Below are 57,671 nucleotides of genomic sequence, written 5' to 3'. Positions count from 1 at the left end.
TCTTCAATTCGCGCAATGTCTTTCAGATAAATCGGACGACCGTTTTCGGTGCCGATAATGATTTCGCCCACTTCTTCGGCATTGCCCAAAAAGCCGTTTACCCGAATAGGCTCTTGCTTATTGTTGCTGACCAACGCACCAACCGGCAAAGAGACGTTACTGCCTTTCAGCATGTCACTGATTTGCCCAAGCGACATCCCGGTCAAAGCGATTTTTTGCGCATCCAGCCACACATTAACGGCCCGGCGTTTTCCGCCCACCACGTCCGTAAAAGAAACACCGGGAATATTCCGCAAGTTTTCCACCAGCTTCAGGGAGACGTCACGCAAATCGTAACCGGACAACTCGTCCGAGGTCACCGCCAGGGTCATAATCGGCACATCATCCACATTAATCGGCTTGATGAGCGGCTGCTGCGTGTCCGGCGGCATCTTGTCCATATTTTGCATCAGCTGGTTATACAGCTTCACCAGACTGTCAACCTGGTTTTCCCCCACATCGAACTGCACCGTCACAATACCGAAATCATTAGAGGCATAACCAAACGTATGTTTCACGCCCGGCAAGGCGCCCATAATGGTTTCCAGCGGCTTCACCACCATGTTTTGCACTTCGCTCGGCGTCGCCCCGCCCTTCGGCACGATAATATCCGCCGCCGGCACAACGATTTGCGGGTTGTACTCACGCGGGGTCACCAAATAAGCCAAAACCCCTGCCAAAGTCACCGCAACCATAATCATCATGGTGATTTTGGAATGAATGAAAATTTTAGCGAGTTTCCCCGCGATGTTTAAATTCGTTGAGGAATCCGTGGATGATTTCTGTTCGGCCGTCGACATTATTCAGCCCCTTTCTTTTCCGCTGGTTCAACCGCTGTGTCCACATCGACCACCTCGATGTTATCCCCATTCAAAAGACTTTGATTATTGGCCACGACAATGGTGTCACCCAGATTCAAACCGGCCTTGATTTCGACTTTGTCGCCAATCTTTTCACCTAAACGTACCATATGAAAATTGGCCTTACCGTCTTCCAGAACAAATACCCCTTGGACGCCGGAACGATTTAATACCGCGGATTTCGGAACCATCATGGTTTGACGCTCACCGCGTTTAAACCCAACGCGAGCAAAGGTCCCACTGTTCACATTGACCAAAGAAGGTAAACTCAACTTAACAGTATGGGTACGGGTTTTCGGATCCGCTGCGCTCACCAATGTATAAATGGTGCCGGTTAATGCTTTAGGGTGACCATCAATCACCACTTCCGCCTCATCTCCCGGACGCAGTACAGCAAACAAATCTTCGGCCACCTGTGTCTTCACACTCAAAGACGTCAGGTTCTCCAATACCAGCACCGGGTTACCCGGAGCCGCCAGGTCGCCGGCCACAGCCATCTTGTCGACCACAACGCCATCAAATGGTGCTTTAACATTGGCGTAATTCAATTGAGATTTTGCTTGATTCAAAGCCGTTTTAGCGGAAACCAGATTTTCCTGAGCCACTTTATATTGCAGGCTAATCTTGTCAAACTGTTGTTTGGAAACCGAGTCTTGCTTATACAGTTTGGAAAAACGATCATAATCCAGCTTAGCATCTTTCAAAGCCGCACTGGCTTGTTGATAAGCCGACTTCGCCTGTAAGATCTGGCTGTTCACGTCGCTGGAATCAATGGAAAATAATAACTCGCCCTTTTTGACCTCTTGGCCCACTTTCACGTCGAGGTTCTTAATGTACCCCATTAAGCGCGACGCAATTTGCGCCTTCTGATCCGGTACCACAGCTCCCGGCACCACGGCTTTTAACGGAATGGTGCCCAGGCTGACGGTTTCCACCGGCGCTTGGATGGTTTGAACCGGTTTTTCGGTAGTATTGAGGTCATCCGACTCTTTCCCGCAACCGGAAAGCCCGATGACGGCGACCAGACTGCTTGACAGTATCAGTTTTGCAATGGTTTTCATTCGTTTACCCTTTAAAAAACTTTAAAATTTTGAAATTCGATTCATTCTGCTTTTTCGGCTTTGGATTAAAGCTGTTCGACACTCATCGTGCCGGTTTCAAGACGCAATTTCGCTTTTTGAATGTTTTTCTCAAAAACAGCATTGACCAAGTCGGCTCTCGCTTTATCCAACTGTGCCTGGTTTGACAACACTTCGGTCATGGTGGCAATACCACCTTTATAGCGTTTCATCACCAAGCGCTGCGCTTCTTCAGCCTGTTTAACCGCCAACTGGTTGGACTTAACCTGTTTTTCCGCCACCTGCAAAGTACGCCAGGCTTTCAACACGGCCAAGCGCGTTTGGTTTTCTTGTGAACGAAGCGCGGCTTGCTTTTCACTGGCTAACGCCCGCGCACGATCCACTTTGTTCGCCGTCACCCCAAAGTCGGTGATTTTCCAGGAAACCACACCCGCCACCGTATAAGACTGGCTATCGAACCCTAGATTTTCATCATTGGTATCGCCGCGAACCATGATATTGAAATTGGGATACTGGTCGGCTTTACTGGCATCAATCGCCGCTCGCTTCGACAAAGACTCTTCACGCGAAGCTTCCAGTTTCGGATTGGTGGTGGTCGCCATATTGGTTAATTCCGGCAGGGATTTTGACGGCAATGAAATGTCGATACGGGGCCCCACATCCAACGGTGCGTTTTGATCCAAAGCCATGAGGGTTCTTAGATTATCCAGTGCAATTTGCTCTTGCATTTTGGCTTGCTCCAAAGCGGTTTTGGCATCTGACAAATGCACATTGGCACTCAATAACTCCGAACGAACGACCACACCTTGGTCCACCATATTTTGCGTGGTTCGAACATAGGATTCCGACGCTTTAACGGCCTGTTCGGCCACGGAAACAAAAGCGCGCGCGGTGTGCACCCCTTCATAGGCTTGATAGACATTGTAGGTTAAGTACTGCTGCACCGCCTTATCACCGTGCTGCGCCGCTTTAATCATTGCTTTAGCTTGGTTTTGATAACTCGAGACCCGGCCGCCGTTCCAAACAGGAATCATCACTTCCAGACGGGTATTGAAATCCGTATAACTCCCCGGTTCATTCAAATCGCCAGGAACATAATCTACCCCTTTATTCATATCGGCAAAACCAAAGTCACGGAAACTCGCATCTCGCTGGTTTAATTTCATACCAAACACATTCAGGGCGTTATTCGAGTTGGTGCCCGTCATGGAAGCCGTGATTTGCGGCATGCGATTGGCATCGGCTTCCGCCAAGGCGTATTTGGCTTGTTGAAGACGATACTGGCTGACATCCATTTCCGGGTTTTGACCCAACGCCGTTTCCACACACGTTTTGAAATCCAGTTGCGCGGCATGAGCGGAAGTCGCCAGACCTGAAATCAAAATGGCGATCAAAGGCATGGATACGGGCTTGATGACCCTTAATACATTTGGCTTCATAAAATTAGTTCCTAACAGGCTTAAAACTCGGGCTTAAAATTCGGTCTTTATTACCGCTAATATTTCTAAGGATTAAGACATCAGAATCAAGCGTTCATCCCTTCAGAAGGCCGTTTTCATCTTTGAAAACAACATTACCGCCCCCAACGCTAGAACTCAAACGCATTAGAATATTAGTAATTACTTATATTAAAGTTTTTGAATTATATATAAGAATTTTCTTATATTCCAGTTTTGAGACAAAAAGAGTGCAACCCATTCTTTAGAATCTCACTAACGTCCACATTTATTAGCACATCACGTAAGTCGATTTGCACAAGGCTTCAATAAACCGCTGTGACAATATTTTTCAACCAAACCAGCTGACGGTGAAAGAAATGACTGGCCTGGGCCCGCCAAAAAATATCCGGAACCGAGTCGGCTTTAATCGCCCACTGCAAAACCTCTACACTGTCAATGACCTCATCCTGCCCGCCTTGAATCAGCACCCAAGGCATCGTCGGATACAAACCGGTAAAGTCGTACATAGACACCGGCGGTGCCACGGTACATAAAGCATCCGCCTTCAACGCTTCCGCTTGTTTCAAGACCACATAGCTGCCGAAGGAAAAACCGGCCAACACCAATTCATCCACCTCGGTTGTTTCACGCAACCAATGAACGGCGGCCGCCAAGTCCATTTGCTCACCTTCTCCGCCATCGTATTCGCCTTCAGACCCACCCACGCCACGAAAGTTATACGCCAAGGTGCCATATTCCAGGCTCTGAAACGCTTTCTCGAGTGTCGCCACCACTTTATTATTCATCGTTCCACCGAACTGTGGGTGGGGATGGCTCAATACCACCCAACGTTTTGGTTGGTCGCTGAAAGATGAGGAATCACCAGGCCTGGTCATTCTGACTTCAAGTTCACCCACTGCTCCTGGAATCCGGCGAGAGGATTTTGAGTGCATATTTTTCCTTCTATCATTATTTTAAAACAACTCTCTGTGGTCTTATGACCCCAGAATCTTGAACAGACGCATCACTCGGTATCTTGCTACAATATCAGCTTAAAGCCACAACATTATTCTTATGAATTTTCCACGGAAATACGTATGACCTCAAACAAAACCATTGTCATCGACGACGCCGTTCCCTATGCACACGAACTATTTTCACACCTCGGTCACGTCATCACCTTACCTGGCAAGGAGATTACTCGCGACAGTTTAAAAACGGCCGATGCCTTGATTGTTCGTTCGCGCACGCAAGTCAATCAAGCGTTACTGGAGAACACACCGGTCGAATTTGTCGGCAGCACCGTTGTCGGCTTGGATCATATCGATCAAGTTTACTTACAACAACAAAGTATTGAATTTTACTCGGCCCAAGGCTGTAATGCGAACTCCGTAGCCGAATACGTCATCACCAACATCGTCAACCTGGCCGTTTCAAAGGGCTTCGAATTGGCCGACACCCGGCTCGCCATTATTGGTGTCGGCCATGTTGGAAAACGCGTGGCCGACAAAGCGGCGGCCTTAGGCATGACGCTACTATTAAATGACCCGCCTCGGGTGGAACAAGAAAACCTGACCAGCTTTACCGATTTGGACACGGCCCTGTCAGCAGACATCATTACCGTGCATACCCCCCTGAATTATGACGGGCCACACCCAACCCATCATTTATTGTCAGCGGACAAACTGCGCCGAATCCAACCTCACCAAATCATCATCAATGCGGCCCGTGGCGGCATTATCGACGAGCAGGCCTGGTCAAAAACGCCTACCGCCGCCAATATCATCGACTGCTGGGAAAACGAGCCCAATATCGACGAAACGCTTTATCAAACCGCGCTGATTGCCACACCGCACATCGCAGGCCATGCGCTGGATGCCAAAATCGCCGGCAGCCAAATGGTGTTTTCCGCACTGTGCCAATACTGGCACACTGAACCGGTTATCGATTGGCCAAGCATTTTGCCAACGCCACCCGACCCCATTCAACCATCCTTTACAGGAAAACTGGAAACGGACTTAAAAGCTTTACTGGCGCAATGTTACCAGCCCGAAAAAGACGATTTGGCCATTAGAACAAATAATATGATAGAGACCCATAAAAAATATGAATATTATCGTCGACATTACCCTATCCATCGTGAATGGCACCAACATCGCGTGCAGAAAACCGGGCATAAAATATTTGATAACTGCCTGTATTCTCTAGGGTTTAAGCTTATCTGATTTTTACGTATTTCATCATTTAATAAAAAAATTATATTAGGAGTTGGTTATTTTCATAAAAGAAAATTATCTCTACACAAAAAAATTAATTTTTATTTTAAAAATAACAAGAGTAACCTTGGTTGCTGAAAATTGATTCAAATCAAGCAAATAAAAAATGCGTCAAATATGTAACGGCCTTAAACCAATTTAAGACCACTACACATTTGGCGACAATCAACCCCCTTGATTACAAAGCAACGGAGAAAGACTCAATGAGATTAGTAAACTTTTTTAAAGCCGCCTTTATCGCAGGTGCCATCGCAACACTAAGTGGCTGTGGTACAGTCAACGCCATCAACAACTTGAACGATGGTGCAGGCGAAACTTTCATGCAAATCTGGGATAAATGGGTTGCCGCCGATGGTGACATTGCCGATGCCACCATGTGGGAAGTCAAGGTGGAAGACGGCGTTGAATTGGAAGACGTCATCGACGCCATCAACAACGTCGGGATCAACCGCAATATCAAAAACGTAGGTGAATTACCGCTGTCCGAAGAGCTGAAAGCACGCGGCATCGACTCTAAAATCATTCATGTTATGTCTTTCTGTAACCCGGAAACGGCTCGCAAAATGGTTGACTTCTCACCAGCAATGGGTGGTTTCCTACCATGCCGTGTGAACATCATCGAAGAAGACGATGGCTTGCATATCTACACCATGAACATGGACATGGCCATTAAAATGGGTAAAAAAATGCCGCCGGAACTACAGGAAGCCACCATGCAAGTGCGTGACACCATGTGGGAAATGTTGCAAAAAGGTAAGTCTGGCGCTTTCTAAGCCGTTTCGCTTAGTTCGTTAGAAACAAAAAACCCGCTCCATGCGGGTTTTTTTATGCCTAATTGATTTTCACCCCTCCCCAACCACTGATTTTTAGGCACTCACTATTTAAACACCTCTAAACCCGCTTACGATAAATAAAAACGAATAACGGCCATCGTTAACTTGACACTCGGTTATACCCACTCGGCTCCAGACTCTCATCTAATGACATTAAACCGCCTGAAACAAAAACATTAAAAATCATTTTTTAATAATATTAGAAAGTCATAATAAAAAATTCATGCTCTCTCATAAAATTATTTTCATTTCAATACGTTAAGGCACAAACATAAGAAAATAATTATATTATTAAATACTTCTATTCTTTCATATCAACAACTTAGATTAAAAAAAAACTGAATCACGCCTCTAAAGACCAAAACCAAACTATACGAATTAATCCCACCTAATCACTGATAAGTTTTTTTGATTATTAAAAGACTTTTCTCTTCGGCATATTAGTCTCTGACCAAAAAACAGCGTGCCATTCCTCCTTATAGGTAAGCAACGAAACAACAGGAAGACACGCTCTCAAATTTATTGATAACGAAAAGAGAGAAACTCAATGAAAAAAACAAGACTCGCTTTAGCAATTGCAGCCACCGCAATGGCTTCAACTCCTGTTCTTGCAACCAACGGTGACAACCTAATCGGCCTAGGTGCTCAATCTCGCGCACTTGGTGGCACAGGTACCGCCGCTTTCTTCGGTTCTGAAAACGCTCTAACCAACCCAGCGTTGTTGGGTAAGTCTCAAGGGACTGAATTTGCCATTGGTGGTACTCTGTTCAAGCCTGACGTTAAAGCAACGTCAAACGTTGCCAACCCTGGCGTTGAAGCATCACAAACCAGTGACAATGACTCGAACATCATTCCTGAGGTTTCTCTATCGACTCGTATCAATAACAATTGGACATTCGGTTTAGGGATTTTCGGTTCCGCGGGCATGGGTGTCGACTATCGAGATACCGCCGGTCTGTTCAAAGGCTACAGTAACCTACAGTTAATGAAGTTTGCGCCAACACTTGCCTATAACACCAATCGCTTTGGTTTTGGCCTGGCGCCAGTCATCCAATACGGAGCATTAGACATCAACTATCAAGATGCCAGTGGCAACAATGTCGGTAACGGTATGTCAACAGATATTGGCTATGGTTATAACTTAGGCGGCTATTTTGACATCACGTCCGACTTCACTATTGGTTTAACTTATCAATCCGCTATTGACATGAAATATAAAGACCAAATCACGACTGCGGCAGACGGTTTTGCTATCGGGCCAAACAGCCCTATCGGCCAGAAGACCATCACATCAGATCACTTGGAGCAACCTGCCGAAATCAAAGTAGGTCTTGCTTATACGATGGGCAGTTTTATGCTGACAGCCGATGCCAAACAAATCCAATGGGGCCAAGCCAAAGGTTATAAGGACTTCAACTGGAAAGATCAAAACGTTTTCGGTGTTGGGGCTAAATACTCTGGCAACCGCTTCTGGGCAGGCATTGGCTACAACTACGGCGAAGACCCAATCGATAAGCTGGATGGTGATTCCACTGGCGCAACACTTCCTGCGGGTGGAACCGGATACTCCAACGAAGCTGTTAATCTGTTTAACAACCACTTCTTCCCAGGAATCGTTGAATCTCACTTTACATTCGGTGGCGGTTATCAGTTAACCAAAAACCTAGCACTGGATGGCGCAGTTGTGTATGCACCACAGGTTACCAAGACGGTTAAAACAGGCGTTATCTCTTCTGCACTGGGATCTAGTTTTGCCAGTACAGCGGATGCTGGAACCGAACACGAAGTCAAACACTCCCAAATCGGTTACACCTTGTCTCTTCGTATGAATTTCTAATTCTGCGTCGAAACAAGCCGCTTAAAAGCCGCTCCTTGAGCGGCTTTTTTTATGCCTGAAAACTTAATTTTCGATGTCATGGATTTGTTATATTCCCTTTTCGCTTTTTTGTGATACCATGCGACCAAAAGCGGTCAGAAAGGAAAGGTAACAACTATGGCGCGAGTTCTTATTGCGGGATGTGGTGATCTAGGGTGTCGCCTAGGTGTCAGCCTGTCGGAAAAAGGTCACGAAGTCTTCGGTATTCGACGCGATGCCTCACAGATTACACCGCCCATTCATCCAATTGAAGCCGACCTATTCAGCCAGTTGCCAGACCTGCCTGAAAACTTTGACTACATTTTTTACATCGTTTCGGCGCCCAGCTATAACGATGTGGCCTATTACAAGGCCTATGTCATGGGCTTAAAGCATTTAATCGATGCTTTAAAAGGCCAATCCCCCAAGCGCTTATTTTTTATTTCCAGCTCATCGGTTTTTACCCAGTCAGAAGGGGAAAAAGTCACGGAAGACAGTGCGGCGGAAGGCAAAAACTTTTCCAGCCGTCGCTTACTGGAAGGTGAAGAGCTGGCGTTAAATGCGCCCTTCCCCGGTACGGTTATCCGCTTCGGTGGCATTTACGGCCCGGGGCGCACTTATTTGATTGATATGGTATTGCAAGGCAAAGCCCATTGCATGGAAGACGTTTACAGCAACCGCATCCACTCGGAAGACTGTGTCGGTTTACTGGAGCATTTGATGGAGCAGCCGGACTTGGACACTTTATACATCGGGGTGGACGACGAACCGACGTTAACCTGTGAAGTCTATGAGTGGTTGGCAGAGCAACTGTCGGTTTCAAACATTGAACACCGTGAACCGACCGAAAACAGCCGCGCCATGCGAAGCAACAAGCGCCTTTCCAATGCAAAAATCAAAGCTACCGGCTATCAATTCAAATACCCAAGCTACCGTGAAGGCTATTCTGAATTATTGGAATCGCTTTAAACCGGATACCTCAAATACAAAAAACGCCCAGGCCTGGGCGTTTTTCTTTATCTAAACGGCAGCCAACCAAACGCTGAGTTATGGCTTTGACCCCGGTTTTTTATCCGAACCTGAGTCGTCATCCAACACTTCGCCCTCAATCACATCCGGCTCCGCTTTCGACGAGCCGGACTGAATCACGTGCACATGACGAATACCGTCTTCGGTCTGCTCGGTCCATTCCGTTTCATACACCTGACCTTTATAACGTGCGTATTCTGCTTGGCGTTGCGCGATAATTTTATTCGCCAAGGCATGACGAATCGGCGGGATCAACAGCAAAAAGCCTAGGGCATCGGTAATCAAACCGGGAATCAACAAAAACAGGCCACCGAGGAAAATCAACATGCCTTCCATCATCTCGGTCGCTGGCACCTGCCCCTGCGCCAGACTGGTCTGAGCCTTTTGCATGGTCGCCACGCCTTGGTGGCGCATTAGAGCCGCACCGACGATTGCCGTCAATATCGTCAACAAAATAGTCGGCAGCGCGCCGATTTCACTGCCCACTTCAATCAATACATACAACTCGATTAAGGGCACTAACAAAAACAACAGGAAGAAAACTTTAAACATACGGGTCTCTTTAGACGTGGTTAAAAACAGATTGTATAAAACTCGGGTTTTCCCCTATTTACACAAAGTTTGCACAACATACAATGATGATTCTACGTTAAAATCACAACTCACTTATTAACGTATACAGTATACATAAGTCTTTAAATCGTTTTTTCAAGGTGATCGTAAAATGAAAAAAACAGCGCTGTTGACAAATTTTCTGGCCCTATTCCTTTTTTTCTGGGCCCAACACACCTTGGCCTCCGACGAGCTACTCGACGTCGACCAAGCCTTTGCCCTGCAACCAGCCAAAGTGGAAAACGGCGACATCCTGCTCCAATGGAAAATCGCCGACGGCTATTATCTGTACCAAAAGCGCATTGCGGTTGAAGCCACGTCCAAAGACATCCAACTCGACCCATTGGTTTTCCCGACACCGATCACCAAAGACGACCCACTTTTCGGCAAAACCCAAGTCTTCAAGCATGACTTAACGGTTTCTCAGCCCTATACCGGCACCGCACAGCAAGCGACCTTGACCGTCAAATACCAAGGCTGCGCCGAAGAGATTGGCGTATGCTACCCACCGCAAAGCAAAACCGTGACGGTCAATTTACCCTCCGCGCAAACACAAACCTCTGAAAACGCCCTGAGCGCATTGAACGATTTAATTGTCGACAGCGCTGAAGTGGAACTACTGCCAGCAGACGAAGCTTTCCAATTCAGTGCCGAACCGGATGGAAAAGGCCACTTGGTATTGGACTTCAAAGTCGCGAAAGGCTATCACCTCTATAAAGACAAAATCAAAACCCAGTTGAAGCAAGGTCAAGCCGATTTAGGTGCGTTGCAATTACCGCAAGCCACACCGGCCAACGATCCGGTCTTCGGGGATGTGGAAGTCTATCATGGCAACTTCCAAGCCTTGCTGCCAGTGAACAATCTAACCGACACCGCCGAAGTGGAAATTTCTTACCAAGGCTGCTCCGCCGAGTCGGGCGTTTGTTACCCACCAGCTCATAAAACCGCTACCCTGAAAACGGCGGATTTCACGGTGGCACCTGCAACGTCAGATGCAACCTCCTCGGCAAACGGTCAGGAAGCCCTATCGGAAACCGACCAAATCACCAGTACACTGCAAAACAGCTCCGTCTGGATCGTCATTGGCACCTTTTTCCTGTTCGGTTTATTGCTGTCCCTGACGCCATGCGTTTTCCCGATGATTCCGATTCTGTCGAGCATCATCGTCGGCCAGGGCGATCAACTGACCACTCGAAAAGCCTTCACCATGTCGCTGGTGTATGTGCTAGCCATGTCCATCACCTACACCTTGGCCGGCGTCTTGGCCGGTTTGTTTGGCGAAAACTTGCAAGCCATGTTCCAAAACCCATGGATTATCGGAACCTTTGCGCTAATATTCATCGCCCTGGCTTTCTCCATGTTCGGCTTCTATGAGCTGCAATTGCCAAGTGGGTTGCAATCCAAAATCACCAACCTGTCCAACAAACAGGAAGGCGGCACCTTAACGGGCGTCGCCGTCATGGGCTTCTTGTCCGCGCTGATTGTCGGGCCTTGTGTCGCCCCGCCGCTGGCCGGAGCCTTAATTTACATCGGCCAAACCGGTGATGCGTTACTGGGCGGTACCGCACTCTTTGCAATGAGTCTCGGCATGGGCGTTCCGTTGTTATTACTGGGCACCTCGGCCGGCAAGCTGCTACCAAGAGCCGGCGCTTGGATGGATAATGTTAAAGCCATCTTCGGTGTACTGATGCTAGGGGTCGCCATCTGGATGGCCGAACGCATTCTCCCTGGCTGGATGATTCTGTTCGCTTGGGCGGCACTGCTGATTGGCTCCGGCATCTACCTGGGTGCCCTGGAAGCCATTGGTGACAAATCCGGCTGGTATAAGCTGGCCAAAACCATTGGTGTGATTTTCCTAGTATATGGCGTCATTATGCTGATAGGACTGGCCAGCGGCAGCCAAAACGTCATTCAACCCTTAAAAGGATTACAAGGCGCGAGTGGTTCGGCATCTCAAACCCAAGCACATTTGAATTTCAAAAAAATCAGCACGCTGGATGAATTGAATACCGAAATTGCCAAAGGCCAGCCCATCATGCTCGACTTTTACGCCGACTGGTGTGTCAGCTGCAAAGAAATGGAGGCCTACACCTTTTCCGACCCGGCCGTTCAAAAAGCGTTATCGAACGTAACCTTGCTGAAAGCCGACGTCACCGCCAACAATGCCAATGACAAAGAACTGATGAAAGCGTTCGGCATCATTGGCCCACCGGCGATTCTGTTCTTCGACAAAGGCCAGGAGCAGAAAGCCCAACGTGTTGTTGGCTTTAAAAAGCCGGATGCCTTTATGCAACACATCCACAATTCATTCCAATAACGCGACTAAGAGTACTGGTTTCGACACCACATCCCTCAAAACCGGCCACACCCTAAAGGGTATAAAGACCTGGCCGGTTTCAACACTAAGTACCATCCAGTAATACTCTACAAAAACCGTCACCGTCCCCTCAAAAAGTGACAAAACATTATCATTTTTAAACTTCACCTGTATTTCACAGCATTTCGCGAACTTTCACGTCTTTTTTTGCGCTTTTGTATATCGCAAAATCGAACTTTCAGGTATAATTTTCAACAATTTAATCTTCAACCCCTTTGAGACGGCTCAAACAGCTTTAGGAAGACTTATGGCGAACATACTGGTAATCAACGGTCCGAATCTCAACATGCTTGGCAGACGCGAACCGGAGCATTATGGCCGCCAAACACTCGGGGGCATTATTGAAGAACTCGAAACCCTGGCGGACGACTACGAAGTTCGGCTTTACAACTTTCAAAGTAATGCGGAACACGAAATTGTGGAACGCATTCACACCGCTTTAGACGATATTGACTTCATTATCATCAACCCCGCCGCGTTCACGCATACCAGCGTAGCCATTCGGGATGCGCTCGCTACGGTTAAAATCCCGTTCATCGAAGTGCATTTATCCAATATCCACAAGCGTGAAGCTTTTCGAACCCATTCATATTTTTCCGACATCGCCGAAGGCGTCATTGCCGGGCTGGGTCCGATAGGCTACCAGCTGGCCCTGGCCGCTGCGGTTGAAAATTTGAAATAACCAAACACCAAAGACTATCTTTAAGAGGAATAAAGAACATGGATATTCGTTCAATTCGCAAACTAATTGAAATTGTTGAACAATCTGACGTCGCTGAGATTGAAATTAAGGAAGGCGAGCACAACATCCGCATTACCCGTAGCAAAGAACCGGTCATGATGTCGGCTCCGGCCACCGCCACCTACCAAGCCGCGCCAATGGCCTCGGCACCTGCGGCTTCAGAAGCACCGGCAGAAGCGCCTGCGGCACCAGAAGTCAGTGGTCACAATGTCACTTCGCCAATGGTCGGTACTTTCTATTCTTCACCATCCCCGGATGCCGATGCCTTTGTCAGCGTCGGCGATCAAGTTTCGGCCGGCGACACCCTATGCATCATTGAAGCCATGAAAATCATGAACCCGATTGAAGCCGACGTTTCCGGAACCGTGAAAAAGATTTTGGTCCAAAACGCCGAGCCGGTTGAATTCGGTCAATCTTTGTTCATCATCGAATAATAGGGAAGTTGCATGATTGAAAAAATCCTGATTGCCAACCGAGGCGAAATTGCCCTACGGGTGCTGAGAGCCTGTAAAGAAATGGGCATCAAAACGGTTGCGGTTCATTCCTCTGCGGATGCCAATCTCAAGCACGTTTTGCTGGCCGACGAGTCCGTTTGCATCGGCCCGGCTCCGTCCTCCGACAGTTACTTGAACATTCCGGCCATTATCGCCGCAGCGGAAATTACCGATGCCGAAGCCATCCACCCAGGCTACGGGTTCTTATCCGAAAACGCCGACTTTGCCGAACGTGTTGAAGAAAGCGGTTTCGCTTTTATCGGTCCAAAAGCGGAAACCATTCGCATCATGGGCGATAAAGTCTCTGCCATCCGAGCCATGAAAGCCGCCGGTGTTCCGACGGTTCCGGGCTCCGGCGGCCCCCTGGGCGATGATGATGAGGAAAATCGACGTCTCGCGAAGGAAATCGGCTACCCGATTATCATCAAAGCCTCCGGCGGCGGCGGCGGACGAGGGATGCGCGTGGTGCACACCGAATCCAACCTGGCTAAATCCATTCAGTTGACCAAATCCGAAGCCGGTAGCTTTTTTGGTAACCCGGAAGTCTATATGGAAAAATTCTTGGAAACGCCACGCCATATCGAAATCCAGGTATTAGCCGACGGCCAAGGCAATGCCATTCACCTGGGCGAACGTGACTGTTCCATGCAACGCCGCCACCAAAAAGTGGTCGAAGAAGCCCCCGCGCCCGGCATCACTGAAGAGCAACGTAACCGAATCGGCCAGGCCTGCGTGAATGCCTGTATCGAAATTGGCTATCGCGGTGCCGGCACCTTTGAATTCCTGTATGAAAAAGGCGAATTCTATTTCATTGAAATGAATACTCGTCTGCAGGTGGAACACCCGGTCACCGAACAGGTCACCGGCATCGATTTGGTGAAAGCGCAAATCGAAATCGCCATGGGAATTCCGTTAACCATCAAACAGGAAGACGTGGTACTGACCGGTCACGCCATTGAATGTCGTATCAATGCCGAAAACCCATCGAAAAATTTCATTCCGTCACCCGGCCGAATCGATCGCTTACACTTGGCGGGCGGCATTGGCGTTCGTTGGGACTCGCACATTTACACCGGCTACCCGGTACCGCCGCATTACGACTCCATGATCGGCAAACTGATTTGCTACGGTCCGAATCGTGAGTCGGCCATTGCACGCATGGATACGGCGCTCGATGAATTGATCATTCAAGGCATCGATACCAACATTCGCATGCAACGCGAGATCATGAACGATCTGGGCTTCTGCGAAGGCGAGCAAAACATCCACTATTTGGAACATCGTTTGGAACATTTGGTTTAATAAGGTTCCAACACTCACTCGTCAATGATCAAACCACGAAAGTGCCGCTTTCGTGGTTTTTTGTTTCATAGCTCACTTAAAACCGTTGCTTATACGGCCCAAGAGGAAACCCAACATGGCCTGGATTCAAATCAATGCCACCGTCGAAGAAGCCCTTGCGGAACCGCTTTCCGATGCCTTTATGGAAAGCGGCGCCTGTTCCGTCACCTTTGAAGACGCCAAAGACCAACCCATTTTTGAACCGGAACTCGGCACCACGCCGATTTGGCACCACACCCGTGTGGTGGGCTTATTCGATGCAGAAACCGACACTCAAAGCGTGATCGCCAATTTGGAAAACTTCCTACCCGCCGTCACAGCCACACAATACAAAGTCGAAGCCTTAGAAGACAAAGATTGGGTACGCGCCTGGATGGACCAATTCGAACCGATGCGTTTCGGCCAGCGATTATGGATTGTGCCCAGCTGGCACACTCCGCCCGAAGCGGATGCCGTCAACCTCATGCTGGATCCAGGCATGGCCTTCGGCACCGGCACACACCCGACGACTTCGCTATGCCTAACATGGCTGGACCAACACGCGCCGGTCGGTCTGAACGTCATCGACTACGGTTGCGGTTCCGGCGTGCTGGCCTTGGCGGCACAAAAACTGGGCGCGAACAAGGTACGCGGCACCGACATCGACCCGCAGGCCATCACGGCCAGCGAACAGAATGCCGAACGCAACCAGGCCGACATCGATTTCAAACTAGTCAAGAATTTCCAGGCCGACCCGGCGGATTTACTGGTGGCCAATATCTTGGCCGGCCCACTCAAAGAACTGGCGCCCGAATTCATCCGTTTACTGAAACCCGGCGGCACTCTGGTGCTTTCAGGTCTTTTGACCAATCAAGCGGCGGAACTCATCTCCTTCTATCACCAGCAAGGTTTTGCACTATTGGAACAGCAAGACCTGGACGACTGGTCCCTGCTGTGTTTCCAAAAGAACACTTAAACCCAAACTGCCTGACCCGATGACACTAGCCTATGACGCTCCCCTTTGACCACCCAACCCTTCCCAGCCTGGCTCTGGCGCCCATGGCGGGCGTCACCGACCGGGTATTTCGGGATATTTGCCGTGAAAACGACGCCGACTACGCGGTGTCGGAAATGGTCGCCTCCAAAAAACAGCTGTGGCAGTCCGCCAAGTCATCCACTCGCCATGCCGACCAAACAGAACAAACGCCACGCATCGTGCAATTGCTCGGCACCGAGCCGGACGAACTGGTGGAAGCCGCCTTATGGCAGCAATCCCAGGGGGCCGATGTCATCGATTTGAATATGGGCTGCCCAGCCAAAAAAGTCTGCGATGTGGCTGCCGGTTCCGCCCTGCTCGGCCAACCGGATCGGGTTGAAACCATTTTTCAAGCCATGACAGCGGCACTCGACATTCCCGTCACGGTCAAAATTCGAACCGGCGTCAACGCCGACAGCATCAACGCGGTCGACATCGCACAGATGGCCGAATACTACGGATTGAAAGCCGTCACCATCCATGGACGGACCCGGGCGGACAAGTTTCAAGGTCAAGCGGAGTACGACACCATTAAAGCCGTCAAACAGCACGTCTCCATCCCCGTGATTGCCAACGGCGATATTTGTCACCCAAAAGACGCGCAATTTGTATTAAAATACACAGGCTCAAATGGCCTCATGGTTGGCCGAGGTGCGCAAGGTTATCCTTGGATTTTCAGAGAGATACGTCATTTTCTCACCCACGGTACCTTGCTGGCACCGCCCACCATGAGCGAATACCATGAGGTGATGACTCGACACATTTCCGAATTGGAAACCTTGTACGGAACCGCGCTGGGTTACAAGATTGCCCGCAAACATTTGGGCTGGTACAGCCAGACCCTACCGAAGGGAACCGAGCTGCGAAAAGAATTTAACCGGCTTGAAAACACCCAAGCGCAACTCGACTTAATCAATCGTTATTTTGATACTCTATGACCTAAGCTGACACAAGCACATGACATCAAAAAAAGTACATACAACGGACCACGCGCTTTGCACCCACGTTACCAAAACGTTGACGCACTATTTCGACACCCTAGAAGAGGAAGTGCCCAGTGACGTCTACCAAATGGTCATCAGCCAGGTCGAGCGCCCGATGATTGAGTTTGTTTTACGTAAGACCGAATTCAACCAAACCCGCTCGGCGGAAATTTTGGGCATCAACCGAAACACCCTGAGAAAAAAGATACAACAGTACAAAATTACCCAGGCCTGACTTAAGGTAAAAACCACCAGGCCTGGTCAAAACAGCCATTAACAAATAAAGATATTCAAAACTAACTTTCTGGAGATTTCCATTTTATGAAACCTGTTCGTCGCGCCCTGATTAGCGTTTCCGACAAGAACGGCATCCTCGAGTTTGCCAAAGCCCTCAGCGACATGAACGTCGCCATTCTGTCCACCGGTGGCACCTATAAAGTCCTGTCCGAAGCCGGTTTACCGGTCACCGAAGTCTCCGAATACACCGGTTTCCCGGAGATGATGGACGGCCGCGTCAAAACCCTGCACCCGAAAATTCACGGCGGCCTGCTGGGGCGTCGCGGCACCGACGATGCGGTCATGGCCGAACACGGTATCGACCCGATCGATATGGTAGTGGTGAATCTCTATCCGTTTGAAGCCACCGTGGCCAAGCCGGATTGCCGCCTGGAAGACGCGATTGAAAACATCGACATCGGCGGCCCGACCATGTTGCGCTCTGCTGCGAAAAACCATAAAGACGTCGCCGTCGTCACCGACCCGGCCGACTACGACCGCATCTTGTCGGAAATGCAAGCCAACAACGGTCAGCTAGCGCACGCCACCCGTTTCGATTTGGCCATCAAAACCTTCGAACAAACCGCGCGTTACGACGGCGCCATTTCAAATTACTTCGGCAAGCTGTTCAGTGAAGACGAAGCCGATACCTTCCCTCGCACTTACAACACCCAGTATGTGAAAAAACAATCCATGCGCTACGGCGAAAATCCGCACCAATCGGCGGCGTTCTACACAGAGCGCAACGCCAGCGAAGCATCGGTTTCCACCGCCGAACAGCTGCAAGGTAAGGCGTTGTCTTTCAATAACATTGCCGATACCGACGCGGCACTGGAATTGGTCAAAACCTTCGACGACATCGCTTGCGTCATCGTGAAACACGCCAACCCATGTGGCGTTTCCATTGGTAACAGCGTGTTCGAAGCCTATGACCGCGCTTACAAAACCGACCCGACGTCCGCTTTCGGCGGCATCATTGCCTTTAACCACGAGTTGGACGCCGAGACGGCTCAAGCAATTGTCGACCGTCAATTCGTGGAAGTCATTATCGCGCCAAGCGTGTCCGACGACGCCAAGCAAGCAGTTTCCAGCAAACAAAACGTTCGCCTGCTGGTGTGTGGTGAATTGGGCGAACAACAACCGGCCTACGACTACAAACGCGTCACCGGCGGCTTGCTGGTACAAGACCGCGATTTGGGCACGGTCGCCGAAAGCGATTTGAAAGTCGTCACCCAACGCGCACCGACTGAAAAAGAAATGGCCGATTTGCAGTTCGCCTGGAAAGTCGCGAAATACGTTAAATCCAATGCCATTGTCTATGTCAAAGACGGCATGACCATTGGGGTGGGTGCGGGCCAAATGAGCCGTGTTTACTCCGCTAAAATCGCCGGCATCAAAGCCGCCGACGAAGGGCTGGAAGTCCCGGGCTCCGTCATGGCTTCCGATGCGTTCTTCCCGTTCCGCGACGGCATCGACGCCGCCGCCGAAGCGGGCATCACCGCGGTGATTCATCCGGGCGGTTCCATGCGCGATCAGGAAGTCATCGACGCCGCCAACGAACATGGTATTGCGATGGTGTTCACCGGTATGCGCCACTTTAAACATTAATCCTGTTCGGAAGGGCTTATTTACTTGGTCTCTGCGTTGGGCTTGAACTTCCGGTGCTCACGTACTTTTTGTACGCTGCGCTCCGGCTTTCACCCCCGCCTTGACCCCAACCAAAGCGCTCCTTCCTCTTGAATTTGGAATAAACGAGAGAAAATTTAAATGAATGTATTAGTGATTGGAAGCGGTGGTCGTGAACATGCCTTGGCATGGAAAACGGCGCAGTCCGAAAACGTCGAGACCGTCTTCGTCGCGCCGGGCAATGCCGGAACCGCTTTGGAACCGAAACTGAAAAACGTGGCGATTGCCGTGGAAGATTTGCCAGGCCTGGTCGATTTTGCCCAAAACAACCAAGTGGAACTGACCATCGTCGGCCCGGAAGTGCCGCTGGTGCTTGGCGTAGTCGATGCCTTTGAATCCGCCGGATTAAAATGCTTCGGCCCATCCAAAGGCGCGGCACAGCTAGAAGGTTCCAAAGCCTTCTCCAAAGATTTTCTGGCCAAACATCAAATTCCGACCGCGGCTTATGAAGTCTTTACCGAAATTCCGCCCGCCGTCGCCTACATTGAAAAAATGGGCGCGCCGATTGTGGTGAAAGCCGACGGTTTGGCCGCTGGTAAAGGCGTGATTCTGGCCGACACCGAAGCCGAAGCGATTGCCGCCGTGGAAGACATGCTGGCGGGCAACAAATTCGGCGATGCTGGAGCTCGCGTGGTCATCGAAGAATTCCTGGAAGGCGAAGAAGCCAGCTTCATCGTTATGGCGGACGGCGAACACATCCTGCCGATGGCGACCTCTCAAGACCATAAGGCGCGCGACAATGGCGATACAGGTCCGAACACCGGCGGCATGGGCGCGTATACCCCAGCACCGGTCGTAACCCGTAAAATCCATGACCGTATCATGGACGAAGTCATCCGCCCCACCATCGAAGGTATGGCGAAAGACGGCTTGCCTTACACTGGCTTCCTGTATGCCGGTGTGATGGTCACTGCCGACGGCACCCCAAAAGTGCTGGAATTCAACTGCCGTTTTGGTGACCCGGAAACGCAACCGATCATGATGCGCTTGCAATCGAACCTGGAAGAGTTGTGCCTGGCGGCCTTGGATAAAAAGCTCGATAGCATTTCCGCTAAATGGGACTCACGCGCAGCATTAGGCGTGGTACTTGCCGCAGGCGGTTACCCGGACAGCTACCGTAAAGGCGACGTCATCAAAGGCATCGACGAGGCCAACGGCGTTGATACCAAGGTCTTCCATGCCGGCACCGCCACCAACGACCAAGGCGAAGTGATCACCTCTGGCGGCCGCGTACTTTGCGTCACCGCATTGGGTGAAAACGTCACCGACGCTCAGAAAAAAGCCTACGAAGCCGTGGCGAAAATTCAATGGCAGGATGAGTTTCACCGTACCGACATTGGTCACCGTGCCATCAAACGGGAAGCCATCAGCTAAGACAGGGGATAATACATCCGGTAACGCGTAAAGGCGTCGGTCGCAAAGCCGGTGTAAAAGCACTCCAAGGAGTGCTTTTTTTATGCCTGAAATTTCGGTATAGTTAAAACGTTAAAGCCTAGCTCGATTCGGCTATTTTAAGATTCGCTCATCAAGGAGAGTGACGATGTCTGCATTAGAAACCGTTCATAACTACTACGAAAGACCGGTATTCAACTACATTCACGAAAACTATTTGGATTCCGGTTTGACGGATAATCAACTTGCGGATATGGCCTGCATTGCGTTAAACCGTATTGCTCCCCGTTACATTCGTCATGACATTGATATGTCGTTTTATATGTCCGGCGAAGAGCATCTTGAGATCCAGGCCCGCATCGAAAAAGCGGTCAAGAAAGCTTTTAAAAAGGTCAGAAAGCTGGACGGCATCGAAGATGACGCCGACCAGGATGTGGATTAACGAAACTTAAAAGGCACTGAAACGACACACATTGACACTGATGTAGTCGCCGTAAGCGGAGCCGGATTGCAACCAGTTTTTAACTTTGTTGCTCACGGCCATCGCCGGCATGGCTTCATCCAATCGTAAATACAAACCGTATTTGAAGCGTGGACTTTCCTGCCCTTCACACACCAGCTCACCCTGTTCGACAAACACGGCCTTTTCCGGCAAGTTATTCGGCTGTGCCGCGAATGCCGCTTCGCCATACTCAAGCATCAACTCGCGCAAGCGTGCCTGAAAGAACTCTTTGCTAATCGGGTTGAACTGATAATAATCCCGCAACAAATCTTCGACGTTATCGGTCAGGTATTGTTTCAGCGACGCTACCGTATCGAACGGATCTTCACCCAATTCATAAATCACGAAGGCATCGTCGGTTTTACCAAGACGCAACTCCCGGTCCTGAACGACGACTAAAGTCGAGCCATTAAGAACTTTCTGAAAATCGTCATCCGACAATGCCGACACGGCGGTTAAAAATTGTTGAGCGTCCATGACAGCCCCTTTTCTTTTATTATGTGGTTAGGTTGGCGAACAGTGTCGGCAATTTTTCCGGCAAACGCAAGACGTTATCGACAATCGCATAGCGGTTTTGGCCGAATATCTGCTGCACATACTTATCGGCAAACTGGTCAATCGTCAGGCAGTACGAATAAACGCCATTGGTTTGCAGTTCTTCCACCGCTTTTTTCGCGTCCTGCTTCAAATATTGACTGTCTTTTTCGTCAATATCTGACGGTTCACCATCGGTAATCACCAGCAACAATTTTTGTTTGCTGGACTGTCTTTCCAGATAAGCTCCGGCATGACGCATCGCCGCCCCCATACGCGTGGACAAGCCACCTTGCATACCGGCCAGTTTGGCGTGAACATCCGCATCAAACGGTTCTTCGAACTGTTTAAAACGCGTGTACTGAACATCGTGTCGTCCATCCGACGAGAAGCCGTGTACCGCAAACTGGTCACCAATACCATTAATGGCGTGAGACACCAAAATGGCCGCTTCCTGCGTCACTTCCAGCACGGTTTTGTCTTCACCAGTGACGTACTCATTCGTAGATTCGGATAAGTCCAGCAAAATCACCACCGAGACCTCTCGGCTGCGAACCACGTTTTTCATGGTAATGCGCGGATCCGGTTCCTGCCCCATACGCAATGCGGTAATGGCTTCCACACAGGCATTCAAATCGAGCTCATCCCCGTCTTCGATACGGCGGATACGCTGCAAGCCCACCGCCTGAAGTTTATCGACGATTTGCTTGATGCGGTGCGCAATGCCTTTGTTCTGTTCCAGAATTCGGTCGTACAATTCCGGATCGCCTTTCTTGGCACGGTGCTCGTATAACGTCACCCAATTCGGGCGGTTCAGCTGAACGCGATAATCCCATTCGTGGTAATGAACCGGATCGGAAATCGGCTCAACGCCTTCCATCTCATTGTAGGACACACCATTATCTTCATACGGGAAAAATTCGGAATTCAGCACCCAGACTTCATCATGGTCAACGTCTTCCAGTTCGGAGTCAATTTCATTGACCATTTCCATAACCGACACATGCTTGCGCACGGTCTCCTGGTGCCCGGCACCGGTGCCTTCCATTTCGTCCCATTCTTCGGATGCCCAGATCAAACGATTGTCATCACGATACGGGAAGCGCATCCGGCTGATGTCGGTCAAAGACTCCCATTTGCTCACGGATTGGTTGAGGACGTTATACAAAGTCATCCCCAAATCCCAAGACCACTTTTCGTTTTCCAAGTTGTCTTCGACCTGATCGTGGAACTGATCCACCACTAGGGTCAAAGGCTCATCGTCAAATGGGTATTCTTTATCCATCAACGCCAAGGCCAACTGTTCCAGACGATACGCCGTGGTGTTTTCCGGCAGTTCCGACGCTTCCATGCCGGCTTTGGCCACTTTCATCCACAGCTTTTTCAAGCCCGGGAACTGTTTGATGGCATTGTATTCGACGCGCGCGTCCTCAATCAGCTCGATAAAGAACATCTGTTGCGGGTTCAACTGCTCCATCGAAATCGCGGCTGACGTATACATCAAGTGCGAAGCCATGTGCGCCGCCATGGCACGGTAGAGTTCCGCCCCTTTAATGTCACCCAAATCATTCAAAGCGTCCGGCAAATGCATCGCCATGTTTTCATAGAAGGGTTTGAAGTCATCGAAATCCGACGCCGCCGGGCGAATGAAGAAATCGCGCGCCCAAAAAGCGCGTAAATAGAAGTTGATCGGGCGATGAAAATCGATGAACAGCGAGCCTTTACGCTGCTGCTGAAACACCGCCTTGGAATCTTCCGATTGCAAACCGAAATAATCCATCTGCGCCTGGAAATTACGGGCGTGTGCTTGCGCTCCCCATTGCGCCCAGCGGCGCAAGCCGGACACGGTCAACTTCGACATCAAATCATCGATAATGCCCAGCATAGGTCTCAGGCCACGCGGGGTTTTGGAGCCCAATTGATAAATCAGCGCCAGATATTGTCTCAACAGGTCGATATCGCCGGTTCTTTCCGCGACCAACGGCAACGAATCCAACGTCAAAGCCACCACTTCACCGGAGGTGACCGACGACAATTTCATCACCGTTTCCAGAACGTCATCCAAAATTTCGTCTTCGACTTGCGACACGACTTGCGGCACGGCTTCCAGATAACTGATGACAATCTGTTGCCCCTTACCGAGGTACGCTATCCCCTGGGCATTTTGCAACCAGGTCTGACGCGACGCCTCCGACATGTGGTGTGAAGCCTCTTGAATCAATGAATCCAGCATTTCCTCTAATTGAGGAACGCTTTCAATCAAGGATTCCTTGACTTCCTGCAGTTCAAAACTCATATCGATTCTCTCTTGTTATTCCGTCGTTTAGACCTTTCTCCCAGGCCTGGTCAAAACACCCAGGCCTGGCCACTTTTGGTTTATTCAAAGGGTTTATTCAAAGAAAGTATCGACCGTGGTCAAGAGGGTATCCAAAATGTCATCGTCGTCTGTCAATGGCGTAATCAAGGCCATCGTACAAGCTTTTTTCGGGTCAACACCCTTGTTGATCAACTGTGCCGCGTACACCAATAGACGTGTGGAAATCCCTTCGTCCAGACCGTGCCCTTTCAGGTTACGGGAACGTTGCGCGATTTGAACCAATTTCTCGGCCGTGGCTTGATCGATGCCCGCTTCTTTGGCGACGATATCGGCTTCCACCGCCTCTTCCGGATAGTCGAACTTGAAGCCGCCGAAACGCTGTTTGGTGGATTGTTTCAAGTCTTTCATCATGGACTGATAACCCGGGTTATAGGAAATCACCAATTGAAAATCCGGGTGGGCTTCAACCAGTTCACCTTTTTTATCCAGCGGCAACACACGACGGTGATCCGTCAAGGGGTGAATCACAACCGTGGTGTCCTGACGGGCTTCAACCACCTCATCCAGATAACAAATGGCGCCGATACGCGCGGCGACGGTCAAAGGGCCGTCCTGCCATTTGGTACCGTTGATGTCGATTAGGTAACGGCCGACCAAATCGGAGGCGGTCATATCTTCGTTACACGCCACCGTGATCAACGGCTTACCGAGCTTGTGCGCCATGTATTCCACAAAACGCGACTTACCGCACCCCGTCGGGCCTTTCAACATAATCGGCATTCGGGAAGCATATCCGGACTCGAACAATTCGATTTCATCCGATACCGGACGGTAAAACGGTTCGTCTTTAATCATGTATTGGCTTGGATCTAAGGCATTAATTTCCGACATGTTATTTCTCCGTTGGCAAGTCATCATTCAAAACGTTCAAAATATTTAGGTGTGGTCACTTGTTGAAATGAGCACAACTAAATAAATTGAAAACCAGCTAGTTTCGGGGCTAGCTGGCCGTTACCCGAACAGTGAGGTATGAGACTGCCCGGGTAAACAAGGTTGGCGGCTGCAAAACGAAGCTTGCAACCACCGGAATTCGATAGCCGCCTCCCGTCGCTTTTGGCTAAGGGAAACGGACGCGATTCAAACAAACATCTAAACCGCGATTTTATAGCAGTAAATTTACCGCTGACTGAAACGAACAGCCAGCAAACAAATGGAATTAAAACGTTCGCCAGTGATTCAAGGGCTAGGCGGACGCAGCGCAGAAACCGGAGTGTGCCATGAGCACATGAGGATTTCTCGCCTTACCCCTTCGGGCGGCGAGTTCTACGTTTCGAGCCGCGCCCAACAACGCACTTGGGTTGCTGGCGGGCGTTTTAAACCATTTTACATGTCACCACGCTTAACTAGCATGTTGGCACCTTGAGACTGCGCATAGTTGTCATAACCAATCAAACGAACGTGGTTGTTTGGGTTGGCTTTGATGCACGCGTTAACTTCATCCAGAACGGCGTCTGCAGACGTTTCACCGAACATTGGAAGCTTCCACATATACCAGAAGTAAGAGAAAGCGTTCTCTGGCTCAGTGTGCTCAACAGCCGGGTTCCAACCCTTGCTGATGATGTACTCTACTTGCGCTCTGATTTGCTCATCAGACATCTTCGGCAGGTATGAAAAAGTTTCTGCCTTACGCGATGCTGGATCAGAAAGACGTGAAGGATAATCTTGTACTGTACTCATGTTTTTTCTCCTGAATTTAACAATCGATTACTTGTGAGAAACGTCTAGTTTGTCAACAGTATCGAATTCGAACTTAATTTCTTTCCATGTTTCCATCGCGATTTTAAGTTCTGGGCTGTGTTTAGCCGCTTCAGTAAGGATTTCCTTACCGACTTTCTCGACTTCCTTACCTTCGTTACGTGCTTGAACACACGCTTCAAGAGCCACACGGTTTGCGGCCGCACCGGCTGCGTTACCCCATGGGTGACCCAAAGTACCACCACCGAACTGAAGAACGGAGTCATCACCGAAGATGGAAACCAAGGCCGGCATGTGCCATACGTGGATACCACCGGAAGCAACCGGAAGCACACCAGGCATTGCACCGAAGTCCTGGTCGAACATGATGCCGCGTGAGCGATCTTCTTCAATGTAGCTGTCACGCATAAGATCGATCCAACCAAGTGTCGCTTCACGGTCACCTTCCAATTTACCAACAACGGTACCGGAGTGAAGGTGGTCACCACCGGATAGACGAAGTGCTTTCGCCAAGACACGGAAGTGGATACCGTGGTGTGGGTTACGGTCGATTACACCGTGCATTGCGCGGTGAATGTGAAGCAGAACGCCGTTATCACGACACCAGTTCGCCAAACCTGTGTTTGCTGTGAAACCACCGGTTAGGTAATCGTGCATGATGATCGGAGAACCGATTTCTTTTGCGAATTCAGCACGCTTGTACATTTCTTCAGGTGTTGGAGCGGTAACGTTCAGGTAGTGACCTTTACGCTCACCGGTTTCCGCTTCTGACTTTTCAATCGCTTCTTGACAGAACAAGAAACGGTCACGCCAGCGCATGAACGGTTGAGAGTTGATGTTCTCGTCATCTTTCGTGAAGTCAAGACCACCACGCAAACATTCATATACGGCACGGCCATAGTTTTTCGCAGACAAACCAAGCTTAGGCTTGATGGTACAACCCAACATCGGACGACCATATTTATCCATTTTGTCACGCTCAACTTGGATACCGTGTGGTGGTCCACCACACGTCATGACGTATGCAAGCGGAACACGAACGTCTTCCAAGCGCAAAGCACGCAGTGCTTTAAAGCCGAATACGTTACCAACCAAAGATGTGAATACGTTTACAACAGACCCTTCTTCGAACAAGTCGATTGGGTAAGCGATGAACGCGTAGAAAGCCGAATCATCACCAGGAACGTCTTCGATTCTGTAAGCACGACCTTTGTAGTGATCCAAATCGGTCAACAAGTCAGTCCATACAGTGGTCCAAGTCCCTGTTGAAGATTCCGCAGCTACCGCAGCGGCCACTTCTTCACGTGGTACACCATCTTGTGGGACTACTTTAAAACATGCTAGAAAATCTGAGTCTTTCGGCTCATAATCAGGCATCCAATACGTTTCGCGGTATTCTTTTACACCGGCGTTATAAGTCTTAGCCATCTTTTACCTCTTTGTTATAAAAGTTAGTTGTGAAAAGAGTCTGAAAAAACGTTTCTTTCGCTGCGTGGTTAGACGCTTACGTTTCCAGTGGTTCGTATCTTAGCCAAATTACCCTGGCCTAAAGCTCAGTCTTTGTTATACAATTCATAAACAAAGGGTTATGTTCAAATAAAATTGTTTTTATTTTCAACACCTTAACTTTTCACCATTCGAGAAATAAAATGCATAATCTCCATATCACCGCTCAACAAATTCGAATTTTCGAGGCGGTTTCCCGGCATTTAAGCTATACCAAAGCGGCTGAAGAATTGAACCTGTCACAGCCGGCCGTTTCGGTACAGGTTAAACGCTTGGAAGAAAACAACGACGTCAAGCTCATCGAAGTCATCGGCAAAAAACTTTACCTGACATCGGCCGGTGAACACATGTTCAAAACCTGCACCAACATCCTGGAAGAGCTCAAAGACCTCACCGCCTACATTCGTAACGAACAAGACAGTGTGGAAGGTGAACTGAAGCTGGCCGTGGTCACCCCCGCCAAATATTTCATCCCGTATGTATTGAAAGCCTTCTTAAATAAATACCCGGATGTCATTCCCTCCATCACCGTGGTCAACCGACGCCGGATTCTCGACGAACTGAAGCGCAACCAATATCATTTGACGGTGATGGGACGCGTCCCGCCAGAACTGAAAATGGAAGCCTTTCCGTTCTTCAAAAACGAACTGGTGATGATTGCGCCGCCCAACCATCCATTGGCGAAAAACAAACAAATTCCATTAAGCGATATTGTTAACGAAAAGTTTCTGATGCGCGAAAGCGGGTCGGGCATTCGTATTGCACTGGAAGAACGCTTGGCACAGGAAAACTATGTGATCCAACCTTATATGGAGCTGGGCAGTACCGAGTCGATCAAGCAAGGAGTGATGGCAGGCCTGGGCATTTCCGTGATTCCCCGCCATGCGGTTCGTATTGAAGCCAAATACGGCCATTTAACCGTTCTGGACGTGCAAGGCTTCCCGCTGAGCCGCGATTGGTACATTGCTAAAATGCAAGACAAGGTCCTGATGCCGCCTGCCGTCGCGTTTTTGGACTTTTTGAAATCGGTGGATATCAATAAACTGTTGGTCATGTCGGACACCCGTTAAAGCAAATCATAACGAATTGTATATAACGGTTCCGATTGGAAATAACGAGACCTTTGCACAAGATGGAAACACGCTTAAAGGTCTCATAAAAGGAGTGTCATGCCTGAAAAAATTTCGCTGCTGGCTCGTAACGCCACCCTCCGCCAATTGCAGGTATTTGAAAGCATTGCCCGGCACAACAGTTTTTCCAAAGCGGCGGAAGAGCTTCATTTAACCCAGCCGACGGTTTCCATGCAGGTCAAAAAACTCACTGACATTTTGGAAGCCCCGTTATTTGAACAAATCGGGCGCAAGGTTCACCTAACCGAAGCCGGCCAGGCGCTGTACGAAGCGGCCAATAATATTTTGCAGCAGCTTTCCATCGCCGAACAGAAAATCAACCACCTCAAAGGTTTTTCGGGCGGCAGCGTTAAACTGACAGTCATCTCCACCGCCCAGTATTTTGTGCCGAAAGTCATTCACGAGTTCACCCAAGCTTATCCGGACGTCACCGTCATCATGCGTGTGGGTAACAAAGAGAGTTTGCTGGAACGCATTAACCAAAACAAGGATGATTTCTATCTACTCGGCCAGCCGCCGGAAGACCTCAATGTGGAATCCTCACAGCTTTCCGTCAACCCTTTGGCTTTCGTCGCAAACAGCCATCATCCACTGGTCGGTAAACAGCTTTCCATTGAAGACTTGGTGGACGAACCGTTTCTGATGCGAGAGACCGGTTCCGGCATCCGGGCGCAGATTGAAAAAGTCTTCGAAGAATTTGAATTTCGACCGAATATCAAAATGGTACTGGGTGGCATCGAACCGATTCGCCTGGGGTTACTGCAGAATCTCGGTATCACGGTGGCTTCCGTTCCCACCCTAATGGAAGAGATCAATCAAGGTAAAATCGCCATTCTGAATGTCAAAGGATTCCCCATTAACCGTCATTGGTACCTGGCTTACCCAAAAGGCAAGGTGCTGTCCATTGCCGCCGAGAAGCTGATTGAACTGCTGAAAAAAGAAGGCGAAAAACTCAGTGAACTGGCCTTTAATAAATTTCGCTAACCATCCGCTCGACTCAAACCCATTGATTATAAGCCCGTTAAACAGCCCAGCTATTGCTTAGCGTCTTAGTAAAACAGTATTTTGTATAGTCTTTTATCTATGCTTTTAATCAAAATTATTGATTTGAAGTTATCCGACCATTCCCTATAATAACCATTCAAAGTTTCGGGGTTGAGTCGTTTTTAACGAAATGATTCAACAAAAATAAAGGGTGTGCCGTCTCCGGAATTCACCCCCAAAAAGAGGTATGAAAAATGGATCAGTCGAATCGTTACGCTGACTTAACTCTATCAGAAGAAAAATTGGTTGCTGATGGTAATCACCTTCTTGTTGCCTACCGTCTAAAACCTGCTGCGGGTTACGGTTTCCTAGAAGTAGCTGCTCACGTTGCTGCTGAGTCTTCAACGGGTACGAACGTTGAAGTATCAACTACTGACGACTTCACGCGTGGTGTGGATGCTTTAGTATATGAAATTGACGAAGCGGCCTTCGGTGACAAAGGTGGTCTGATGAAGATCGCTTACCCAGTCGACCTATTCGATCCAAACCTAATCGATGGTCACTACAACGTATCTCACATGTGGTCTTTGATCCTAGGGAACAACCAAGGTATGGGTGACCACGAAGGTCTTCGTATGTTGGACTTCTTGGTGCCAGAGCAAATGGTTAAGAAATTCGACGGCCCAGCCACTGACATTTCCGACCTATGGAAAGTACTCGGTCGCCCAGAAGTCGACGGTGGTTACATCGCAGGTACTATCATCAAGCCTAAACTAGGCCTACGTCCAGAGCCATTCGCGAAAGCATGTTATGACTTCTGGTTGGGTGGTGACTTCATCAAAAACGATGAGCCACAAGCTAACCAACCTTTCTGCCCAATGGAAACGGTTATTCCGATGGTTGCAGAAACAATGGATCGTGCACAGCAAGAAACAGGTGAAGCGAAGCTTTTCTCTGCTAACGTAACGGCTGACTTCCACGAAGAAATGATCAAACGTGGTGAGTACATCCTAGGTGAATTCGCTAAGTACGGTAACGAAAAACACGTTGCTTTCTTGGTTGACGGTTTCGTAACCGGTCCAGCAGGTGTTACCACGGCACGTCGTAACTTCCCAGATACTTACCTACACTTCCACCGTGCAGGTCACGGTGCCTTGACTTCTTATAAGTCACCTATGGGTATGGACCCTCTGTGCTACATGAAGCTTGCTCGCCTAATGGGCGCTTCTGGTATCCACACGGGTACGATGGGTTACGGTAAAATGGAAGGTCACGGTGATGAGCGCGTACTGGCTTACATGCTTGAGCGTGACGAGTGTCAAGGTCACTACTTCTATCAGAAGTGGTACGGCATGAAGCCGACTACGCCAATCATCTCTGGTGGTATGAACGCGCTACGTCTACCTGGTTTCTTCGAAAACCTAGGGCACGGTAACGTCATCAACACTTGTGGTGGTGGTGCATTCGGTCACATCGACAGCCCAGCTGCTGGTGGTACGTCTCTGGGTCAAGCCTACGAGTGCTGGAAAACGGGTGCAGACCCAATCGAATACGCTAAAGAGCATCCAGAATTTGCTCGTGCATTCGAATCTTTCCCAAGCGATGCAGACAAAATCTTCCCAGGCTGGAGAGAAAAATTGGGTGTCCACAAGTAATTGATATTAAAGCCGCTTGAGGCACTGTGTGTGCTTCAAGCAACTTTACCCATCAATTTGAATGGATACTTAAAACCTCAGCGTTATGCTGAGGTTTTCTTACCCTACCGCTCAAATTCAAATCCTTTTCGTTTAGCGTTTTGCGTTCACAGACATTAAACGAAAATGATTTTACCAACATGTAAATTCGCTTAAAAACCACCAGGTCTGGTGGTTTATCAAGCTCAAAGAACTTCTTTTTTATTGAGAGTTTTGCACGAGTGGGGCGCGAGGAAAAAATGAGATAAAATTTTTCTGAATTAGGCGGAAAACGAAGTTAATAGCTGGCTATTAACGAGTTTTTCAACGACATTCAGGAAGATTTTAGCCATTTTTAGCCGTGTATCCATCTCGTGTTTATGCCCTTTGGGTGCAAAGCTCTCTTATTATCAATCAAAGTTTCGGGGAACTCAGATGGATATTTCACAGTACAAAATCGACAATGAACCTTTTTACGATGCACAATCGAATGAGATTGAACTTTACGAAGCCGCTTATGCCGCACGCTTGCCAGTCATGGTCAAAGGCCCAACAGGCTGCGGTAAATCTCGTTTTGTCGAGCACATGGCCTGGAAACTGGGGAAACCCATCATTACCGTTTCCTGTAACGAAGACATTACCGCAGCCGACTTGGTCGGGCGCTATCTATTAGACGCAGAAGGCACTCGCTGGGTTGATGGCCCACTCACCATGGCCGCACGCTACGGTGCCATCTGCTATCTGGATGAAATTGTCGAAGCCCGTCAAGATACCATGGTTGTCATCCATGCCTTGACCGACCACCGTCGTGAATTATCTTTGGATAAAAAAGGCGAGCTGATTAAAGCGCATCCGGATTTCCAATTGGTCATTTCCTACAATCCGGGTTATCAATCCTTGATGAAAGACCTGAAGCAATCCACCAAACAACGTTTCTGTGCCATGGACTTTGATTATGCTGCGCCAGACGTCGAAGCACATATTCTGCAAAAGGAAGGTGGCGTTGACGAGGCCACCGCGAAGAAGCTAGTTCAAATCGGCGAAACGGCACGTAACCTCAAAGGTCATGGTCTGGACGAAGGGATTTCTACCCGTTTGATGGTCTATGCCGCTACCCTGATCAACCAAGGCATTACCCCTGTCGAAGCTTGTAAAATGGCTTTGGTACGTCCGATTACCGATGATGCAGACATCCGCCAAACATTAGACAACGCCATCGAAATGATTTTCGGCTAATCATAAATTGTTTCATCCGACTTTTCGCGCTGCGCTTCGTTAGAAACGGTCGTGTATAACTTATACACTCCCTTATTCTCGCCTTGCTCAGCGCGAAAATTCGGCGAACCAAACTTATGATGTCTCTTTTTAGAAGAGATACTTTCAACTGAACGAGATGTTTAAGTATGAATGAAGAATTATTTGCTGAATATCAGGAAAAATTTACCTGTAAATTTCCGAAAGCGGTCGAGCTGTTCCCCGATTTACTAAATGATGCCGTGTCGAAATTATCGCCACAAGGGGTCGAGTCCTATTTAGAAGGCGCGAACTTCCTCTGTAAAATCGGCCAAGGCGTTGAACCTGTATTGGTGTTTATGGAAGTAATGCCGGACATCGCCTCCCACTTTGGTCAAGGCACCAATAAAATGGTGGCCGATTACAGCTACCTGCTGGCGCGAAGCCCCAATAAAAAAGCCTTGATTCCGTTTTTATCAACGCTTGGGCATGTTTGCCGGCGCATCGACCGTATTGAAGACTTAGAGCTGTATCTACAAATCATTGACGAGTATGTCGAAAAAACTCAGACCGTGATTCATGGGCACCATTCGCTTTATGAAAGCCCCGGAATGGTTCCGCTCTTAGAGTCCATGCCACAACTGATTTCCAAACTTTGCCTCAACGGTATCCGTAACTTTATCGATTACGGTGCGCGCAACTACCTGAATGCACCGGAAGAACAGATTGCCTACTTTAAGCTGGAATCGCATGACGCCAAAAGCATTATCACCCGCGAGCGCAAAGGCACCACTTTCAAAGACGTTGAACGTCATATGGACATGTTGAAAGAATGCATGTGGGACTGCGATTTGCCTTTCCAAACCTTTGCGACGGCTTTTGACCAGTTGCGCAAGCCGGTGCCTTACCTGGATGATGACATCATTGCGGTACCGGATGTTTATGACGCCGAAAATGGCGTGTCGGGTACCGACCGCTATCGTGCGACAGTGGCACACATGATGGCGCATAAAAAATGGTCCGGACAACTGATGGCGGATAACTATGCCCCCCATATGCAATTGTTTATCTCGGTGTTTGAAGACTGCCGTGTCGAACATTTGGCGATTCAACGTTATCCAGGTCTGAAAAAATTGTTTTTATCCTTGCACCCTTACCCTGAAAAAGGTGCCTGTGACGATCAGAAAATGTCGTGTCTGCGCTATCGTGCAACGCGTATGTCTCGCGCCCTGTTGGACGAGAACTTTGACCCTCAGAATGAATTGCTGGAAAGCTTCCGTGAGCGTTTCCATACAATCATGGCTGAGAAAGGTGAAGAATCGACCACCGCGGATATGGCCGATTTGGGTATTGATTTCTATGTCAAGACACGTAAGCAGTCTTCAGACAGCCAACCAACGGTATTCTTTGACGATACCGAGGTGTCTTACCGTGACGACAACCGTTATATCTGGTTCTATTACGAAGAATATGACGAAGCAGACGAAATCATGCCGAACGAGTATGAGAACGAAGAACCGAAAATCGACAATGAAGGTGGGTTGCCGCCACGTCATTACGATGAATGGGACTATATCTCTGAAGGCTACCGGCCAGATTGGACCACCGTTTACGAGCGTCTGCACCCATCCGGAGAAGCCAGTAAAATCGATCGCTTAATGGACAAACACAGCGACCTGGCCAATCGCCTGAAAAAAATGATTGAAATGCTTAAGCCGCAGAACAAAAAGCGTATTCGCTTCCAAGAAGAAGGCGAAGAGTTGGATCTGGACGTGGCGATTCGTTCAATCATCGATTTCAAAAGCGGTTCCGCTCCCGATCCGCGCATCAACTACAGTCACACCACCGACAGTCGCAACATTGCGGTCATGCTTTTGGTGGATACCTCCCAATCGTTGAATGAACGTAATCCGGAAACGGGTCAAACGTTGTTGGAACTTTCCGAGGAAGCTTTGGCGATTACCGCCTGGACCGTCGAGCAGTTAGGCGATAAATTTGCGATTGCCGGTTTCTGTTCCGACACACGCCATGAAGTGCGCTATCAGCATATTAAAGGCTATTCGGAAAGTTATAACGATGACGTGAAAGCACGGATTGCCGGATTGGAGGCGTCTTTTTCAACCCGAATGGGCGCGGCCATGCGTCATGCCGCACATTATCTTGAAGCACAGCAAGCTGAGAAAAAGTTAATGCTGGTGTTAACCGATGGCGAACCGGCGGACATTGATTCAAAAGACCCACAAACATTGATTCAGGACACCCATAAGGCGGTCGAAGAATTGCAGGGGCAAGGCATTTATTCCTACTGCATCACACTTGACCCTAAGGCAGATGAATATGTCTCGGATATCTTCGGCAATCAATATACGGTGATAGACCATGTGGATAAATTGCCGGAGCAATTGCCGCAAGTCTTTATGAAGCTGACAAACTAAAGGCTCTAGGAAATTTCTATGAAGTCAACCATGAGAGTGCGTTCGACATTTGATTTTCGGGGCGAAACCTTTTGCTATGAGCTAGGTGTCGACTTACCCCCTTATATTGACGATATCGACCTGTTTTTACAGCAGCTCCCCAGTCGAATCGCCCAACAGAATCAACTGGACGTCATCTCTTATAAATTTGAGATGCTGGAATCGAGTGAAATCGAAGTTATTCATTTCGACTCTCCTATTGATGCCTCTGAAGTAGTATTACCCATGCCGGTTGAAGCGTTTCTTGAACGCTATCAACAAATTGGATCGGATGCGTATTTACAGGACATCGCCCAAAAGCATCAGCTTAACTGGAATGATAAAACAGCTAAAGCATTGAAAGCCGCTTATCGATTAGGAAAATCACAACAACCGAAAGCCACCCCGCCAAGTAACCATCCTTGGTTTTGACTTTCCCGCGATAAATTCAGATCAGTTTTTATCCGTTACTGGATATTATCGGTATAATTCCATCTTTTGAAGAAGCTTGTATTGTCTTAACCACGACCAAAACTTCTCCAAAAGGATAATTATGTGCGACAAATGCGACTGTAACAGCCCGATTGAACAACTGTTACAAAACAACGTAGAATGGGTGGACGAAGTGAATGCCGAGCGCCCCCACTTCTTCGAAACCCTCTCCCACCAACAAAAACCCGAATATTTGTGGATTGGCTGCTCCGATAGCCGCGTGCCCGCCAACCAACTGGTCAAAATGGACCCAGGCACGATTTTCGTACACCGCAACATCGCCAATCTGGTGAACTCCAGCGACATGAATGTGCTGTCGGTCATCCAATACGCCGTCGAAATCCTGAAGGTCAAACACATTATCGTCAATGGCCATTACGGCTGTGGCGGAGTGATCGCCTCAATGGAAGAAGGCAACCCCAGCTTGATTGACCATTGGGTACGTCCGATTCGAAAATACTACCAACGCAAGCAAACCGAGCTGGATGCATTGCCTTATGAAGAACGCGTCAATCGTTTGTGTGAGATCAATGTCGCGGAGCAGGTGCGTAATATCTGCCATGTTCCGGCGGTACGGAAAGCCTGGAAAAAAGGCCAATCGCTCGCGGTGCACGGTTTTATCTACAACATCAAAGACGGGCGCCTGAAGAACCTGGACATCAGCGTCGACAACCTGGACGCAGCCGAGCAAGCCGTTGTCCGCGCAACGGCCGGTTAAAACTTAAACACCAGCTCTTCTTTGCCGACAAGGAAGCTCCGCATCAACCCTTGAGCAGTTTCAACTCCATTCAATCAATGTACCGAACGTTGCTTAAGCAATTTGGGCTATTTGATCGAGTCGCGCAAAGGACTGTGCGGCCAGTCCCCATCGGATATTAGCACATCAACATATTAGCAATATTTTTCATAACCAAACGCAATGCCAACATATAAAAGAATGATTTTTTTACCACCTCTCCCACCTCTATAATGCCTTCTCAAATCACGATTTAGAAGACAAACGCATGCTACGCACACTTGCCCTAACACCATTACCGAAAGCCGCCGTTTGGTGGCTGTTACTGCCGCTACTGGCTGTCAGCCTGTGGTTATCGGAAAACCACTTGTCTTTATTCCTGGTCGGCGCCCTGTTGGGTGCCAGTCTGAACTATTTTCAATTCGGTTTCCGTACCTGCTCCCACCAACTGCTGACACAAGGGCGAACACTGGGCGTGCGCGCTGTGTTATGGATGCTGGCGTTCACCAGTGTGCTATTTTTCTTGCTCTTGAGCTTGGGGGAATTCAACGGGCTGGCGTTACAAGGGTTCGTACAGCCATTAAGCCTATCCGTCATCGCCGGTGCATTTATGTTCGGGGTGGGGATGCAGCTGGCCAACGGCTGTACCTCCGGCACCTTCAATAAAATGGGCCAATTACAGCCGTTATCCTTAACCAGTTTTTTCTTTCTATTGGTTGGCGGCACCTTGGCCGCTTACCATAATGAATTCTGGCGGGCGGTACCCGCACTGCAACCCGTTTCGGTGCTACAGTCCTTCGGTTTAATACAAGGCTTGGTATTGCAACTGGGCTTTATTGGTGTGCTGTATTGGCTGGCCATCTTAAAGGAAAAGAATCATTTTGATGAACTGTCACGCCTTAACACTTCGGCCTTTTGGAAAATCGCCGACTGGCACCCTTGGTTGAAAGCCGGTTTGGTGCTGGCGCTGCTCAATGCCTTTCTGTTGTTGCTCAGCGGCCAACCTTGGTCAATTGCCAATGTTTTTCCCTATTGGGGTTTGAAAATCAGCGATGCCTTGCATCTGCCACTGGACTGGTCGTTTTGGCCCTATGGCATCACCCATTTCAGCCGACAAGAATCACCTTTACTGGAAAACGCTGTTAGCTTGACGACACTGGGGTTGATTAGCGGCGCACTGTTAGTCACACTACTGGCACGTTCGGCCCGCCAAGAAGCGACGCAGTTCACGCTCAAACCTCACCTGATGGCGATTCTAGGCGGCTTTATTATGGGATACGGGTCCGTTATCGCGTTCGGTTGCAATATCGGTGCTTTTTTCAGCGGCATCGGCTCCGGCAGTTTACACGGCTGGCTCTGGGCGCTGGCGGCGTTGGCCGGCAACAGCGCAGGCATTTACCTTAAACCGAGATTGTTTAAAGATTAAAAGGGTGCGTGGTCACGACCTGTTCAGAAACAGAATGACCTGAAGGACAGGCCCCCACGCCACACAGGTCACTCATGTCGCACCCGGCACAGACTTTCTGCGCACAACTTTTCAAACAAGCTTGCTGAATCAATGCCTTGGACTCCGGGTCGGACACATGAATGTCCGCACCACACAAGGCACCACTTTGCATTAACTCCAATAACTTATCCCAATCCAAATCAATCGTGACACGCGCTTGGCTTTCCATCGCTCGACTCATTACTCGCCCCCCAAAGAACACTAATGATAACAATTATCATTTTACTTATCATAACTTAAAAGTCAATCGAATCCATCCATCCCGATTAAACCGCTATTCGGCCAGACCTGGCATACCCTTTAGAGAGTGGTCATAACGTTTTTGAGACATAAAAAAACCCGCTCGGCAAAGCCTAAGCGGGTGATTGTAGTGATTGAGTAGTAAGTTAAACTTATTGGACAAACTTTCCCTGAGTCACCTCAGTGAAAATCGATTTCGCCGTCCGTCAAACCGACATGAACCGTATCACCAGCAACAAACTCCCCTTTCAACAAACGTTGCGCCAACGGATTTTCCACCAATTGTTGCACCGCACGCTTCAAAGGTCGTGCGCCATAGACCGGATCGAAGCCGGCTTCGCCGATTTTGTCCAGAACGTTTTCAGCGATTTCCAATTGCAAATCGTTGTCCGCCAGTCGCGCACGTAGTTGGTTCAACTGAATATCGGCAATCGCACGAATTTGCGCCTGGTCCAATGGATGGAACACGACGATGTCATCAATCCGGTTAATGAATTCCGGGCGGAAATGACTACCGACCACTTCCATGACGTCCTGTTTCATTTCATCATAGGTCGCAGTAGCGGCTTTTTCCTGAATAATGTGCGACCCCAGGTTGGACGTCATCACTATCACCGTATTTTTAAAGTCCACCGTGCGCCCTTGACCATCGGTCAAACGGCCGTCATCCAACACTTGCAACAGGATGTTGAACACATCCGGATGCGCTTTTTCCACCTCATCCAGCAAAATCACCGAATAGGGTTTACGGCGCACCGCTTCCGTTAAATAACCGCCCTGTTCATAACCGACATAGCCCGGAGGCGCACCGATCAAACGCGCCACGGAATGTTTTTCCATAAACTCCGACATATCCAAACGCACAATGGCATCCTGAGTATCGAACAGAAAATCGGCCAAGGCTTTGGTCAACTCGGTTTTCCCGACCCCGGTCGGCCCCAGGAACAGGAAAGAACCGTTCGGACGGTTCGGGTCCGACAAACCGGCACGGGAACGGCGAATCGCATCCGACACCGCCGACACCGCTTCCTGCTGGCCAATGACCTTCGCGCCCAACGCTTCTTCCATGCGCAACAATTTATCGCGCTCACCTTCCAACATTCTGGAAATCGGAATCCCGGTCCAACGCGCCACCACTTCGGCAATTTCCTCTTCCGTGACCTTATTGCGCAATAAATGCACCTGGCCTTCGGCTTCATTTTCCGCTTCTTCCGCCGCTTTGATTTTGGCTTCCAAATCCGGAATCACGCCGTATTGCAGTTCAGACATTTTGCCCAAATTGCCTTCACGGTGCGCCGCGTCCATTTCAATCCGCGCTTTATCGAGCTCTTCTTTATACTGTTTCGCACCTTGCAGTGCGGCCTTGTCTTTTTTCCAAATTTCTTCCAGGTCAGCGTATTCTTTTTCCATCTCGTCGATGGATTCCTGCAAGACATTCAAGCGTTTTTTAGACGCTTCGTCCTTTTCTTTTTTCAAGGCTTCCCGTTCGATTTTCAATTGAATCAAACGACGGTCGAGCTTATCCATCTCTTCCGGTTTGGAGTCAATTTCCATACGGATACGCGAGGCCGCTTCATCAATCAAGTCGATGGCTTTATCCGGCAATTGTCGATCGGCAATGTAACGCTGCGACAGATGCGCCGCCGCAATAATCGCCGGGTCGGTAATCGCCACACCGTGATGCACTTCGTAACGCTCTTTCAAACCGCGCAAAATAGCAATGGTGTCTTCTTCGCTCGGTTCGTCCACAATCACTTTCTGGAAACGGCGTTCCAGCGCGGCGTCTTTTTCAATGTTTTCACGGTATTCGTCCAGGGTGGTGGCGCCGATACAGTGTAATTCACCACGGGCCAAAGCCGGTTTCAACATGTTTCCGGCGTCCATAGAGCCTTCGGTTTTACCGGCGCCGACCATGGTATGGATTTCGTCGATAAACAGAATGACCGAGCCTTCCTGTTTTTCCAAATCCTTCAACAACGCTTTTAAGCGCTCTTCGAATTCACCGCGATATTTGGCGCCCGCCAGCAACCCGGCCAGGTCCAGCGACAATAGCTTTTTGTTTTTCAGGCCTTCCGGCACTTCGCCATTCACAATGCGTTGTGCCAAACCTTCCACAATCGCGGTTTTACCCACACCTGGCTCCCCGATCAGCACCGGGTTATTTTTTGTACGGCGCTGCAACACCTGAACGGCACGGCGAATCTCGTCATCCCGCCCAATCACCGGGTCCAGCTTACCGCTGCGCGCCCGTTCGGTTAAATCCAGCGTGTATTTATCCAACGCCTGTCTGTTTTCTTCCGCATTTGGGTCTTGCACGGTTTCGCCTCCTCTCACCTGGTCAATGGCCGCTTCGATACTCTGTTCCGTCGCGCCGGCCTGCTTCAACAAATCCTTGATCGAATCGTTGGACTGCAAAGCGGCTAAATAAAATAATTCACTGGCAATGTAAGCGTCGCCACGTTTCTGCGCCAACTGATCCATCAAATTCAGTACGCGCCCGCTGTTTTGCGACAATTGCACATCCCCGCCATGCCCGGATACTTTTGGCAGGCCTGGCAGTTTTTCATCTACGGACGTTTTAAGCTTCGTCACATCCACACCGGCCAGCTGCAACAAAGACGTCTGCTCAGCCAGCAGTGCCGATAGAATATGTAGCGGTTCAATAAACTGATTCCCCAGACCGAGCGCCATGGATTGCGCCTGCCCCAGAATGGACTGAAACTGAGATGTAAACTTATCCATCATTCTTAAGATTCTCCTTAAACTAACCTTGTCTAAGCCGTTAACCTGCAAGGATTATTGATCTAAAATAAAGATATGGACAAAAAAAACATTTTCAAGTGAAAAAGGGAAATATTAAGGTTAAAGTTGAGTTCATATCGTATATCATATTGATATATCAAAAAATAAATAATACTAAATAAAATTACGCAACCCTGACACTAAGGCACTTCTGGCGTTTACCCCTGCTGATGCATGCAAACGCAAAAGGAGTGGAGATTTACAAGGCCCCATAAATGGCAACCCAAAAGACCGAATACCCGGATTTTGAAACGCTTTTCGACAATTTGGCCGACGGCGTTTATCTGCTGGAACCGAAAACATCCAATATCCTCTGGTGCAATCGCGCCGCTTATGAAGACCTCGGCTTTGAAAAACATGAAGTCCTGAATCATTCCGTACTTTCCTTGCAAAAAGATGTTGTCGGTCAGCCACAATGGGATGAAATTGCCCAAGTTATCCAAGCCCACAAAACCTATACTTTCGTTGGCCGTCATCTCCATAAAAACGGCGGCGAAATTGCGGTTGAAATCAACACTACTCACTTTAAACACCAAGGCCAAACCTATTTTCTATCCATCGCCCGCAACGTTAACAAACGCCTGGCGCTGGAAAAAGACCTGCAAACCAAAGAGAACAGTATCTGGTTTGCTCTGAATGAAGCCTCGGACGGTCTTTGGGAGTGGGAAGTGGACACCGGTTATGTGTTCTTCAGTCCGCAGCTGAAAAAAATGCTCGGTTACGGCCCGAACGAAATGGAGCCCGTCATTGAAACCTGGACACGCAATGTCCACCCGGACGACCTGCAAATGGTCATGCAGGTCATGCAAGATTACCACCAAGGCCTACGCGGCGCCTACGAAGTGGAATACCGCCTCCGCAACCGAAACGGCCATTATCTGTGGGTACATGACCGGGGCAAAGTCTGCCAACGCGGTGATGACGGCAAACCGCTCCACATGGTGGGCATGGTGCAGAACATCACCGAACGCAAACAACTGCAATTCCAACTGGAAGCCTTGGCGGCCAATGACTTTCTCACCCAGTTGCCGAACCGACGGGAAGGCGAAAATCAGACACAGCGCCACTTGGCTCTGGCCAAACGCAATAAGATGCCGCTGAGTCTCGCCGTCGTAGATTTCGACGACTTCAAAAACATCAATGATATGCACGGCCACCAAAAGGGCGACGAAGCCATTGTCTTCGGAAGCCAGCTTCTTCAGCAAGCTATTCGCAGCTCCGATTATATTTATCGCTGGGGAGGAGAAGAATTCGTCATTATCTTCCCCAACACCGAATTGGAAGACACCGAAGTCATTGCCGAGAAACTACGCCAGGCATTTGAAACCGCGGATTGGCCCAGCATCGGCATTCTACCGTTCACCTTGAGTATCGGCCTGGCCGGTTATCCGGGCAACGGTGACACTTTCGAAGACATCATCGCCCAAGCCGACAAAGCGGTTTATGCCGCCAAGGAAAACGGGCGCAATCAAATCATTTTAGCCAACGAACTGTCTCAAGCTTAAACTATGGATCACGTTTTTTTCGTTCTCTCAAAAGTCGCCTGGGCGCTGCTTAGCCCAAGCAACCTGATTATCATATTAATGATTATCGGAATCCTTTTCCTGCTGTTCAACCAAATCCGAACCGCCAAAAAAATCTTGCTACCCACCGGCTTGATTGCGTTGATTATTTTAGCCTTCCCAGTCGGCGACCTCTTAATCCAGCCACTGGAAAAACGCTTCGCCACGCCCAACCCCATGCCAGCCAAAATCGACGGCATTCTGGTCCTGGGCGGCGGCGAAGACTTAAAACGCAGCTTAAGCTGGCAAACCCCGGAACTCGGTTTGGGCGGCGACCGCTACATCGCTGCCAAACAGATGGCCACCCGTTACCCGGAGGCTCCCGTCATCTTCACCGGCGGCAGTGGCTCGCTCCAATTGCAAAACCAATCCGAAAAAGAAAGCGGCCTGGCCCGACAATTACTCACGGCGCTGGATATTGCACCGAATCCCATTATTATCGAATCCGACTCGCGCAACACCTATGAGAACTTCCGAAACGTTCACCCTTTACTGCCCAACCCGGACGGACACTACTTATTGATTACCTCCGCATTTCACATGCCTCGCGCCGTCGGCATTGCCAACAAACAGGGCATCAACGTCATCGCTTATCCAGTCGATTTCCGCTCCAACAGCGACGAATACCGAAAAATCGACTTAGACTTTTTCGACCACTTAAAAGCATTGGAACCCGCATGGAAAGAATGGATTGGCCTAACGGCCTACTACTGGACAGGGAAAAGTTCGGACTGGTTCCCCAAACCCAAAGCGCCCGAATCCAACGCATCCGAATAAGGAACACACATGCACCACGACATCGCCCAACTGGAACCACTGCAAACCTATAAAATGCTGGTCGGCGGCATCATTCCCCGCCCCATCGCTTGGGTCAGCACCCTCAGCGCACAAGGCACAAATAACATCGCCCCCTATTCGTTTTTCAGCGTTGCCAGCGTCACCCCGCCGGTGCTCACCATTACCCACGTGATGCCGCAAACCCAACAGGAAAAAGACACCTTACGAAACCTGAAAGAAACCGGTGACGCCGTGGTCAATATCGTCAGCGCCGAGATGGCCGACAAAATGAACGCCTCCGCCGCCGTTCAACCCAACAACGTTAGCGAATTCACCACCGCCGACATCCCCGCTTGCAACAGCGAAAACGTCCGTGCCAAAAGCGTCGCCACCGCACCGGTGCGCTACGAATGCAAACTGCGCGAACTCCTGCCGATTTCCGACAAACCCACCGGCGGCACCCTGATTCTGCTCGACGTGGTCAACATTTTCATCGACGACGCCATTGTTCAAGACGGCATGATACAAGCCGACCAGCTCGACGCCATCGGCAAACTCGGCGGCGACCTCTATTCCACTACACGAGATCGGTTTGCCCTTCAACGCCCTTAAAGAAACCATTTAAGCAATCCAAACATCAATATGAATACGCCCAGGCCTGGGCATTTTCCATGCATTAAAATGATCTTTAATTTGATATTGAATGCCATGAAAATTTATCATGGTATTTGGTAAATGGTGGAGTGGTTCGCAATAAGCGTGTTCTAATCTAAATTAGTTCTTATCCGGTTCGATTCCGGCGCCATTTACCACCTCTTCAACAGTCTAGCTTAAAAACGAAATAGAGCTGTCTTGTAATAAGCTTATGGTGACTTACCGAATTTCAAGACTTTTCCTTTTGCAGCCAGCACATCAGACTCTAGTATTCGCCTTTAATTTTTCCAGCTAAAAACATAATTGCAAAAACACCCCCCAGCCAGACTAAAAATGGAATGTCATAAATCCAGTCAAACATCATTACTTTCCTTTAAAATCAATGCCATTAACAGTATACCTTCATCAAATTAAATTTAACGCATTTTCCTGTTCAGGTATTTTAAAACGCACCGATGTAAACCCGCCCCAGAGGCATATTCATGTCCGGTCGGAATGGCTATGTTTCAATCCACGCTCCCGCGTGGGGAGCGACTTTAACGACAACAGGACTTGCGGCGCAATTCTTGGTTTCAATCCACGCTCCCGCGTGGGGAGCGACAATAATGGTTATATACTGACCACATGGTTAATAAGTTTCAATCCACGCTCCCGCGTGGGGAGCGACTGACTACCGGAAGCCAATGTCACACTTTGACCGGTTTCAATCCACGCTCCCGCGTGGGGAGCGACGCGTATCAATCGGGCATTCAATTCCTGGCGCCTGTTTCAATCCACGCTCCCGCGTGGGGAGCGACAGCAAGACTTTCGCATGCGAAAGGGCATTTTGAAGTTTCAATCCACGCTCCCGCGTGGGGAGCGACATGTCTTGTATTACGTTTACGACAAGACAAACAGGTTTCAATCCACGCTCCCGCGTGGGGAGCGACGGCCGATTGTATGCCCTCTGCATTCAGTCGGCTTGGTTTCAATCCACGCTCCCGCGTGGGGAGCGACTTATCTTTCTAAAATCACTCAACCAATCTTTATAAGTTTCAATCCACGCTCCCGCGTGGGGAGCGACCTTGCAAATCAGCGCAGATATGACCCTCAACACCTGTTTCAATCCACGCTCCCGCGTGGGGAGCGACCTAAACCACTTTTCAGGTGATTTGGTCGGACGGACGTTTCAATCCACGCTCCCGCGTGGGGAGCGACCTGGCACACGGTTACATTCAGCAAGGCTGATGCTGTTTCAATCCACGCTCCCGCGTGGGGAGCGACACGGCACTGGCTATGATTATTGGAGGTTTGATATGTTTCAATCCACGCTCCCGCGTGGGGAGCGACTGTTTTGATTTTGACTAATGATGATCGTGTCACTGTTTCAATCCACGCTCCCGCGTGGGGAGCGACAAATTTCCATACGCTGGTGGTTTCGTTACAGTCGTTTCAATCCACGCTCCCGCGTGGGGAGCGACGAGCTTGCAAAGGGTATTGATGCCGGTATTCAGACGTTTCAATCCACGCTCCCGCGTGGGGAGCGACCACAAGTGCAATTATCTGGATAACGGTTAACTGGTTTCAATCCACGCTCCCGCGTGGGGAGCGACGAGTCCAAGCCAGCCAAGTCGAAGCCAGAGCGTCAGTTTCAATCCACGCTCCCGCGTGGGGAGCGACGAATTCATGGTATGTGCAAAAAACACACGCAGTCGTTTCAATCCACGCTCCCGCGTGGGGAGCGACGACGGTGGCCAAGCTGGTGGCGGCGGTCCTTTAGGTTTCAATCCACGCTCCCCCGTGGGGAGCGACAATTGGCTGACGGCATCACGGCCTTGCTGTAATAGTTTCAATCCACGCTCCCGCGTGGGGAGCGACGTATTCTTCGCGTATTGAATTCCTTTTCGCACTTGTTTCAATCCACGCTCCCGCGTGGGGAGCGACGGTCGATTTCATTGAGCTTAAACGCTTCAATTTGAGTTTCAATCCACGCTCCCGCGTGGGGAGCGACGGGCGCAGGTGCGCTTAAAGGGTGTCAGTAAGTCGTTTCAATCCACGCTCCCGCGTGGGGAGCGACCGGTATCCGGTTTCTTCTTTGCGCCAGCCAAGCAGTTTCAATCCACGCTCCCGCGTGGGGAGCGACCCATTCTCACCCACCAAACGCAAGCCGCCAGAGTGTTTCAATCCACGCTCCCGCGTGGGGAGCGACGTACTTTGGAAAAGTACGATCGTTTGATAGTTGTGTTTCAATCCACGCTCCCGCGTGGGGAGCGACTTCTTTTTTTGTAACAATAGAGCAAGTTTCAGGAGTTTCAATCCACGCTCCCGCGTGGGGAGCGACGAAAACCTTTAACGTCGGTCGTTATCCGGCAACCGTTTCAATCCACGCTCCCGCGTGGGGAGCGACCAGCATCCATTGCGACGTTCAAAGCTTTCTTAGCGTTTCAATCCACGCTCCCGCGTGGGGAGCGACTAACGATGTCAGCGATACGCTCCGCAACAGTTTTAGTTTCAATCCACGCTCCCGCGTGGGGAGCGACGTATTCATCGTCAAAACTGGCATCGTTGGCGAAGTGTTTCAATCCACGCTCCCGCGTGGGGAGCGACGTAGAAGAGGCTGGGAATAAATAATTTATCTGCCGTTTCAATCCACGCTCCCGCGTGGGGAGCGACTGACGGTTTCGTTTTGATAAATCGGCTTTGATTGGTTTCAATCCACGCTCCCGCGTGGGGAGCGACCTGTTTAGCCCACTCGACGGCATGATTCTGGTCTGTTTCAATCCACGCTCCCGCGTGGGGAGCGACGCATGTCTGAACGCTTCGACTGGTTTACGGGTGAGTTTCAATCCACGCTCCCGCGTGGGGAGCGACATTGAGTCGCTTGTTTCGTTACGATTATGAGATGTTTCAATCCACGCTCCCGCGTGGGGAGCGACCAATGCTGACAGATGCTCTTATATACTGGAAGAGTTTCAATCCACGCTCCCGCGTGGGGAGCGACTCATATAACCCCCGTCACTGGTGACAGTGCTTTAGTTTCAATCCACGCTCCCGCGTGGGGAGCGACAACCACGTTAATTCCCGCACAGGAGAATCAAGATGTTTCAATCCACGCTCCCGCGTGGGGAGCGACGCTGAAACTCTGGTTATGCCTTATGGTACTCAAATGTTTCAATCCACGCTCCCGCGTGGGGAGCGACCTTCGTTTGAAGCAGGCACAAACTCATTATTGGGTTTCAATCCACGCTCCCGCGTGGGGAGCGACTTGGTCTGATTGGGAAGATTTTATAACTGGTAAGTTTCAATCCACGCTCCCGCGTGGGGAGCGACGCTTGCCTCTACACAATCGGTTATCGGGCAGCAAGTTTCAATCCACGCTCCCGCGTGGGGAGCGACGTCCGAACCATTGGCGTGTTGTATCTCTGTTGCGAGTTTCAATCCACGCTCCCGCGTGGGGAGCGACCGCGTTCATAATGGGCGCTTGTCCGCATTTGGTTGTTTCAATCCACGCTCCCGCGTGGGGAGCGACCCAGACCCATCAAGCGCTGAGGGGCGATTGATAGTTTCAATCCACGCTCCCGCGTGGGGAGCGACTTAGCACGCTGGTGGATTTTGACTACACCAATTTGTTTCAATCCACGCTCCCGCGTGGGGAGCGACTGAACAGCAGAGACAACTTGGCGGTAGAACCGAAGTTTCAATCCACGCTCCCGCGTGGGGAGCGACGTCCACCTCGTTACAGATTCCGCCATCAAATACAAGTTTCAATCCACGCTCCCGCGTGGGGAGCGACTCTCACGCGCGATGTTTTATTAAATTTTTTAAAATGTTTCAATCCACGCTCCCGCGTGGGGAGCGACACCTCATAGTATTCAAATTCATTATTAACCGGGCGTTTCAATCCACGCTCCCGCGTGGGGAGCGACCTCGGATTCAGACAAAAGACACTTTCGATATGTCGTTTCAATCCACGCTCCCGCGTGGGGAGCGACAAGCCAACATGATCAATTCCTGGTTTTAATACCAGTTTCAATCCACGCTCCCGCGTGGGGAGCGACGATGCGACCAGCGCCGATAAAATGCGTGCCGCTGTGTTTCAATCCACGCTCCCGCGTGGGGAGCGACGAAATTCAGGAAGTTCTTTAGATGTAACTCCTTGAGTTTCAATCCACGCTCCCGCGTGGGGAGCGACAGTTTTCAGAAGCTTGGAGGGTTGGAGATTATGAAGTTTCAATCCACGCTCCCGCGTGGGGAGCGACTAAACTAAAGATAGACGAGTACAGTAATTTAATTGTTTCAATCCACGCTCCCGCGTGGGGAGCGACTCGAAACGGCATTAACCTTTCGGATAACATGATAGTTTCAATCCACGCTCCCGCGTGGGGAGCGACCCCTTCAAATAATTCACTTTCAGTTTAATCAATTGTTTCAATCCACGCTCCCGCGTGGGGAGCGACGTGACTGCTTGTTTATAAGCGTACCACTTAACTTGTTTCAATCCACGCTCCCGCGTGGGGAGCGACGTGCCTTTATTTGGTGAGTGGTACGCTCAAGGAGTTTCAATCCACGCTCCCGCGTGGGGAGCGACGTGCCTTTATTTGGTGAGTGGTACGCTCAAGGAGTTTCAATCCACGCTCCCGCGTGGGGAGCGACAATTTTGATTCGGAAGACGTTCCATTTTAACCATGTTTCAATCCACGCTCCCGCGTGGGGAGCGACATATTGAATTCCATTAAATTTAACTACAAGCCTGTTTCAATCCACGCTCCCGCGTGGGGAGCGACTTGAGTTGGTAGATAAGTTTGAGTCCATAGCAAAAGTTTCAATCCACGCTCCCGCGTGGGGAGCGACACACCGTCGCGGCGCATGAGGCCGCGGAGTACATGGTTTCAATCCACGCTCCCGCGTGGGGAGCGACGTTTATTGATGACGATTATAAAATGGTAATGGAGTTTCAATCCACGCTCCCGCGTGGGGAGCGACGCATCATGCAACGTTCAATCCCACACATGGTTGAGTTTCAATCCACGCTCCCGCGTGGGGAGCGACCAACTTGGTGAAGATTACAGCGCGTACCTAGAAGTTTCAATCCACGCTCCCGCGTGGGGAGCGACTTCCGCTCATCTAATTAAATCCTCATGTTCGTCGTGTTTCAATCCACGCTCCCGCGTGGGGAGCGACGGTCATTACTTCGATAATGCTAGTTCCATTATCAAGTTTCAATCCACGCTCCCGCGTGGGGAGCGACAACAATGGTTGCGTTTTCTCTATGAAGCTATCGAGTTTCAATCCACGCTCCCGCGTGGGGAGCGACTACCGCATCGTAGAATCTCAAAGTCCTCTGGTGCGTTTCAATCCACGCTCCCGCGTGGGGAGCGACGACATCATTCAGCGACAAGGTGTGCTTTGATGCAGTTTCAATCCACGCTCCCGCGTGGGGAGCGACTCTCAGGGAATCTTTTAAATACTTCTTTTGAATCAGTTTCAATCCACGCTCCCGCGTGGGGAGCGACCTTCTCTGGTGTCTCTCCTTGGTCTTCCTTGAAGTTTCAATCCACGCTCCCGCGTGGGGAGCGACACGGGATGGAGTAGGAAGATGAAATACACAGAAGTTTCAATCCACGCTCCCGCGTGGGGAGCGACCTGCTGAAATCGGTGGATTCGCAAGCGGTGCAGGGTTTCAATCCACGCTCCCGCGTGGGGAGCGACCTGGTTGGTAAAGATTACGATGTAATAAAATTTAGTTTCAATCCACGCTCCCGCGTGGGGAGCGACTTCATTCCCTCTTTAGCGATTAACTGCTTCATGGGTTTCAATCCACGCTCCCGCGTGGGGAGCGACGTCATTACTTCGATAATGCTAGTTCCATTATCAAGTTTCAATCCACGCTCCCGCGTGGGGAGCGACTTAATCTCTCGACTGCATATCGCAAGCTGTCAATGTTTCAATCCACGCTCCCGCGTGGGGAGCGACGATGGACTGCGACATGGCTTATTGCGAGTGGCAAGTTTCAATCCACGCTCCCGCGTGGGGAGCGACCTCCTTTAGATATTCTTTTCTTAGTTGAATATTTGTTTCAATCCACGCTCCCGCGTGGGGAGCGACCCAAAACCACATCAAATAACTTTCTTCTATCATAGTTTCAATCCACGCTCCCGCGTGGGGAGCGACAGTTTTCAGAAGCTTGGAGGGTTGGAGATTATGAAGTTTCAATCCACGCTCCCGCGTGGGGAGCGACTAAACTAAAGATAGACGAGTACAGTAATTTAATTGTTTCAATCCACGCTCCCGCGTGGGGAGCGACATTAAGGAGTTAGAACAATATTGTCATGAGTTAGTTTCAATCCACGCTCCCGCGTGGGGAGCGACCCCTTCAAATAATTCACTTTCAGTTTAATCAATTGTTTCAATCCACGCTCCCGCGTGGGGAGCGACATTAATTGATGAAGTTATTGATGTATCTGTTGTTGTTTCAATCCACGCTCCCGCGTGGGGAGCGACTCACGGCTTCTTTTTGTCACTGCGTTTTTTAATGTTTCAATCCACGCTCCCGCGTGGGGAGCGACGGCGATTTCGGTCACCGTTAATCCGGCCATAATTCGTTTCAATCCACGCTCCCGCGTGGGGAGCGACATTGGATTCATAATTGAAAAAATAATTAATGGATGTTTCAATCCACGCTCCCGCGTGGGGAGCGACCCAGACATGGCACCGGAACTGGCCAAGATGGTCAAGTTTCAATCCACGCTCCCGCGTGGGGAGCGACTTGATTGCGGCGTCATCGAAAGATGCCGGTGGCATGTTTCAATCCACGCTCCCGCGTGGGGAGCGACCGGTTCCAACCTGCAATGTTTTACCATCGCATGATGTTTCAATCCACGCTCCCGCGTGGGGAGCGACTCTCTGCTTTAATGTCCAAATACCAGTCATATTTGTTTCAATCCACGCTCCCGCGTGGGGAGCGACGTAATATTCAAGCTTATTACCGATGGCCCAAGTGTTTCAATCCACGCTCCCGCGTGGGGAGCGACGTAGTTCCAAGTTTCATGTTAATTGCAACTAATAGTTTCAATCCACGCTCCCGCGTGGGGAGCGACTGTGCCTTTATTTGGTGAGTGGTACGCTCAAGGAGTTTCAATCCACGCTCCCGCGTGGGGAGCGACCCGTAGGGCGATTCTTAGCAACTCGTGGTAATGATGTTTCAATCCACGCTCCCGCGTGGGGAGCGACTTGCGGTTAGCGTCTGTTTGCTCGTCAATGTACGTTTCAATCCACGCTCCCGCGTGGGGAGCGACATCTGACCTTGATAACATTGCCTCGCTTGTTCTGTTTCAATCCACGCTCCCGCGTGGGGAGCGACTAAAGCTTTACGATATGCTTCTTTCTGCTGTTCAGTTTCAATCCACGCTCCCGCGTGGGGAGCGACCCACTCATTTAATTAAATCCTCATGTTCATCGTGTTTCAATCCACGCTCCCGCGTGGGGAGCGACCTGGATTTTGGAATCAGGCAACTAGACAGGCTCCAGTTTCAATCCACGCTCCCGCGTGGGGAGCGACACAAGTTCGACGGCAAAGACACTAAACAAATCATGTTTCAATCCACGCTCCCGCGTGGGGAGCGACCGTAAGCCCCTTTAATAGAGGACATTAAAATGACTGTTTCAATCCACGCTCCCGCGTGGGGAGCGACGGTCTTTAGTTCAGGGTTTAGCATGGTATCAAAGTTTCAATCCACGCTCCCGCGTGGGGAGCGACAACGTCAAGCTACTAACTTATAAGGCAATAGCAGAGTTTCAATCCACGCTCCCGCGTGGGGAGCGACCTACCGCATCGTAGAATCTCAAAGTCCTCTGGTGCGTTTCAATCCACGCTCCCGCGTGGGGAGCGACAAAACAGGGGCCGCTAAATGCCAATAAACAGCAGTTTCAATCCACGCTCCCGCGTGGGGAGCGACAGGTGATTTGCCTAATACTGTTTCTTTATTACGGGTTTCAATCCACGCTCCCGCGTGGGGAGCGACTTAATATCTAGGTTATCTTTACCGCTATGAATCTGTTTCAATCCACGCTCCCGCGTGGGGAGCGACAAGGTTTGCTCGTGTACCTAGTCGCTCTGAATATGTTTCAATCCACGCTCCCGCGTGGGGAGCGACTTTAAGCCGCTTGAAGAGTCTGCGGAGGTAGTCGGTTTCAATCCACGCTCCCGCGTGGGGAGCGACCCAGTTACCTTATTGTAAATGTCCAGCATTGGTTGTTTCAATCCACGCTCCCGCGTGGGGAGCGACATACCAAACACGTTCTCTGTCGTCATTCCGTACTGTTTCAATCCACGCTCCCGCGTGGGGAGCGACACTGTTTTCAATCAATACAACTGTGTACGATAAAGTTTCAATCCACGCTCCCGCGTGGGGAGCGACGTTGATTTCGTTCTGCATAAACACATCTGAATCAGTTTCAATCCACGCTCCCGCGTGGGGAGCGACTACAGGTGAGTCATTAGACATAGGCATAATAGATGACGTTTCAATCCACGCTCCCGCGTGGGGAGCGACTGCTTATATTTTAAGCTTAACAAACCGAATGGTTTTAGAAGGGATTTCGCTAAACTAAAAAATAAGATACTGCATTCTAACAAACTTAAGTCTCTCAGATAACATCAAGCCATAATAGATAAGCATTAAGAGCTTATCGCTAAGGTTCCGAGTTTTTAAAGAGCACCAGAGGTTAGCGTTGATGGCAAAACTATCTCAGGGATTTAAATTATTAGACTGTCTTTAAAAATATCCAATGATTTTTTCGCACCAAAATGCTCAACTTTGCCCCGCCATCGCTTGCCCAACATATAGAAGCGCAAACTATCTGTTTCTTCATTATAAATTTCAAGCAATTTGGCTTTTAATCCGACCCACTGGTCGGGTTCTAGTTCGCATTCAAAAACCGAGTATTGCACTCTTACACCATGATCTAAACAAGCTTTTGAAATGTGCCTTAACCGACGTTGTCCACCGGGGTCATCAAAAGAAACATCGTAAGTGACCAATATCATCATAGAATTTCACCTAACGCGGAACAAACGGTGGATATTCGGCTAAATCACCCCGTAAATGGCGAGCTAATAACATCGCTTGCACATGGGGTAATAAACCAATAGGAACATCTTCATTTAAATATGGATGTTTAACGGTTTCTTGTTTTCTATTTTGCAAAGCAACCAACACTTCTTTTCGAACATCGTCTTTCAACTTAACCGCACCACTGGCTTCAACCACAAAATCATTGGCTTTGATTTGCTTTCGATTAATCAAACTTAGCACGAGACGATCAGCATACCAAGCTCGAAATTCTTCTAAAACATCTTGCGCCAAACTGTCTCGACCAGGTCTGTCTTGATGTAAAAAACCGACTTGTGGGTCTAGCCCAACACCTTGAAGGGCTGCGGAAATATCATTACCGATAATGCTATACAAAAAGGATAAAAGCGCATTCGTTCTATCTAATGGCGGACGGCGAGAGCGTTTGGAAAAAGTAAACTCTTTTTCCACTTTTGGCAGAACCAGTTCATTAAACACACCAAAATAAAATGAGGCGACTTCTCCTTCTATGCCTCGAATTGAATCTAAACTTTCAGCCGATTTGAGTCGATTCAACGCGGAAGAAATCTGGGTAATCGCCTGCTTCACCACAACATTTTCACCATGATTGCGTAAATGCCGATATAGCACTGAACGCGAATTGCTGATTTTGGCAGCAATGATATTTTGGGCTATTTTTTCAGGAGAAGACTCAGCTGCTTTATATTGAGACTTACGCAACAAGACATTACCCGTTTGCTTTCCCTGCATTCGTCCAAGAAATCGACCGTATTCGGTAAAAAAAGCTAAGTGCACGCCATTTTCACCACAAAAACCGATTAAAAAAGGCGAGACCATCACATTACCAAAACAGTAAATGGCTTGTATTGCATGAATCGGCACTTGCATGGCCTTTTCCTGCTCAACATCTATGACTAACGTTTCGCGTTCTTTATGTAAATAAGCGCCCTGCCGGGTGATATACAAACTATTTTTGAGTTTCTTCAACAATACTCTCCTGATAAATCGCTTTTACATAAGCGCGACTTTTATCTCGAAATGTTAATTTTGGATTACATAACTCATACAAGGAGCAGGCCTGGCACTTTTTCTCATATTTCGCCTTCGGCGTTACACCTGAATTAAGCAGGTCACGAGTAGCTTCTATAATTTGTAAGGTTTGTTGACGCAATGCATCATTAAATTCAATTTGATGACGATGACGCGTTTGCCAATACCAAAGCGCACCATAAGGCACCGAAATATTAAGCATTTCTTCCAAACACAAGGCTTGGGCACAAAGTTGAATTTCGTCAATAGGGTCTTGTTTGGGCTTACCGCGTTTGTACTCAACAGGAAAACAGGCTCCGTTAGCAATTTCAATTTCCAGCAAATCCAGCTTACCAATTAAACCCAGTTGAGGCGCCGAAACTTCGACACCTCTTTCATAACGAATTCCTTTTCGGGATTCAGGTAAACCGTGATCCACCCGCTGATGCAATTGCTGGCCTTGCGCCGTGAGCCAATTTTCCGACCAGGCCTGCTCATTATGAATGAGCGCACACTGGCGCGGACAAAACGCATAATGCTGCAAAGCCGACAAAGGAATCAAGCGGGTGTTTTGCATGGTTAGAAACCGTCAATCTCTTCAGGTGTCAAACCATCCAAATTATTTAAGGTGTAACTGCCATCTGCATTAACCTCTAAAGAACGATGTACTTTGGCTGAAGAATACTGACCAGACTTTGAGTTATGCTGCCACCAAATGACTTTCTCGACCGCCATAGAACCTTCTGGACGAGCAGAAGAAGCATCCCCTTCAAAAAGTTTCGGCAGTACAGCTTTAAGTTTTTCTGCATCTCCATTACTAAAGCCGGTTTTTTCCGCCAACTGTGGTGACATGGCGCCAAAAGTCACATAAACGGCTTTATCAACACGATGTTTCATTCCCATTGTGTCCGAACTTTTTTTCGTTCCGTCCCCTTCACCACTGACACTTTTAGTGATTTGAGTACTGGTAATGCTTACAGGCTCTTTACTGAATGCGGATTGGATTGAAACTGGCCCACGAATTGGAATAGATACTCCATCCTTACTATCGCTTTTAAAGGCAAATAACTGACCAAAAGTTCTAACATCCATCCACTTCTGATTAGCTAGTTTAGCCGCTTCTTCAGGACTGGTTTTTTTTGCATTTAACGCTTCTTTTCCTAGCCCAAATTCTTCAGATTCAGCACGCGCTTTTAAGCTTGGCATTCCATCTATTTTCTTTTCATCAGATTGAACAAAAATAGCCTCCCCTGAATCCTGTAAACGATCACGAATTTTACGTTTCAAACAGACATCAGTAATTTCTCCAAAACCTTCATAATCCGTTCTTGGGCGATTGCCATTTAAAGGATCTCCATTAGGGTTCGCATTTTTCACACTGAAAATCACTGCAAAATCGATTTTGTTTTGTAAGCTCATAGTTTGTTTCTCCAAAAATTAATCATTAATTTGTTCGGGTGATTCTTCTTTACGATTTTTAAATTCAAGCCGTTGTGCATGGAAAGCCAATAAAAACTCTCCAGACAAAGGTTTATCGGAGTTGAAATCTTCCGATTTAAACTTACCCATTACCTCATCCAGTTCTTTTTGAATATTGTTTAAAAATCCAGCTCGGTTCACTTTTAAACGCTGCATATATGGATTTAAAGACAATTCAATATTGCGCCAAGTAGAAGTCGGCCTATCGGCAAAACGTTGCATTAACCTTGCTGCGGTCGTACTGCGATTTTCACCTGCAACATAAAGCGCAATCTCCTCTATCCTTTCTGCAATCGCTAATAATCGACCAAACAAATAGTCGCGATTGTTATTGTCTTTCTCTAATCCCATTTCATACTCCTTCGACGGCGAATGTCTTTTTTGAAACCCTCTAAATAGAGAGCAGGCAATACCCAAGTTTTTTTCCCATAACCACTGTTCATCTTTTTGATAACTGTGACGATTAACCGCTCGCCTTATAGCCCCCTGCACTAAATCTCTCGGAAAAGAAGTAGCTTCTACAATGCAAGGTAAAATTCTTTCAATAGTATTTTTCTTTAAAGAATCAGTAACTGTAGAACCAAAAATCGCTTCATAGATAGACTTAGGCGAGGGTGTACTAATTGGCCAAGTGGTTTGAGGTTTACCATTGACGTCCTGCTTCACTTTTTGAAACCAAGCAAAATCTCTATGCCATTTTTCAACTCTATCTAGATATTCATCCGGCATAAATTCTTGATAAAAAGTAATTGCCATACGCCCAGGCGTTGCCGAATCTAATCCCAAAATAATGATATTATCGTGATGGTTTAATTTAGCCTTATAACCTCGAATGTAATTATTTAATGCCTTACTGAATTGCTTTCCTAAATCAATAGTATGATCAATTGTTGGTTCTGTATCAATTTGCAGAAAATCAAAAGTCATATCCAGTGGATTAGGTGTTTCATTACAAGAAACCGCCCATGAAACAATGACCTGGTCTCCATTTCTATATCCCTGACGAGATATTAACCAGCGCAATGTATTGTGCACTTTCTGCGTGACTTCAAAGGAAATGGATGCGCCCTGCAACCCATTAGACTCAATGGATTTTTTGCTATCCGTGAAGCGACCTTTAAACGTAAAACCATTAAGGTCATTTGATGAAATGAGTTTGGCCTTATCCCCTGTATGACGAAGCTTGGCAGGATGGTTTGATGCAGAGGGCCTTTCTTGACCTGTGACATAACAGAGACTTTTTTGCCCAGCACTTTGACTGTCATATTGAATCCAAGCCTGTTGAATATCAGGATTGAGCCAAGTTTCACTGATCAAAAACTTAGGGGATTCAACGTTCCAACAAATCAATGCACTCCCTTGATCTAATCGACCAGATTCTTTTGGAAGCACTTTAAAAATTTTAGGGGCATCTTGTTCTGAATCTTTCGGCCAAGCAGTTAAAAGCACATTCTCTTCGTCAATAAATAAAACACTGTGATTAATTAAATCCTGAACCAAAGTACCTTTTTCAACATAAGCTTTCACTGCACAAATTTGATCAGTTGAATACTCGGAGCTACACCAGTCTGATAATTGTTTTAAATAACCGGGGTAATACGGCTTTTTTAGACCTCCATATTTCGCATAATCTCCAGCAACATATTGGATTTTATCCGCTAATGGATGGGGGGCTTCGCCACTACTCCGCCCTGCGGACTGCTCTGTCGCAGGCAAAACAATTTGTGTTTTTTCTAAAACCTCAGCCCGTTTAAAGTTCCCTTGCGAATCAATCGTAACTTTAATATGCGCATTTTGAATCGTATGACTAATCGGTAAAGGTTTTAAGTCATCGGAAATTTCCAATGCTTGAGCCTTTTCATAGGTGACATAAAGTTTTTGTAGCCAACTCATTGTGCCTCCTTTTCTTTTTCCACTGGATTTAGGTTTTCGTCCAATTCAAATTCCTTAGCTTTCATTGCCCGAATAAAGCGACTGTGCTCGCATTCTTCGGGTCGTGGAAACTCCAAAATGCCATTTTTTAAAGTGGCATTCCAAAATTGTGCGGTTAGCTCTTCTTTTCCCGTTTCATCTGGATAACCGAAGCTATGGAACATTAAACCAAAACCCAATTCACCAATTGCGTCATAAGCTCCTTCACCCTCACCAAATTCACATGACTCGACATACCCTTGGCAATCTCGGGTTCCTAGAAATATATCTTGGCGCCCTCCTTTATCAATAAAGCGATGTGCCATTGCAAAATGCTTACCATCAACCCGGTCTTTTTTGAGTTCCGGGCGATGTTCATTCCATTCAAAATGCGCCTGCACCTGATACTCTACATCATGCAAAAAAGTGTAAATAGCTAAGCTATTTCCTCCTCCCCAAATTAAAGGTTTTGTACCCTTGGTTTGGGTACGCATAGGCTTTATGACCCTTACTTTATCGATATACCAAATTAGAGTCGGTTTCCAATAAATCGACTTTAAAATGCCCTTAATCGCTTCATAAGTTGGCAAATGGTAGGTACATTTTTCACCACCAATTTTAGTAACCGGATCGGTGAATAAGGCATATCGCCCCCTAACCTTAAAGCTCACAGTATTCTTTGGAGTTTGATGCATAAAACCTCCTCTATCCGCATCCGTAAAACGGCATGGCTGAAACTACCTCTACCGATAAGCCAGACTCTTGGCTATAGTGCTCATCTTTTAAATAAAAGATGCCTTCACCTTGAATTTCAATTAACGCTTGCGCACCCATTAATTTTGACCAGACGTTTGGAAAAACATTCACGCTAAATTGCTGGGCCTGTTTTAACAGTCTTTTGTATTGCTTTAAATTGAATTCTTTTTCTATACTACAGAGTTCAGCAATAATTTCGGCTCCTTTTCCATAGGGCACAATGACAGCCTTCGTCGGTGA

At 48.8% G+C, this 57,671-nt stretch carries 44 protein-coding genes and 1 CRISPR repeat array (2 of these 45 cut by a window edge); of the genes, 25 read left to right on the top strand and 19 right to left on the bottom strand.

What is annotated here, in order from left to right; translation table 11 throughout:
• The 4 genes from AC0KH7_RS02190 to AC0KH7_RS02175 all read right to left on the bottom strand — a co-directional run.
• Positions 1–839 carry the 5' portion of an efflux RND transporter permease subunit gene (locus tag AC0KH7_RS02190; protein WP_472370281.1) on the bottom strand. It extends 2,494 nt beyond the left edge of the window, so the window shows 839 of its 3,333 coding nt (coding positions 1–839); it begins with the start codon at positions 837–839; its stop codon lies off the left edge, out of view.
• Positions 839–1,960: an efflux RND transporter periplasmic adaptor subunit gene (locus tag AC0KH7_RS02185; RefSeq protein WP_472370279.1), complete on the bottom strand. Its 1,122-nt coding sequence runs from the start codon at positions 1,958–1,960 to the stop codon at positions 839–841. The genes AC0KH7_RS02190 and AC0KH7_RS02185 overlap by 1 nt, the downstream gene beginning before the upstream one ends.
• 65 nt (positions 1,961–2,025) lie before the next feature.
• On the bottom strand, positions 2,026–3,417 hold the full coding sequence (locus AC0KH7_RS02180; RefSeq protein ID WP_472370277.1) for a TolC family protein: 1,392 nt from the start codon (positions 3,415–3,417) through the stop codon (positions 2,026–2,028).
• A gap of 323 nt (positions 3,418–3,740) precedes the next feature.
• Entirely contained in the window at positions 3,741–4,370 is a 630-nt protein-coding gene (locus tag AC0KH7_RS02175) for an alpha/beta hydrolase (protein WP_472370275.1), read from the bottom strand.
• 144 nt (positions 4,371–4,514) lie between these two features.
• Here AC0KH7_RS02175 and AC0KH7_RS02170 point away from each other — a divergent pair, with 144 nt between their 5' ends.
• From AC0KH7_RS02170 to AC0KH7_RS02155, 4 genes are all read left to right on the top strand, one after another.
• Entirely contained in the window at positions 4,515–5,642 is a 1,128-nt protein-coding gene (locus AC0KH7_RS02170) for a 4-phosphoerythronate dehydrogenase (RefSeq protein WP_472370273.1), read from the top strand.
• Between the two features lie 254 nt (positions 5,643–5,896).
• Entirely contained in the window at positions 5,897–6,466 is a 570-nt protein-coding gene (locus AC0KH7_RS02165) for a DUF302 domain-containing protein (RefSeq protein WP_068647512.1), read from the top strand.
• 607 nt (positions 6,467–7,073) lie between these two features.
• The gene (locus AC0KH7_RS02160) at positions 7,074–8,363 is read left to right on the top strand and encodes an OmpP1/FadL family transporter (protein ID WP_472370271.1); all 1,290 of its coding nucleotides are present in this window, start codon (positions 7,074–7,076) and stop codon (positions 8,361–8,363) included.
• A gap of 156 nt (positions 8,364–8,519) precedes the next feature.
• On the top strand, positions 8,520–9,350 hold the full coding sequence (locus AC0KH7_RS02155) for an SDR family oxidoreductase (RefSeq protein ID WP_472370269.1): 831 nt from the start codon (positions 8,520–8,522) through the stop codon (positions 9,348–9,350).
• 78 nt (positions 9,351–9,428) lie between these two features.
• Here the strand turns inward: AC0KH7_RS02155 and AC0KH7_RS02150 are convergent, their stop codons facing one another.
• Positions 9,429–9,962 carry an FxsA family protein gene (locus tag AC0KH7_RS02150; RefSeq protein ID WP_472370267.1) on the bottom strand — a complete coding sequence of 178 codons (534 nt, stop codon included), beginning with the start codon at positions 9,960–9,962 and terminating at the stop codon, positions 9,429–9,431.
• Between the two features lie 172 nt (positions 9,963–10,134).
• Between AC0KH7_RS02150 and AC0KH7_RS02145 the strand changes: the two genes are divergently transcribed.
• From AC0KH7_RS02145 to AC0KH7_RS02100, 10 genes are all read left to right on the top strand, one after another.
• Positions 10,135–12,339 (top strand): protein-disulfide reductase DsbD, encoded by a 2,205-nt coding sequence (locus AC0KH7_RS02145; protein WP_472370265.1) that lies wholly within the window; start codon positions 10,135–10,137, stop codon positions 12,337–12,339.
• A gap of 307 nt (positions 12,340–12,646) precedes the next feature.
• A complete protein-coding gene (gene aroQ, locus AC0KH7_RS02140; RefSeq protein ID WP_472370263.1) occupies positions 12,647–13,081 on the top strand; it encodes a type II 3-dehydroquinate dehydratase in 435 nt (144 codons plus the stop codon).
• Positions 13,082–13,119: 38 nt separating this feature from the next.
• A complete protein-coding gene (gene accB / locus AC0KH7_RS02135) occupies positions 13,120–13,575 on the top strand; it encodes an acetyl-CoA carboxylase biotin carboxyl carrier protein (RefSeq protein WP_472370261.1) in 456 nt (151 codons plus the stop codon).
• 12 nt (positions 13,576–13,587) lie between these two features.
• Positions 13,588–14,937, top strand: coding sequence for an acetyl-CoA carboxylase biotin carboxylase subunit (gene accC / locus AC0KH7_RS02130; RefSeq protein WP_472370259.1), 1,350 nt, complete (start codon positions 13,588–13,590; stop codon positions 14,935–14,937).
• Positions 14,938–15,052: 115 nt separating this feature from the next.
• Positions 15,053–15,931, top strand: a complete 879-nt coding sequence (gene prmA / locus AC0KH7_RS02125; RefSeq protein ID WP_472370257.1) for a 50S ribosomal protein L11 methyltransferase — start codon at positions 15,053–15,055, stop codon at positions 15,929–15,931.
• Positions 15,932–15,963: 32 nt separating this feature from the next.
• Positions 15,964–16,929 carry a tRNA dihydrouridine synthase DusB gene (gene dusB, locus AC0KH7_RS02120; RefSeq protein ID WP_472370255.1) on the top strand — a complete coding sequence of 322 codons (966 nt, stop codon included), beginning with the start codon at positions 15,964–15,966 and terminating at the stop codon, positions 16,927–16,929.
• 19 nt (positions 16,930–16,948) lie between these two features.
• Positions 16,949–17,209 carry a helix-turn-helix domain-containing protein gene (locus tag AC0KH7_RS02115; RefSeq protein ID WP_472370254.1) on the top strand — a complete coding sequence of 87 codons (261 nt, stop codon included), beginning with the start codon at positions 16,949–16,951 and terminating at the stop codon, positions 17,207–17,209.
• Positions 17,210–17,295: 86 nt separating this feature from the next.
• Positions 17,296–18,858: a bifunctional phosphoribosylaminoimidazolecarboxamide formyltransferase/IMP cyclohydrolase gene (purH, locus tag AC0KH7_RS02110; protein ID WP_472370252.1), complete on the top strand. Its 1,563-nt coding sequence runs from the start codon at positions 17,296–17,298 to the stop codon at positions 18,856–18,858.
• 159 nt (positions 18,859–19,017) lie between these two features.
• Positions 19,018–20,310 (top strand): phosphoribosylamine--glycine ligase, encoded by a 1,293-nt coding sequence (gene purD, locus AC0KH7_RS02105; protein ID WP_472370250.1) that lies wholly within the window; start codon positions 19,018–19,020, stop codon positions 20,308–20,310.
• A gap of 166 nt (positions 20,311–20,476) precedes the next feature.
• A complete protein-coding gene (locus AC0KH7_RS02100; RefSeq protein ID WP_472370248.1) occupies positions 20,477–20,770 on the top strand; it encodes a late competence development ComFB family protein in 294 nt (97 codons plus the stop codon).
• A 6-nt stretch (positions 20,771–20,776) separates the two neighbouring features.
• On the opposite strand, the gene AC0KH7_RS02095 is transcribed toward AC0KH7_RS02100, so the two are convergent.
• The 5 genes from AC0KH7_RS02095 to AC0KH7_RS02075 all read right to left on the bottom strand — a co-directional run bounded on the left by AC0KH7_RS02095 (position 20,777) and on the right by AC0KH7_RS02075 (position 26,864).
• The gene (locus tag AC0KH7_RS02095; RefSeq protein ID WP_472370246.1) at positions 20,777–21,307 is read right to left on the bottom strand and encodes a hypothetical protein; all 531 of its coding nucleotides are present in this window, start codon (positions 21,305–21,307) and stop codon (positions 20,777–20,779) included.
• 19 nt (positions 21,308–21,326) lie between these two features.
• Entirely contained in the window at positions 21,327–23,660 is a 2,334-nt protein-coding gene (locus AC0KH7_RS02090) for a nitric oxide reductase activation protein NorD (RefSeq protein WP_472370244.1), read from the bottom strand.
• A 93-nt stretch (positions 23,661–23,753) separates the two neighbouring features.
• On the bottom strand, positions 23,754–24,572 hold the full coding sequence (locus AC0KH7_RS02085) for a CbbQ/NirQ/NorQ/GpvN family protein (protein WP_029939717.1): 819 nt from the start codon (positions 24,570–24,572) through the stop codon (positions 23,754–23,756).
• A gap of 492 nt (positions 24,573–25,064) precedes the next feature.
• Positions 25,065–25,418 carry a ribulose bisphosphate carboxylase small subunit gene (locus tag AC0KH7_RS02080; RefSeq protein WP_472370242.1) on the bottom strand — a complete coding sequence of 118 codons (354 nt, stop codon included), beginning with the start codon at positions 25,416–25,418 and terminating at the stop codon, positions 25,065–25,067.
• 27 nt (positions 25,419–25,445) lie between these two features.
• The gene (locus AC0KH7_RS02075) at positions 25,446–26,864 is read right to left on the bottom strand and encodes a form I ribulose bisphosphate carboxylase large subunit (protein WP_472370240.1); all 1,419 of its coding nucleotides are present in this window, start codon (positions 26,862–26,864) and stop codon (positions 25,446–25,448) included.
• 221 nt (positions 26,865–27,085) lie between these two features.
• Here AC0KH7_RS02075 and AC0KH7_RS02070 point away from each other — a divergent pair, with 221 nt between their 5' ends.
• The 8 genes from AC0KH7_RS02070 to AC0KH7_RS02035 all read left to right on the top strand — a co-directional run bounded on the left by AC0KH7_RS02070 (position 27,086) and on the right by AC0KH7_RS02035 (position 37,069).
• Positions 27,086–28,012 (top strand): LysR family transcriptional regulator, encoded by a 927-nt coding sequence (locus tag AC0KH7_RS02070; protein WP_472370238.1) that lies wholly within the window; start codon positions 27,086–27,088, stop codon positions 28,010–28,012.
• 99 nt (positions 28,013–28,111) lie between these two features.
• Positions 28,112–29,056 (top strand): LysR substrate-binding domain-containing protein, encoded by a 945-nt coding sequence (locus AC0KH7_RS02065; RefSeq protein ID WP_472370235.1) that lies wholly within the window; start codon positions 28,112–28,114, stop codon positions 29,054–29,056.
• 254 nt (positions 29,057–29,310) lie between these two features.
• Complete coding sequence (locus tag AC0KH7_RS02060) at positions 29,311–30,711, top strand: ribulose-bisphosphate carboxylase (RefSeq protein WP_472370233.1); 1,401 nt, start codon at positions 29,311–29,313, stop codon at positions 30,709–30,711.
• Between the two features lie 453 nt (positions 30,712–31,164).
• A complete protein-coding gene (locus AC0KH7_RS02055; RefSeq protein WP_128384386.1) occupies positions 31,165–31,965 on the top strand; it encodes a CbbQ/NirQ/NorQ/GpvN family protein in 801 nt (266 codons plus the stop codon).
• 167 nt (positions 31,966–32,132) lie between these two features.
• Positions 32,133–34,397, top strand: coding sequence for a nitric oxide reductase activation protein NorD (locus tag AC0KH7_RS02050; RefSeq protein WP_472370231.1), 2,265 nt, complete (start codon positions 32,133–32,135; stop codon positions 34,395–34,397).
• An 18-nt stretch (positions 34,398–34,415) separates the two neighbouring features.
• On the top strand, positions 34,416–34,847 hold the full coding sequence (locus AC0KH7_RS02045) for a hypothetical protein (RefSeq protein ID WP_472370229.1): 432 nt from the start codon (positions 34,416–34,418) through the stop codon (positions 34,845–34,847).
• A gap of 121 nt (positions 34,848–34,968) precedes the next feature.
• The gene (locus AC0KH7_RS02040; protein ID WP_472370227.1) at positions 34,969–35,625 is read left to right on the top strand and encodes a carbonic anhydrase; all 657 of its coding nucleotides are present in this window, start codon (positions 34,969–34,971) and stop codon (positions 35,623–35,625) included.
• A gap of 286 nt (positions 35,626–35,911) precedes the next feature.
• A complete protein-coding gene (locus AC0KH7_RS02035) occupies positions 35,912–37,069 on the top strand; it encodes a YeeE/YedE thiosulfate transporter family protein (RefSeq protein WP_472370225.1) in 1,158 nt (385 codons plus the stop codon).
• Here AC0KH7_RS02035 and AC0KH7_RS02030 read toward each other — a convergent pair.
• Both AC0KH7_RS02030 and clpB read right to left on the bottom strand, forming a co-directional pair.
• Entirely contained in the window at positions 37,059–37,331 is a 273-nt protein-coding gene (locus tag AC0KH7_RS02030; protein ID WP_472366972.1) for a hypothetical protein, read from the bottom strand. The two genes, AC0KH7_RS02035 and AC0KH7_RS02030, sit on opposite strands and share 11 nt — an antisense overlap.
• A 239-nt stretch (positions 37,332–37,570) precedes the next feature.
• The gene (gene clpB / locus AC0KH7_RS02025) at positions 37,571–40,135 is read right to left on the bottom strand and encodes an ATP-dependent chaperone ClpB (RefSeq protein WP_472370223.1); all 2,565 of its coding nucleotides are present in this window, start codon (positions 40,133–40,135) and stop codon (positions 37,571–37,573) included.
• 272 nt (positions 40,136–40,407) lie between these two features.
• Here clpB and AC0KH7_RS02020 point away from each other — a divergent pair, with 272 nt between their 5' ends.
• The 3 genes from AC0KH7_RS02020 to AC0KH7_RS02010 all read left to right on the top strand — a co-directional run bounded on the left by AC0KH7_RS02020 (position 40,408) and on the right by AC0KH7_RS02010 (position 43,143).
• The gene (locus tag AC0KH7_RS02020; RefSeq protein ID WP_472370221.1) at positions 40,408–41,697 is read left to right on the top strand and encodes a sensor domain-containing diguanylate cyclase; all 1,290 of its coding nucleotides are present in this window, start codon (positions 40,408–40,410) and stop codon (positions 41,695–41,697) included.
• A gap of 78 nt (positions 41,698–41,775) precedes the next feature.
• Complete coding sequence (locus tag AC0KH7_RS02015) at positions 41,776–42,531, top strand: YdcF family protein (protein WP_472370219.1); 756 nt, start codon at positions 41,776–41,778, stop codon at positions 42,529–42,531.
• Between the two features lie 9 nt (positions 42,532–42,540).
• A complete protein-coding gene (locus AC0KH7_RS02010; protein WP_472370217.1) occupies positions 42,541–43,143 on the top strand; it encodes a flavin reductase family protein in 603 nt (200 codons plus the stop codon).
• Between the two features lie 545 nt (positions 43,144–43,688).
• Positions 43,689–51,716: direct repeats of the CRISPR family, unit length 32 nt; unit sequence GTTTCAATCCACGCTCCCGCGTGGGGAGCGAC.
• Positions 51,717–51,919: 203 nt separating this feature from the next.
• Here the strand turns inward: AC0KH7_RS02010 and cas2 are convergent.
• The 7 genes in view from cas2 to cas3 are tightly spaced (at most 18 nt apart) and all read right to left on the bottom strand, a layout consistent with a single transcriptional unit that may run on beyond the window.
• Positions 51,920–52,213 (bottom strand): CRISPR-associated endonuclease Cas2, encoded by a 294-nt coding sequence (gene cas2, locus AC0KH7_RS02005; protein ID WP_472370215.1) that lies wholly within the window; start codon positions 52,211–52,213, stop codon positions 51,920–51,922.
• Between the two features lie 10 nt (positions 52,214–52,223).
• On the bottom strand, positions 52,224–53,243 hold the full coding sequence (cas1c, locus tag AC0KH7_RS02000) for a type I-C CRISPR-associated endonuclease Cas1c (RefSeq protein WP_472370213.1): 1,020 nt from the start codon (positions 53,241–53,243) through the stop codon (positions 52,224–52,226).
• A complete protein-coding gene (cas4, locus tag AC0KH7_RS01995) occupies positions 53,224–53,847 on the bottom strand; it encodes a CRISPR-associated protein Cas4 (protein WP_472370211.1) in 624 nt (207 codons plus the stop codon). Before cas4 ends, cas1c begins: the two co-directional genes overlap by 20 nt.
• 17 nt (positions 53,848–53,864) lie before the next feature.
• Entirely contained in the window at positions 53,865–54,704 is an 840-nt protein-coding gene (gene cas7c / locus AC0KH7_RS01990) for a type I-C CRISPR-associated protein Cas7/Csd2 (protein WP_472370209.1), read from the bottom strand.
• An 18-nt stretch (positions 54,705–54,722) separates the two neighbouring features.
• On the bottom strand, positions 54,723–56,657 hold the full coding sequence (gene cas8c, locus AC0KH7_RS01985) for a type I-C CRISPR-associated protein Cas8c/Csd1 (RefSeq protein ID WP_472370208.1): 1,935 nt from the start codon (positions 56,655–56,657) through the stop codon (positions 54,723–54,725).
• Entirely contained in the window at positions 56,654–57,370 is a 717-nt protein-coding gene (gene cas5c / locus AC0KH7_RS01980; protein ID WP_472370206.1) for a type I-C CRISPR-associated protein Cas5c, read from the bottom strand. Before cas5c ends, cas8c begins: the two co-directional genes overlap by 4 nt.
• A 10-nt stretch (positions 57,371–57,380) precedes the next feature.
• Positions 57,381–57,671: the end of a CRISPR-associated helicase Cas3' gene (gene cas3, locus AC0KH7_RS01975; RefSeq protein WP_472370204.1), read on the bottom strand. 2,145 nt of this gene lie beyond the right edge of the window; the window shows 291 of its 2,436 coding nt (coding positions 2,146–2,436); the start codon falls outside the window, past its right edge; the stop codon is at positions 57,381–57,383.

It is taken from the genome of Hydrogenovibrio sp., from assembly GCF_965140365.1.
GTDB lineage: Bacteria > Pseudomonadota > Gammaproteobacteria > Thiomicrospirales > Thiomicrospiraceae > Hydrogenovibrio.
This window is presented reverse-complemented; position numbering and strand designations above follow the sequence as displayed.

Excerpts from the sequence above, each read along its gene's own strand:
- AC0KH7_RS02185 (WP_472370279.1), bottom strand. The coding sequence starts at position 1,960 with ATGAAAACCATTGCAAAACTGATACTGTCAAGCAGTCTGGTCGCCGTC.
- AC0KH7_RS02180 (WP_472370277.1), bottom strand. The coding sequence starts at position 3,417 with ATGAAGCCAAATGTATTAAGGGTCATCAAGCCCGTATCCATGCCTTTG.
- AC0KH7_RS02175 (WP_472370275.1), bottom strand. The coding sequence starts at position 4,370 with ATGCACTCAAAATCCTCTCGCCGGATTCCAGGAGCAGTGGGTGAACTT.
- AC0KH7_RS02170 (WP_472370273.1), top strand. The coding sequence starts at position 4,515 with ATGACCTCAAACAAAACCATTGTCATCGACGACGCCGTTCCCTATGCA.
- AC0KH7_RS02165 (WP_068647512.1), top strand. The coding sequence starts at position 5,897 with ATGAGATTAGTAAACTTTTTTAAAGCCGCCTTTATCGCAGGTGCCATC.
- AC0KH7_RS02160 (WP_472370271.1), top strand. The coding sequence starts at position 7,074 with ATGAAAAAAACAAGACTCGCTTTAGCAATTGCAGCCACCGCAATGGCT.
- AC0KH7_RS02155 (WP_472370269.1), top strand. The coding sequence starts at position 8,520 with ATGGCGCGAGTTCTTATTGCGGGATGTGGTGATCTAGGGTGTCGCCTA.
- AC0KH7_RS02150 (WP_472370267.1), bottom strand. The coding sequence starts at position 9,962 with ATGTTTAAAGTTTTCTTCCTGTTGTTTTTGTTAGTGCCCTTAATCGAG.
- AC0KH7_RS02145 (WP_472370265.1), top strand. The coding sequence starts at position 10,135 with ATGAAAAAAACAGCGCTGTTGACAAATTTTCTGGCCCTATTCCTTTTT.
- aroQ (WP_472370263.1), top strand. The coding sequence starts at position 12,647 with ATGGCGAACATACTGGTAATCAACGGTCCGAATCTCAACATGCTTGGC.
- accB (WP_472370261.1), top strand. The coding sequence starts at position 13,120 with ATGGATATTCGTTCAATTCGCAAACTAATTGAAATTGTTGAACAATCT.
- accC (WP_472370259.1), top strand. The coding sequence starts at position 13,588 with ATGATTGAAAAAATCCTGATTGCCAACCGAGGCGAAATTGCCCTACGG.
- prmA (WP_472370257.1), top strand. The coding sequence starts at position 15,053 with ATGGCCTGGATTCAAATCAATGCCACCGTCGAAGAAGCCCTTGCGGAA.
- dusB (WP_472370255.1), top strand. The coding sequence starts at position 15,964 with ATGACGCTCCCCTTTGACCACCCAACCCTTCCCAGCCTGGCTCTGGCG.
- AC0KH7_RS02115 (WP_472370254.1), top strand. The coding sequence starts at position 16,949 with ATGACATCAAAAAAAGTACATACAACGGACCACGCGCTTTGCACCCAC.
- purH (WP_472370252.1), top strand. The coding sequence starts at position 17,296 with ATGAAACCTGTTCGTCGCGCCCTGATTAGCGTTTCCGACAAGAACGGC.
- purD (WP_472370250.1), top strand. The coding sequence starts at position 19,018 with ATGAATGTATTAGTGATTGGAAGCGGTGGTCGTGAACATGCCTTGGCA.
- AC0KH7_RS02100 (WP_472370248.1), top strand. The coding sequence starts at position 20,477 with ATGTCTGCATTAGAAACCGTTCATAACTACTACGAAAGACCGGTATTC.
- AC0KH7_RS02095 (WP_472370246.1), bottom strand. The coding sequence starts at position 21,307 with ATGGACGCTCAACAATTTTTAACCGCCGTGTCGGCATTGTCGGATGAC.
- AC0KH7_RS02090 (WP_472370244.1), bottom strand. The coding sequence starts at position 23,660 with ATGAGTTTTGAACTGCAGGAAGTCAAGGAATCCTTGATTGAAAGCGTT.
- AC0KH7_RS02085 (WP_029939717.1), bottom strand. The coding sequence starts at position 24,572 with ATGTCGGAAATTAATGCCTTAGATCCAAGCCAATACATGATTAAAGAC.
- AC0KH7_RS02080 (WP_472370242.1), bottom strand. The coding sequence starts at position 25,418 with ATGAGTACAGTACAAGATTATCCTTCACGTCTTTCTGATCCAGCATCG.
- AC0KH7_RS02075 (WP_472370240.1), bottom strand. The coding sequence starts at position 26,864 with ATGGCTAAGACTTATAACGCCGGTGTAAAAGAATACCGCGAAACGTAT.
- AC0KH7_RS02070 (WP_472370238.1), top strand. The coding sequence starts at position 27,086 with ATGCATAATCTCCATATCACCGCTCAACAAATTCGAATTTTCGAGGCG.
- AC0KH7_RS02065 (WP_472370235.1), top strand. The coding sequence starts at position 28,112 with ATGCCTGAAAAAATTTCGCTGCTGGCTCGTAACGCCACCCTCCGCCAA.
- AC0KH7_RS02060 (WP_472370233.1), top strand. The coding sequence starts at position 29,311 with ATGGATCAGTCGAATCGTTACGCTGACTTAACTCTATCAGAAGAAAAA.
- AC0KH7_RS02055 (WP_128384386.1), top strand. The coding sequence starts at position 31,165 with ATGGATATTTCACAGTACAAAATCGACAATGAACCTTTTTACGATGCA.
- AC0KH7_RS02050 (WP_472370231.1), top strand. The coding sequence starts at position 32,133 with ATGAATGAAGAATTATTTGCTGAATATCAGGAAAAATTTACCTGTAAA.
- AC0KH7_RS02045 (WP_472370229.1), top strand. The coding sequence starts at position 34,416 with ATGAAGTCAACCATGAGAGTGCGTTCGACATTTGATTTTCGGGGCGAA.
- AC0KH7_RS02040 (WP_472370227.1), top strand. The coding sequence starts at position 34,969 with ATGTGCGACAAATGCGACTGTAACAGCCCGATTGAACAACTGTTACAA.
- AC0KH7_RS02035 (WP_472370225.1), top strand. The coding sequence starts at position 35,912 with ATGCTACGCACACTTGCCCTAACACCATTACCGAAAGCCGCCGTTTGG.
- AC0KH7_RS02030 (WP_472366972.1), bottom strand. The coding sequence starts at position 37,331 with ATGAGTCGAGCGATGGAAAGCCAAGCGCGTGTCACGATTGATTTGGAT.
- clpB (WP_472370223.1), bottom strand. The coding sequence starts at position 40,135 with ATGATGGATAAGTTTACATCTCAGTTTCAGTCCATTCTGGGGCAGGCG.
- AC0KH7_RS02020 (WP_472370221.1), top strand. The coding sequence starts at position 40,408 with ATGGCAACCCAAAAGACCGAATACCCGGATTTTGAAACGCTTTTCGAC.
- AC0KH7_RS02015 (WP_472370219.1), top strand. The coding sequence starts at position 41,776 with ATGATTATCGGAATCCTTTTCCTGCTGTTCAACCAAATCCGAACCGCC.
- AC0KH7_RS02010 (WP_472370217.1), top strand. The coding sequence starts at position 42,541 with ATGCACCACGACATCGCCCAACTGGAACCACTGCAAACCTATAAAATG.
- cas2 (WP_472370215.1), bottom strand. The coding sequence starts at position 52,213 with ATGATGATATTGGTCACTTACGATGTTTCTTTTGATGACCCCGGTGGA.
- cas7c (WP_472370209.1), bottom strand. The coding sequence starts at position 54,704 with ATGAGCTTACAAAACAAAATCGATTTTGCAGTGATTTTCAGTGTGAAA.
- cas8c (WP_472370208.1), bottom strand. The coding sequence starts at position 56,657 with ATGAGTTGGCTACAAAAACTTTATGTCACCTATGAAAAGGCTCAAGCA.
- cas5c (WP_472370206.1), bottom strand. The coding sequence starts at position 57,370 with ATGCATCAAACTCCAAAGAATACTGTGAGCTTTAAGGTTAGGGGGCGA.